41 protein-coding genes (1 of these 41 cut by a window edge) are annotated in these 42,171 nt (G+C 39.1%); 22 read left to right on the top strand and 19 right to left on the bottom strand.

The genetic code is table 11. The features are described 5' to 3' along the window. The first annotated feature begins 154 nt into the window (after positions 1 to 154). On the top strand, positions 155 to 325 hold the full coding sequence (locus tag EDC41_RS02880; protein ID WP_006252325.1) for a hypothetical protein: 171 nt from the start codon (positions 155 to 157) through the stop codon (positions 323 to 325). 72 nt (positions 326 to 397) lie between these two features. Here EDC41_RS02880 and EDC41_RS02875 read toward each other — a convergent pair whose 3' ends face one another. Further along, a complete protein-coding gene (locus EDC41_RS02875; RefSeq protein ID WP_006252326.1) occupies positions 398 to 1,678 on the bottom strand; it encodes a citrate synthase in 1,281 nt (426 codons plus the stop codon). Between the two features lie 233 nt (positions 1,679 to 1,911). Here EDC41_RS02875 and icd point away from each other — a divergent pair, with 233 nt between their 5' ends. From icd to EDC41_RS02825, 10 genes are all read left to right on the top strand, one after another. Continuing rightward, complete coding sequence (gene icd, locus EDC41_RS02870) at positions 1,912 to 3,159, top strand: NADP-dependent isocitrate dehydrogenase (protein ID WP_006253433.1); 1,248 nt, start codon at positions 1,912 to 1,914, stop codon at positions 3,157 to 3,159. A gap of 19 nt (positions 3,160 to 3,178) precedes the next feature. Then, entirely contained in the window at positions 3,179 to 5,785 is a 2,607-nt protein-coding gene (acnB, locus tag EDC41_RS02865; protein ID WP_020824073.1) for a bifunctional aconitate hydratase 2/2-methylisocitrate dehydratase, read from the top strand. A 135-nt stretch (positions 5,786 to 5,920) separates the two neighbouring features. Further along, positions 5,921 to 8,278 (top strand): molybdopterin guanine dinucleotide-containing S/N-oxide reductase, encoded by a 2,358-nt coding sequence (locus tag EDC41_RS02860; RefSeq protein WP_006252329.1) that lies wholly within the window; start codon positions 5,921 to 5,923, stop codon positions 8,276 to 8,278. 154 nt (positions 8,279 to 8,432) lie between these two features. Next, positions 8,433 to 9,944 (top strand): SulP family inorganic anion transporter, encoded by a 1,512-nt coding sequence (locus tag EDC41_RS02855; RefSeq protein ID WP_006252330.1) that lies wholly within the window; start codon positions 8,433 to 8,435, stop codon positions 9,942 to 9,944. A gap of 106 nt (positions 9,945 to 10,050) precedes the next feature. Next, complete coding sequence (locus EDC41_RS02850; RefSeq protein WP_006250147.1) at positions 10,051 to 10,443, top strand: DUF423 domain-containing protein; 393 nt, start codon at positions 10,051 to 10,053, stop codon at positions 10,441 to 10,443. Next, positions 10,443 to 11,531 (top strand): 23S rRNA (cytidine(2498)-2'-O)-methyltransferase RlmM, encoded by a 1,089-nt coding sequence (rlmM, locus tag EDC41_RS02845; RefSeq protein ID WP_006250148.1) that lies wholly within the window; start codon positions 10,443 to 10,445, stop codon positions 11,529 to 11,531. Before EDC41_RS02850 ends, rlmM begins: the two co-directional genes overlap by 1 nt. Before the next feature lie 70 nt (positions 11,532 to 11,601). After that, on the top strand, positions 11,602 to 12,072 hold the full coding sequence (locus tag EDC41_RS02840; protein ID WP_006250149.1) for a hypothetical protein: 471 nt from the start codon (positions 11,602 to 11,604) through the stop codon (positions 12,070 to 12,072). Beyond that, positions 12,062 to 12,439, top strand: a complete 378-nt coding sequence (locus EDC41_RS02835; protein WP_006250150.1) for a hypothetical protein — start codon at positions 12,062 to 12,064, stop codon at positions 12,437 to 12,439. Before EDC41_RS02840 ends, EDC41_RS02835 begins: the two co-directional genes overlap by 11 nt. Before the next feature lie 50 nt (positions 12,440 to 12,489). Beyond that, positions 12,490 to 13,302: a 4-hydroxy-tetrahydrodipicolinate reductase gene (gene dapB, locus EDC41_RS02830; RefSeq protein WP_006252332.1), complete on the top strand. Its 813-nt coding sequence runs from the start codon at positions 12,490 to 12,492 to the stop codon at positions 13,300 to 13,302. Positions 13,303 to 13,318: 16 nt separating this feature from the next. Beyond that, positions 13,319 to 14,452 carry a methionine biosynthesis PLP-dependent protein gene (locus EDC41_RS02825; protein WP_006252333.1) on the top strand — a complete coding sequence of 378 codons (1,134 nt, stop codon included), beginning with the start codon at positions 13,319 to 13,321 and terminating at the stop codon, positions 14,450 to 14,452. A 189-nt stretch (positions 14,453 to 14,641) separates the two neighbouring features. Here the strand turns inward: EDC41_RS02825 and EDC41_RS02820 are convergent, their stop codons facing one another. Both EDC41_RS02820 and EDC41_RS02815 read right to left on the bottom strand, forming a co-directional pair. Continuing rightward, a complete protein-coding gene (locus tag EDC41_RS02820) occupies positions 14,642 to 14,977 on the bottom strand; it encodes a DNA-binding protein (RefSeq protein WP_020824066.1) in 336 nt (111 codons plus the stop codon). Between the two features lie 26 nt (positions 14,978 to 15,003). Continuing rightward, positions 15,004 to 16,155: a phage/plasmid replication domain-containing protein gene (locus EDC41_RS02815; protein WP_020824065.1), complete on the bottom strand. Its 1,152-nt coding sequence runs from the start codon at positions 16,153 to 16,155 to the stop codon at positions 15,004 to 15,006. 142 nt (positions 16,156 to 16,297) lie between these two features. On the opposite strand from EDC41_RS02815, the gene EDC41_RS02810 reads away from it, so the two are divergent. Beyond that, entirely contained in the window at positions 16,298 to 16,477 is a 180-nt protein-coding gene (locus EDC41_RS02810; protein WP_020824064.1) for a hypothetical protein, read from the top strand. A gap of 118 nt (positions 16,478 to 16,595) precedes the next feature. Here the strand turns inward: EDC41_RS02810 and EDC41_RS02805 are convergent, their stop codons facing one another. From EDC41_RS02805 to EDC41_RS02765, 9 genes are all read right to left on the bottom strand, one after another. Then, the gene (locus tag EDC41_RS02805; RefSeq protein ID WP_305954857.1) at positions 16,596 to 16,898 is read right to left on the bottom strand and encodes a hypothetical protein; all 303 of its coding nucleotides are present in this window, start codon (positions 16,896 to 16,898) and stop codon (positions 16,596 to 16,598) included. A gap of 202 nt (positions 16,899 to 17,100) precedes the next feature. Further along, on the bottom strand, positions 17,101 to 18,351 hold the full coding sequence (locus EDC41_RS02800; protein ID WP_020824072.1) for a type II secretion system protein GspD: 1,251 nt from the start codon (positions 18,349 to 18,351) through the stop codon (positions 17,101 to 17,103). Further along, positions 18,345 to 19,472, bottom strand: a complete 1,128-nt coding sequence (locus EDC41_RS02795) for a zonular occludens toxin domain-containing protein (protein ID WP_020824071.1) — start codon at positions 19,470 to 19,472, stop codon at positions 18,345 to 18,347. The genes EDC41_RS02800 and EDC41_RS02795 overlap by 7 nt, the downstream gene beginning before the upstream one ends. 12 nt (positions 19,473 to 19,484) lie before the next feature. Beyond that, positions 19,485 to 19,769, bottom strand: coding sequence for a DUF2523 family protein (locus EDC41_RS02790; RefSeq protein ID WP_020824070.1), 285 nt, complete (start codon positions 19,767 to 19,769; stop codon positions 19,485 to 19,487). A 10-nt stretch (positions 19,770 to 19,779) separates the two neighbouring features. Further along, positions 19,780 to 21,867, bottom strand: coding sequence for a hypothetical protein (locus EDC41_RS02785; RefSeq protein WP_020824069.1), 2,088 nt, complete (start codon positions 21,865 to 21,867; stop codon positions 19,780 to 19,782). A 239-nt stretch (positions 21,868 to 22,106) separates the two neighbouring features. Beyond that, positions 22,107 to 22,322: a hypothetical protein gene (locus EDC41_RS02780; protein ID WP_020824068.1), complete on the bottom strand. Its 216-nt coding sequence runs from the start codon at positions 22,320 to 22,322 to the stop codon at positions 22,107 to 22,109. A 25-nt stretch (positions 22,323 to 22,347) separates the two neighbouring features. Beyond that, positions 22,348 to 22,581: a hypothetical protein gene (locus tag EDC41_RS02775; protein ID WP_020824067.1), complete on the bottom strand. Its 234-nt coding sequence runs from the start codon at positions 22,579 to 22,581 to the stop codon at positions 22,348 to 22,350. Between the two features lie 105 nt (positions 22,582 to 22,686). Then, positions 22,687 to 23,022 carry a DNA-binding protein gene (locus tag EDC41_RS02770; protein ID WP_020824066.1) on the bottom strand — a complete coding sequence of 112 codons (336 nt, stop codon included), beginning with the start codon at positions 23,020 to 23,022 and terminating at the stop codon, positions 22,687 to 22,689. 26 nt (positions 23,023 to 23,048) lie between these two features. Further along, positions 23,049 to 24,200: a phage/plasmid replication domain-containing protein gene (locus EDC41_RS02765; RefSeq protein WP_020824065.1), complete on the bottom strand. Its 1,152-nt coding sequence runs from the start codon at positions 24,198 to 24,200 to the stop codon at positions 23,049 to 23,051. A 142-nt stretch (positions 24,201 to 24,342) separates the two neighbouring features. Between EDC41_RS02765 and EDC41_RS02760 the strand changes: the two genes are divergently transcribed. Further along, complete coding sequence (locus EDC41_RS02760) at positions 24,343 to 24,522, top strand: hypothetical protein (RefSeq protein ID WP_020824064.1); 180 nt, start codon at positions 24,343 to 24,345, stop codon at positions 24,520 to 24,522. A gap of 118 nt (positions 24,523 to 24,640) precedes the next feature. Here the strand turns inward: EDC41_RS02760 and EDC41_RS02755 are convergent, their stop codons facing one another. After that, positions 24,641 to 24,943, bottom strand: coding sequence for a hypothetical protein (locus EDC41_RS02755; RefSeq protein ID WP_305954857.1), 303 nt, complete (start codon positions 24,941 to 24,943; stop codon positions 24,641 to 24,643). Positions 24,944 to 25,224: 281 nt separating this feature from the next. Between EDC41_RS02755 and EDC41_RS02750 the strand changes: the two genes are divergently transcribed. Then, a complete protein-coding gene (locus tag EDC41_RS02750) occupies positions 25,225 to 26,703 on the top strand; it encodes a nicotinate phosphoribosyltransferase (RefSeq protein ID WP_006252334.1) in 1,479 nt (492 codons plus the stop codon). A 72-nt stretch (positions 26,704 to 26,775) separates the two neighbouring features. On the opposite strand, the gene cpdB is transcribed toward EDC41_RS02750, so the two are convergent. Then, positions 26,776 to 28,752, bottom strand: a complete 1,977-nt coding sequence (gene cpdB / locus EDC41_RS02745; protein ID WP_006250065.1) for a 2',3'-cyclic-nucleotide 2'-phosphodiesterase — start codon at positions 28,750 to 28,752, stop codon at positions 26,776 to 26,778. 240 nt (positions 28,753 to 28,992) lie between these two features. On the opposite strand from cpdB, the gene EDC41_RS02740 reads away from it, so the two are divergent. From EDC41_RS02740 to ilvN, 5 genes are all read left to right on the top strand, one after another. Then, entirely contained in the window at positions 28,993 to 30,201 is a 1,209-nt protein-coding gene (locus EDC41_RS02740) for an acetate kinase (RefSeq protein WP_006252336.1), read from the top strand. A gap of 52 nt (positions 30,202 to 30,253) precedes the next feature. Then, positions 30,254 to 32,389: a phosphate acetyltransferase gene (pta, locus tag EDC41_RS02735; RefSeq protein WP_006250067.1), complete on the top strand. Its 2,136-nt coding sequence runs from the start codon at positions 30,254 to 30,256 to the stop codon at positions 32,387 to 32,389. 113 nt (positions 32,390 to 32,502) lie between these two features. Further along, the gene (gene can, locus EDC41_RS02730; protein ID WP_006252337.1) at positions 32,503 to 33,183 is read left to right on the top strand and encodes a carbonate dehydratase; all 681 of its coding nucleotides are present in this window, start codon (positions 32,503 to 32,505) and stop codon (positions 33,181 to 33,183) included. Between the two features lie 322 nt (positions 33,184 to 33,505). Further along, entirely contained in the window at positions 33,506 to 35,227 is a 1,722-nt protein-coding gene (locus EDC41_RS02725; protein ID WP_006252338.1) for an acetolactate synthase 3 large subunit, read from the top strand. Continuing rightward, positions 35,220 to 35,711 (top strand): acetolactate synthase small subunit, encoded by a 492-nt coding sequence (gene ilvN, locus EDC41_RS02720; protein ID WP_006250071.1) that lies wholly within the window; start codon positions 35,220 to 35,222, stop codon positions 35,709 to 35,711. The genes EDC41_RS02725 and ilvN overlap by 8 nt, the downstream gene beginning before the upstream one ends. 79 nt (positions 35,712 to 35,790) lie before the next feature. On the opposite strand, the gene EDC41_RS02715 is transcribed toward ilvN, so the two are convergent. From EDC41_RS02715 to pepP, 4 genes are all read right to left on the bottom strand, one after another. Beyond that, positions 35,791 to 36,678 carry a DMT family transporter gene (locus tag EDC41_RS02715; protein WP_006252339.1) on the bottom strand — a complete coding sequence of 296 codons (888 nt, stop codon included), beginning with the start codon at positions 36,676 to 36,678 and terminating at the stop codon, positions 35,791 to 35,793. A gap of 53 nt (positions 36,679 to 36,731) precedes the next feature. After that, positions 36,732 to 38,048, bottom strand: coding sequence for an amino-acid N-acetyltransferase (gene argA / locus EDC41_RS02710; RefSeq protein WP_006252340.1), 1,317 nt, complete (start codon positions 38,046 to 38,048; stop codon positions 36,732 to 36,734). A 128-nt stretch (positions 38,049 to 38,176) separates the two neighbouring features. Continuing rightward, positions 38,177 to 38,362 (bottom strand): YegP family protein, encoded by a 186-nt coding sequence (locus EDC41_RS02705; RefSeq protein ID WP_006252341.1) that lies wholly within the window; start codon positions 38,360 to 38,362, stop codon positions 38,177 to 38,179. A gap of 204 nt (positions 38,363 to 38,566) precedes the next feature. Then, positions 38,567 to 39,889, bottom strand: a complete 1,323-nt coding sequence (pepP, locus tag EDC41_RS02700) for a Xaa-Pro aminopeptidase (RefSeq protein ID WP_006249010.1) — start codon at positions 39,887 to 39,889, stop codon at positions 38,567 to 38,569. 215 nt (positions 39,890 to 40,104) lie between these two features. On the opposite strand from pepP, the gene EDC41_RS02695 reads away from it, so the two are divergent. After that, positions 40,105 to 40,428 carry a hypothetical protein gene (locus EDC41_RS02695; protein WP_006249011.1) on the top strand — a complete coding sequence of 108 codons (324 nt, stop codon included), beginning with the start codon at positions 40,105 to 40,107 and terminating at the stop codon, positions 40,426 to 40,428. Positions 40,429 to 40,504: 76 nt separating this feature from the next. On the opposite strand, the gene glpX is transcribed toward EDC41_RS02695, so the two are convergent. Beyond that, positions 40,505 to 41,524, bottom strand: coding sequence for a class II fructose-bisphosphatase (gene glpX, locus EDC41_RS02690; RefSeq protein ID WP_006252342.1), 1,020 nt, complete (start codon positions 41,522 to 41,524; stop codon positions 40,505 to 40,507). Between the two features lie 196 nt (positions 41,525 to 41,720). Between glpX and zapB the strand changes: the two genes are divergently transcribed. Together zapB and EDC41_RS02680 are read left to right on the top strand one after the other, a co-directional pair. After that, positions 41,721 to 41,939, top strand: a complete 219-nt coding sequence (gene zapB / locus EDC41_RS02685) for a cell division protein ZapB (protein ID WP_006249013.1) — start codon at positions 41,721 to 41,723, stop codon at positions 41,937 to 41,939. 55 nt (positions 41,940 to 41,994) lie between these two features. Beyond that, positions 41,995 to 42,171, top strand: partial view of a thymidine kinase gene (locus EDC41_RS02680; protein WP_006249014.1) — the start only. The gene runs 405 nt beyond the window's last position; 177 of the gene's 582 nt are visible here — the first part of the coding sequence; the start codon lies at positions 41,995 to 41,997; its stop codon lies off the right edge, out of view.

The following is a 42,171-nucleotide window of genomic DNA, read 5'->3' as shown; positions in this document are numbered from 1 at the left end:
CCTTTTTGTTTAGATTGATTTTTGACACTCATATTCTAAACGGGAAACTCTCACTTTTTAGAGTGAATTGTCAGATCAAGTCTGATCTTCTACAGCTCATCAGAATTTTTACCCTGATTTTATTGTAGAGCTTATTGATGGTCGAATTTTAATTGTGGAATATAAAGGGGAACAATTAAAAAGTAATGAAGATTCTAAAGAAAAAGCCTTAATTGGCAATCTTTGGGAGAAATTAAGTCAAGGAAAAGGCTTATTTATTATGGCTGTAAAAAGCGATGAAAATGGTCAAGATGTTAGAACACAACTGCTAAATAAATTAGCCTGATTTGCAAATTTTATGAAAAATATAACCGCTTGTTTCCACAAGCGGTTAAAATTTTTCGATTTTTTGCTAATCTTATGATTTATCCATTGGCTCAAAATCACGTTTAGTATGTCCGGTGTAGATTTGACGTGGACGAACGATTTTGATATTGCCTTGGAGATACATCTCTTTCCAGTGAGCAATCCAGCCAACGGTTCTGGCTAGGGCAAACATTACGGTAAACATTGAGGTTGGAATACCGATGGCTTTTAGCACGATTCCGGAGTAGAAATCTACGTTTGGATAAAGTTTATGCTCAATGAAATAAGGGTCGCTTAACGCAATACGCTCTAATTCCAATGCCACTTCAAATAGTGGGTTATCAATGTTCAGTTCTTTTAACACTTCGTGGCAGGTTTCACGCATTACTTTCGCACGAGGGTCGTAGTTTTTATAGACACGATGCCCAAAGCCCATTAAGCGGAACGGGTCATTTTTATCTTTGGCTCGAGCAATAAATTCAGGAATACGATCCACAGTGCCGATTTCTTCCAACATATTGATACAGGCTTCATTTGCTCCTCCGTGTGCAGGTCCCCAGAGAGAGGCAATACCGGCAGCAATGCAAGCAAATGGGTTTGCACCTGATGAAGCGGCGGTTCGCACGGTTGAGGTCGAAGCGTTTTGTTCGTGGTCTGCATGTAAAATGAAAATTCGGTCTAACGCACGCTCTAACACAGGGTTCACTTCGTACGGTTCACAAGGAGTGGCAAACATCATATATAAGAAGTTTCCGGCGTAAGATAAGTGGTTTTGTGGGAACATAAACGGCTGACCGATAGAGTATTTATAACACATCGCCGCAAGGGTTGGGATTTTGGCTAACAAACGAATGGCGGTTAATTCACGGTGGGCTTGGTTGTTTACATCAATGGCGTCGTGGTAGAAGGCAGCCAAAGCTCCACTTACCCCACACATCACCGCCATTGGGTGCGAATCTCGGCGGAAACCGGAGAAGAATTTGGTTAGTTGTTCGTGTACAAGAGTGTGTTTTTTGATGAGTTGAACGAAGTCTTTGTATTCTTCTTTGGTAGGGCGTTCGCCGAATAACAGCATATAACCGACTTCTAAGTAATCAGAATGTTTGGCTAATTGGTCAATCGGGTAGCCTCGATAGAGTAAAACCCCTTCATCGCCATCAACATAAGTGATATTGGATTGGCATACAGCGGTCGAAACCAATCCGGGATCATAAGCAAATAACTTATGCTTTAAGAAAGGCTGAATATCAATCGTTTGATACCCTAAGGTTCCTTTTTGCATATTGAGTTCAAGTTTTTCACCTGTTTCGAGTGTTAATGTTGCTTTTGACATAGCTTACTCCTATTTATTTGAGATTTATAAGATAAACTAGATGATTTCCAAAAGAATCACAACGATTTTTTACATTTTATTTACATAAATGTGCGTTAGATCACAAATTCTCTCTCAGCCCATTTTGCTTTATTTACATTTAGAAATTTACTGTTTATAGTTAATCCATTGTTGGCTGATTGTCAACATTCATTTTTCGTCACTACTTTTTCGTCATTACGGGGGTAAAATCAATGCAAACACAAGTCCAAATTCCACAAGGCGAAACTATTCAACTGAACCAAGACGGTTCTTTACAAGTTCCGGATAATCCGATTATTCCATTTATTGAAGGTGACGGCATCGGTGTTGATGTTACTCCTGCAATGAAAGCAGTGCTAGATGCGGCGGTAGAAAAAGCCTATCAAGGCAAGCGAAAAATTGCTTGGATGGAAATTTACGCAGGCGAAAAGGCGAATAAATTATATGGCGAGAACACTTGGTTGCCGGATGAAACCTTAGAGCTTATCCGCCAATATCACGTGGCGATTAAAGGTCCTTTAATGACACCGGTGGGTGGCGGTATTCGTTCTTTAAATGTGGCGATGCGTCAAGGATTAGATTTATACAACTGCTTACGCCCAATTCGTTATTATGACGGTACGCCAAGCCCGGTTAAACACCCTGAGCTGGTGGATATGGTGATTTTCCGTGAAAACTCGGAAGATATTTATGCCGGTGTAGAATGGGTTGCCGGTTCGCCTGAAGCCAATAAAGTGATCGAATTTTTACAACAAGAGATGGGCGTGAAAAAAATCCGCTTTACCGAAGATTGCGGTATCGGAATTAAGCCGGTTTCTAAGCAAGGCACACAACGCTTGGTGCGTGCTGCATTGCAATATGTAATTGATAACAACCGTAAATCGCTCACGCTTGTGCATAAAGGTAACATTATGAAATTTACCGAAGGAGCATTTAAAGAGTGGGGCTACCAAGTTGCGGAAGAATTTGGGGCAAAATTAATTGATAAAGGCCCTTGGATGAGCTTGACTAATCCGAAAACCGGTGAGGAAATCATTATAAAAGACAGCATTGCCGATGCCTTTTTACAAGAAATCTTGTTACACCCAACCGAATATGATGTGATTGCTACACTGAACCTAAACGGCGACTATATTTCTGATGCTTTAGCCGCACAAGTAGGCGGAATCGGTATTTCACCGGGAGCGAATATTGGGTTTGAAGCGGCTATTTTTGAAGCCACACACGGCACAGCCCCTAAAATTGCAGGGCAAAATAAAGGCAATCCTGGGTCATTAATTTTAAGTGGGGAAATGATGTTACGCCATTTAGGTTGGGTTGAAGCGGCTGATTTAGTGGTAAAAGCGGTGTCTAAAACCATTGCCAATAAAACTGTCACCTTTGATTTTGCGGAAATGCTGGAGGGGGTAACTCTACGCTCAACCTCAGAATTTGCACAAGACATTATTGCCAATATGTAAAGTTGGAGAGGGAATGATGATGGAAAATTTTATAGAAAATTATCAACAACAGGTTGATGAACGTGCGGCACTGGGTGTTGTGCCTCAGCCACTTTCTGCGGAACAAACGGCTCAACTGGTTGAATTATTGAAAAACCCACCGGCTGAACAAGCGGTCTTTTTATTGGATCTTTTTACCAATCGTATTCCGGCAGGTGTTGATGAAGCCGCTTATGTTAAAGCCGCCTTTTTAGCCGATATTACCAAAGGGGTTGCCACATCGCCGCTCATTTCGCCTGCTCACGCAGTGAAATTACTCGGCACAATGCAAGGTGGTTATAACATTGAAACCTTATTGTCTGCGTTGGATAACCCTGAGCTTGCACCGATTGCGGTAGAAGCCTTATCTAAAACATTATTGATGTTTGATAATTTCCACGATGTAAAAGAACGGGCAGAGCAGGGTAATCCGTTTGCACAACAAGTATTGGAATCTTGGGCGAATGCCGATTGGTTTACCTCTCGCCCGAAACTTGCCGAAAAATTAACGGTAACGGTATTTAAAGTCACAGGCGAAACCAATACCGATGATCTTTCCCCGGCTCAAGACGCTTGGTCTCGCCCTGATATTCCACTTCACGCATTAGCAATGCTGAAAAATGAACGTGACGGTATTTTCCCCGATGAAAACGGTCATACCGGCCCGATTAAGCAACTGGAAGCATTAAAAGAAAAAGGTTTCCCGTTAGCCTATGTCGGTGATGTAGTCGGCACCGGCTCTTCTCGTAAATCCGCAACCAACTCCGTGCTTTGGTTTATGGGGGAAGATATTCCTTACATTCCAAACAAACGTGCCGGTGGGGTGGTGTTAGGCGGTAAAATTGCCCCGATTTTCTTTAACACATTAGAAGATGCCGGTTCTTTACCGATCGAAGTGGATGTAACCAACCTGAATATGGGCGATGTAATCGACATTTACCCTTATGCAAGCAAAATTTGCAAACACAACTCCGATGAAGTCTTAGCCGAATTTGAGCTAAAAACCGAAGTATTGCTTGATGAAGTGCGTGCAGGCGGGCGAATTCCTCTGATTATCGGACGTGGTTTGACCCATAAAGCCAGAGTAGCACTTGGCTTGCCTGAAAGTGATGTATTTATTAAACCGCAGTCGGTTTCAGAGAGTAACAAAGGCTACACCCTTGCTCAAAAAATGGTAGGGCGAGCTTGTGGCGTAGAAGGCGTTCGACCGGGGCAATATTGCGAGCCTCGAATGACGTCTGTCGGTTCACAAGATACCACAGGACCAATGACAAGAGATGAGCTGAAAGATTTAGCCTGTTTAGGCTTCTCGGCAGATCTTGTGATGCAATCGTTCTGCCATACTGCCGCTTACCCGAAACCGGTGGACGTAATTACCCACCACACTTTGCCTGATTTTATTATGAACCGTGGCGGTGTGTCACTTCGCCCGGGTGATGGCGTGATTCACTCTTGGCTAAACCGTATGTTATTGCCGGATACTGTCGGTACAGGCGGCGATTCCCACACCCGTTTCCCAATCGGGATTTCATTCCCTGCCGGTTCGGGCTTAGTTGCCTTTGCTGCGGCAACAGGGGTGATGCCGTTAGATATGCCGGAATCGGTCTTGGTGCGTTTTTCCGGCACAATGCAACCGGGCATTACCTTACGGGATCTGGTTCACGCTATTCCGTATTATGCCATTCAGCAAGACTTGCTGACGGTGGAGAAAAAAGGTAAGAAAAATATTTTCTCCGGTCGAATTTTAGAAATTGAAGGGTTGGAAGATCTGAAAATCGAACAAGCCTTCGAGCTTTCTGATGCTTCTGCTGAACGCTCTGCTGCAGCCTGTACCATCAAGCTCAACAAAGAGCCGATTATCGAGTATCTGAATTCTAATATTACGCTTTTAAAATGGATGATTGCGGAAGGCTATGACGATAAACGCACGCTAGAACGCCGTATCGCCAATATGCAAGCGTGGTTGGATAATCCGGAGCTTTTAGAGGCAGACGAAAATGCGGAGTATGCCGCAGTGATTGAGATCAACTTAGATGAAATCAAAGAGCCGATTGTGTGCGTACCGAATGACCCTGACGATGCTCGCCTGCTTTCTCAAGTACAGGGCGATAAAATTGATGAAGTCTTTATTGGTTCTTGTATGACTAATATCGGGCATTTCCGTGCGGCAGGTAAACTGTTAAGCCAAGCACAGGGCGAATTGCCGACTAAATTATGGATTGCTCCGCCGACTAAAATGGACGCAGGCTTGCTGACCGAAGAGGGCTATTACAGCATTTACGGCAAAAGCGGAGCAAGGGTAGAGATGCCGGGCTGTTCTCTCTGTATGGGTAACCAAGCCCGAGTGGCAAATAATGCTAATGTGGTTTCTACCTCTACCCGAAACTTCCCGAACCGTTTAGGGCAAGGGGCAAATGTGTATTTAGCCTCAGCAGAATTAGCCGCAGTTTCTGCGTTATTGGGTAAATTGCCGACACCGCAAGAGTACCTAGACTATATGAATAACTTGCAGAAAGATAAGGACGATATTTACCGCTATATGAACTTTGACCAAATCAATAGTTATGTGAAAAAAGCGGACAATGTAATCGTTCAAGTTGCCGTTTAACTTCCTTGAAGCCCACCTTTTTAGGTGGGTTTTGTTTTGCAAATTTTTGGCTAAAAACAACCGCTTGTGGTTGCAACTTTTGGCTTAATCCAGTAAATTCCTCTCAATTTTATAACAGAAAAGGCATTAATTTAAATGAACACAGCATTAGAAAAAGGCAAGTTTGTCTTTTTGGATAAACCGAAAAATACCATTACCACCGCCGCCCACTGGGGTGCATTAAATGTAACGGTGGAAAACGGAAAAGTGGTGAAATCAGAGGGCAGTTTAGCGAAAAATCACCAAAACGAATTGCAAGATGTGGTGGCGGATCAGCTCTATAGCCCGGTTCGGGTGAAATATCCGATGGTGCGGAAAGGCTACTTGGAAGGGAATAAAGACACCACTTTGCGAGGGCGAGATAAGTGGGTGAGAATCTCTTGGGACAAAGCCTTTGAGCTGGTTTCCGGCGAAATCCAACGGGTAAGAGAGCAATATGGCAGCGAATCCATTTTCGGCGGCTCTTACGGCTGGTATAGCTGTGGTTCACTGCACGCATCTCGAACGCTTTTGCAACGTTATTTAAACGTCACAGGCGGCTTTACCAATACTAAAGGCGATTATTCCACCGGTGCGGTGCAAGTGATTATGCCTTATGTATTAGGCAATATTGAGGTGTATGCTCAACAAACCAGTTGGCACACGATTGTAGAAAGCACAGAATTATTGGTAATTTGGTCGTCTAATCCACTGAATACACTTCGCATTGCGTGGACCTCTGCCGAACCGGAGGGGATTGATTATCTCGCCAAATTAAAAGCAAGCGGTAAACGGATTATTTGTATCGACCCGGTGAAAAGCGAGACCTGTCAGTTTTTAGAGGCAGAGTGGTTGCCTATTAATACCGGCACGGATGTTGCACTGATTTTAGGGATCGCCCACACCCTTATTACTGAAAACAAGCACGATCACGACTTCTTAACTAAATATACTGTTGGTTTCGAGCAACTTGCTGATTATGTGTTAGGAAAAGCAGATAATTTACCTAAAACAGCAGAGTGGGCGAGCCAAATTTGTGGCATTCCGGAGGAGGTGATTAAAACCTTAGCAAATGATTTTGTTACTCACCGCACAATGTTGATGTCCGGCTGGGGCTTGCAACGCCTGCAACACGGGGAGCAAAGCCACTGGGCGTTAGTGACTCTTGCCGCTATGCTCGGGCAAATTGGCTTGCCGGGCGGCGGTTTCGGCTTAAATTATCGTTATTCTACCAATGGGCTAAATGTTAATTCCGGTGTTCGTTTAGGGGCAATCAATGCAGGTAAACCTAACCCCGATATGCCGTTTTTCCCGGTGTCTCGAATTGCCGATGCGTTGCTCAAACCGAATCAGCCTTATGATTACAACGGGCAAACATTACATTACCCGAACATCAAATTAGTCTATTGGGCGGGGGGTAATCCGTTTGCTCACCACCCGGATACCAACTATTTAGTGAAAGCGTGGCAACAGCCGGAAACGGTGATCGTCAATGAATGTTACTGGACACCGACCGCTCGAATGGCAGATATTGTATTGCCCGCAACCACCAGCTACGAGCGAAACGATCTCACCGTTGCCGGTGATTATGTAGCAAAACATATTATCCCGATGAAACAGGTGGTTGAACCGCAATTTGAGGCGAAGAATGATTACGATATTTTTGCCGAATTAGCGAAACGAGCCGGTAAAGAACAAGCATTTACCGAAGGCAAAAGCGAAATGGAATGGCTTAAGGAATTTTACCAAGTTGCCTTTGAGGCGGGGGAAAAAGCTAATACGCCATTGCTGGATTTCGAGGCATTTTGGGCGGAAAATAAAGTGTTGAGCTTTGAGGCAGAACATCAAAATAATACTTTCGTTCGCTATCAAGATTATCGTACTGATCCGATTAAACACAAATTGGCAACGCCATCAGGCAAAATTGAGATTTTCTCCGAAACCATTGCCAAGATGAATTATGAAGATTGTAAAGGACACCCGACTTGGTTTGAACATCACGAATATTCAAGCAAAACCAACGAAGCCGAGCCGTTGGCATTAGTTACACCGCATATTAAATACCGTTTACACAGCCAGCTTGCTTACTCCTCATTACGTCAATATTACGAGGTAAACGGCAGAGAACCAATGCTAATTCACACAAAAGATGCCGCTGACAGAGGCATTACAAGCGGTGATATTGTGCGAATTTTTAACAAGCGAGGGCAGGTGTTGGCAGGAGCAGTGGTGACTGATGGCATCATTCAAGGCACAGTAGCGTTATACGAAGGTGGTTGGTATGACCCGCAAGATTTAGGCAAAACAGATACTCCACTATGCAAAAACGGCAACCCGAATGTGCTAACCCGTAATGAGGGTTCATCAAAACTCGGGCAGGGCAATGCACCGAACACTACCACGGTTCAAGTGGAAAAATATGTGGGAGATGCACCTGAAGTGACGGTGTTTAAAGCCCCTTTTTTTAGTGAATAGCAATTAATCCAAGCGGTCATTTTTCTACTATTTTTTGCAAAAAAAGAGCGAAAGAAGACCGCTTGTTTATTTGACGACTTTTCACTAATTTGCTACTCTCTCGCCTCATTTTTAGCCGACTTTGCTCGGCTTTTCTTTTTATTTAAGGGTAATAATGACAACTTTATTTCAGCAATTTTCGCCTACGGTAATTAAACAACAATGGTTTTCAAATGTACGAGGTGATGTTCTCTCTGGTTTAGTGGTGGCTTTGGCGTTAATTCCAGAAGCCATAGCATTTTCAATTATTGCAGGGGTTGATCCACAAATTGGTTTATATGCCTCATTTTGTATTGCAGTAATTATCAGTTTTGTGGGCGGCAGACCGGCGATGATTTCTGCAGCAACCGGTGCAATGGCTCTGGTATTAGCAGGCTTAGTGAGGGATCACGGTTTACAATATATGCTAGCGGCCACCTTATTAACAGGCGTGTTGCAAATTATTGCCGGTTGGTTAAAACTCGGCTCGCTTATGCGGTTTGTGGCACGAGACGTAGTGATTGGGTTTGTTAATGCACTTGCCATTTTAATTTTTATGGCACAACTACCTGAGTTACAAAATACAACTTGGCATACTTATGCACTGGTGGTAGCAGGGCTTGCTATCATTTATCTTTTTCCTTATGTACCGGTGATTGGAAAAATCATTCCCTCACCATTAGTGACCATTATTGCTTTAACACTTTTCACATTATGGCAAGGCATTGATGTTCGTACCGTTGGGGATATGGGGCAATTACCCGATACCTTACCGGTGTTTTTATTACCCGATATTCCGCTTAATTTAGACACCTTATGGATTATTTTGCCTTATTCTTTCAGCTTGGCCGCAGTAGGGTTATTGGAATCTTTAATGACGGCAACGATTGTTGATGAAATGACAGAGACAGACAGCGATAAAAACCGTGAATGTAAAGGGCAGGGCATTGCCAATATTATTAGTGGCTTATTTGGTGGTATGGCAGGTTGTGCGATGATTGGGCAGTCGGTCATTAATGTTAAATCCGGTGGACGTACAAGACTATCTACCTTTCTCGCCGGTTTTTTGTTACTGATTTTTGTGGTATTTTTGAGCGATATTCTGAAAGTGATTCCGATGGCTGCATTAGTTGCGGTGATGATTATGGTCTCTATCGGCACCTTTAATTGGCAATCCTTAGAAGAGCTAAAAACGCACCCAATCGGCTTTAATGTAGTGATGTTAGTCACCGTTGCGATTGTGGTTTATACACATAACTTAGCCCTTGGCGTATTTTCCGGCGTATTACTCTCGGCATTATTCTTTGCGAATAAAATTGGACGTTATATGGCGGTTAAAACAAGTGCTATAGAGAAAGAGGAATTGCGTTATGATGTTATCGGGCAAGTATTTTTTGCCTCATCTGATGATTTTATCGCACAATTTGATTTTACCCGTTCAGAACTGAAAAAAGTCCACATTGATTTAACCCACGCTCACTTTTGGGACGTAACGGCAGTTTCAGCGTTAGATAAAGTTGTGTTGAAATATCGAAAAAGTGATGTTGAGGTAGAAATTATCGGATTAAATGAGGCCAGCAAAACCTTAGTAGATAGATTTGGGGTTCACGATAAATCGGAAGATGTGGATATTATCTTGAACCATTAAGCATACAAGCGGTGATTTTTTGTAATTTTTTTGCAAAATTTCACCGCTTGTTGGTTTCGATAATATGATATAGTAAGCCATCTAACATCATACCTATCTTCAACTTATGAAAAACAAATTTGTAGCAATTGCCGCATTCAGCGGCTTATTTACTGTGGCATTTGGGGCGATAGCCAGCCACGCATTATCGGCTCAATTATCGCCTAAAGCCTTAGGCTGGATTGAGACGGGGATTAAATATCAAATGTTTCACACCCTTGCCATTTTAGCTTTAGGTTTATTCCAAATTGCAAATTTTGGGCAAAATCCACCCGTTTGTAGAGCCAAAGCCTTTAACATCATCGGAAGCAATTGGGCGTTAGGCATTCTGCTTTTTAGTGGCAACCTGTACTTACTGGCGTTAAATGTGCCGACTATTCATTGGCTTACGCCTATTGGTGGTCTCTGCTTTATGCTTGGTTGGATTGCGTTAATTTATATCAGTGTGAGAAAAGCCTAATGTTCAATAAATTAGCCTTATATTGCCGAGCAGGGTTTGAAAAAGAGGTAGCAGGCGAAATCACGGATAAAGCTGCACAACAGGGCATTTTTGGCTTTGCCAACCTTAAAGAAAATAGTGGCTATGTGATTTTTGAGTGCTATCAAGCAGGGGAAGCAGATCGATTAGCCCAAGCGTTAAAGTTTGAACAGCTTATTTTTGTTCGCCAAATGTTGGTTGTTGGGGATTTGTTGCAAAATCTGTCTGAAAATGATCGAATTTCGCCGATTTTAGCCCAATATGCCGAACTTAATCCTCGCCAAAGTTCTGATGTATTTGTCGAAACACCGGATACCAACGAAGCGAAAGAATTATTAACTTTCTGTCGTAAATTTACTGTGCCATTACGGTCGGCATTGAAAAAACAAGGTTGGTTGGGGAAATCGGAAAATATGCAGGGTAGTGTGAGCTTGCATATTTTATTTACTCGTCCGGGAGCTTGCTATGTGGGCTATGCGTACAACCATAATAAATCGCCGTTTTTTATGGGGATTCCCCGTTTAAAATTCCCGGCTGAGGCACCTAGTCGCTCAACGCTTAAATTAGAAGAGGCGATTTTAACTTTTATTCCGCAAGCAGAGGAGAAAAAACGCTTTAATGATACGATGGTAGGGGTCGATCTTGGGGCTTGTCCGGGTGGTTGGACTTATCAATTAGTCAAACGTGGTGTTTTTGTCTATGCAGTCGATCACGGCAAAATGGCAGCAAGTTTACACGAAACCGGAAGAATTGAGCATTGCCCTGAAGATGGGTTTAAATTCCAACCGCCTAAGCGTAAACAAATCGATTGGCTGGTTTGTGATATGGTAGAGCAGCCGATTCGTATCTCGAAACTCATTGCAAAATGGCTGACTAACGGTTGGTGTCGAGAAACGATTTTCAACCTAAAACTGCCGATGAAAAAACGTTATCAAGAAGTGCAACTATGCCTCAATTTCTTGGAAGAAGAGCTGACGAAACACGGGTTTTGGTTCAAAATGCAAGCTAAACACCTCTACCACGACCGTGAGGAAATTACGGTACATATTGCGGTGATGGGGCAAAAATAGCATAAAATGAATAAGTTGTTTTTCTAAGTAATCCAGTAGATAATGACAACTTATTCCGTAAGGAGAGATGATGAAAAATTTACCCTTATCTATGGCTGACACGCTTGCAGTGATTTATCCGGCATTTGATTTCGCAGCTGATGATAAACCTGCAACAGAGCAGCAAATCTCATTGTTAAATTTTCGTATTACAATGGCAAATCAATTATTAATTGCCTGTATTGAAACTATCGAAAAAAATCCAAACTTTTGGGCTGAAATTGATTTAAACGATTTCAAAAAATACCTAAATCAAAATAAGGTGGTGATTTTCGATACCCAACAGTATTTTACTGATGGCTCAAGGACAATGGCTATATTGGATAATATGAAGTCCAATATTCGCAAAATTGAACAGCAACTCTCTCAAGCAACCGCATTTAATTTTGACTTAGAGCGAATGAAAGAGCGGTTAAATGATACTTTTCACGAAGTGCCTAAAGATATAACGAATGTTAATGAATTTAGAAACTGGTTGAAAGGTGTTGCAAATGGGCATTAAAGTTTTATTTGGTACAAAAATTTCAGCCGAATTGCAATATTTGCCTGAAAAAGATCTAGTCAAAATCCTGCAGTTTAAACAACACGTTGAAATTTATGGATTGGAAAATCTAGCTGGTCGAAATAAAAGTTCTGATGATGTGCCAACGAATGATCCTTATTGGGCAGAGAAGGTGGCTAAAGCACAAAAATATTCTTTATGGCATTATCATATCGGCATTCCAGAATATGATACCAGTCAAGGATTTGGTAATTATACTTCTGAGTATATTTTACATTATGTGAAAGGTGAAAACTTTATTCAAATTGTTGATTTTACTTCTCACCCACCTTTTAAATTGCCATCAGAAAGCTATTTGCAAAATTAATTAAAAATGTAACCGCTTGTAAAAAACAAATATAAAAAGGAAGAACAAATATGACATTAAAAATTGGAATCGTCGGTGCCGGTGGGCGAATGGGGCGTCAATTAATTCAAGCCGTCCATAATGCACAAGGCGTAGAATTAGGGTCTGCTTTTGAGCGTAAAGGTTCATCATTAGTAGGTAGTGATACTGGTGAAGTAGCCGGGGTTGGTACATTAGGTGTGGTGATTTCTGATGATGTCGCCCAAAATGTAGCAGGTTTTGATTTACTAATTGATTTTACTCGCCCTGAAGGCACGCTAGAACATTTGGATATTTGTGTGGCTCATCATAAACAAATGGTGATTGGCACAACCGGTTTTGATGATGCAGGTAAAGCTGCAATCAAAGCAGCGAGTGAAAAAATCGGTATCGTTTTTGCCTCAAACTACAGCGTTGGGGTGAATCTGGTGTTTAAACTGCTCGAAAAAGCAGCAAAAGTAATGGGCGATTATTGTGATATTGAAGTGATTGAGGCACACCATCGCCATAAAGTTGATGCACCATCAGGTACGGCTTTATCAATGGGAGAACATATTGCCAAAACTCTTGGGCGTGACTTGAAAACTCATGGCGTATTTGAACGTAACGGTATTACAGGCGAACGCAAACATGATGAAATCGGCTTTGCTACTATTCGTGCCGGTGATGTTGTAGGGGAGCATAGTGTATGGTTCGCTGATGAAGGCGAACGTGTCGAAATCGCACATAAAGCCTCTAGCCGAATGACGTTTGCCAATGGCGCAGTGCGTGCTGCAAAATGGTTAAATGGCAAACAAAATGGCTTGTTTGATATGACAGACGTATTGGATCTAAATAATCTGTAATTGAAGGATAATAACAATGACAAAATTCAATAATATTGAAACCACATTAGTGCAAATCGGTAACAGAACTGATCCTCGTACAGGGGCGGTGGCAATGCCGATTATCTTATCAACTGCTTACGGGCGTGATGGCTTAGGCGAATCTACCGGCTGGGATTACACCCGTACCAAAAACCCAACTCGAGCTGTATTAGAGCAGGGGATTGCGGATTTAGAAGGCGGTGATGCCGGTTTTGCGATGGCATCTGGAATGGCAGCGATTCAGCTAGTAATGTCATTATTTAAAGCACCTGATGAATGGATTATTTCCAGCGATGTTTATGGTGGTTCTTACCGCTTGTTTGATTTTAGCCACAAAAATCACGGCACATTAAAGCCAGTTTATGTTAATACAGCGGATTTAGCAGCGATTGAAGCAGCTATTACACCGAATACTAAGGCGATTTTCGTGGAAACGCCGTCAAATCCATTGATGGAGGAGTGCGACGTTGCTGTCATTGCTAAAATTGCGAAAAAACACAATTTAATGCTGATCGTTGATAATACGTTCTTAACCCCAGCGTTATTCCGTCCGATTGAGCACGGAGCTGATATTGTGATTCACAGTGCGACCAAGTATCTTTCGGGGCATAATGATGTGTTAGCCGGCTTAATTGTTGCGAAAGATTCTGATGCTACCAAAGTAAACGGGCAGAATTTGACCGAGCGTTTATTCTATTTCCAAAACTGTGCCGGTGCAGTGCTGTCGCCATTTGATTCTTACCTTGCCGTGCGTGGTATGAAAACCTTGGCATTACGAATGGAACGCCATCAGTCTAATGCCACCGAACTGGCTAAATTCTTAGCAGAGCAACCTGAAATTGACAGCGTGTTATATTCAGGCAAAAGTGGTATGTTATCTTTCCGTTTACAAAAAGAAGAGTGGGTAGCGAAATTTCTCAAGGCAATTAAATTGATTACCTTTGCGGAAAGTTTAGGTGGTGCAGAAAGTTTTATTACTTATCCTGCAACACAAACCCATATGGATATTCCGGAAGCAGAACGTATTACACGAGGCATTACGAATAATTTACTGCGTTTTTCCGTTGGTTTAGAACACGTTGAAGATATTAAAGCTGATTTACTGCAAGCCTTTAAACAGTTGAAGTAATTTTTTTGTATTCACAAGCGGTCATATTAGGTATAGATTTTACCAATCTGACCGTTTTCTTTTTTAATAAAGGAGGAGAGAAACACGAAAAGATTTAATTAAATGTGTTATTTTAACCACCTATTTAACATAATAATAATTATGCGAAAATTAATGATGTAAGTTATTGATTTATAAGGATTTATTTATTTATTTATTTTCATCAATTGGCTGTATCATTGAATTTTCATCAAAGTTATATGTAATACCTTTACGTCCGCCGTCCATTGCCCATTCACGTGGGTAAACTAAGATCATTACCAGCTTGTCTTTGTGTTGTTGAATGGTTCTTTTAAATCCTTCGTTAATGCAACGTTCATCAACCTTGATTTCCTGTGTTGTGGTGTTGTAACCGCCGTAACCGTCAGGGTCTTGAAGTTGAATGCCGATATTGTGCTTATCTTTAACTTCGCCGGTATCTCGATTAGTGAATGTGCTGGCTTTGTAGCCTTTAAGTACACCAACAATGTAAAAGCCTGTACGCATAGTAATTTCCTCTTGTTAGTTGATGATTAAGCAACCAAACGCAGAATAGGCGTGTTGCTCGGGTATTGATAAAAATCAGGTGCTTTAAACGGTCGAACAAAGATTTGTTCGCAGGATATAACTTGAACAGCTTGGAATTTTTCCACATCACAAGGGTTAGCAATGTCTATGCCGATTTTTCTTAATAATGAACGATGCCGTTTAAATGTTCTTTCAGGTAATAAATTCATATCTTCGCCGCTTGCCCATTTCATTGCGTAAAATGCAGTAGTATTCGCTTTACGAAGTGTGTCAACTACCCCTTTATTTACAAGCTGTTCTGCTATCGTTTGTAGCTCTATTTTGCTAACGCCTAAGTTTTTGTGCATATTGATGAACTCCTCTTGTAACTGCTCTAATTTAGAAAAATCGCTAAGCCCCCAATAGCAAAGATTTTCTCTTTTTAAGTAGCGTGATTTTAGTTTTTGCTCAAAACGAACTACCCCATTTTGCTCGCAGTAATCGTACACTTTTTTGTAATACTGAAATTCTGATGAATGTTCGCCAAATTTATTTTTGATTTTGTCGTAAGAGTGGATTCGTAATTCTTCGTGTTTGATGTAGCAAGAGGGATAAATAAGATTTGCGTTACCTTTTGCACTCAACCAATCAGCTGTGCAGCCATTAGTGTGTAAACGTCCGATAGAATTGCGATACCGCATTTGTGATAATGCTTTGATAAAGGTTCTTTCGTTACCCTTACCAACAGATTTATTAGTGGTAATGTCCAATCTTTTAATGATTGCACCGTTTGAAAAGGTATGTACTTTTTCTCCGTCTTTACCCTGCCCGTGAAAAATCTCTGTACAGCGAGTAAAAAGCGGTAGTTTAAGTTTAGCAAGAATGTTATTAAAACAATGTACGCAAGCATCTATAGATGTAAAGCCGAGTAAATTTTCAGTTTTACCCCAACGGCTTGGGTTACCTTCCATTTTTATAGTTGAGCCGGATACCTGAATGGATACCTCATCACAGTAACTGCCTTTGTGACGATACTTGCCTGTTCTAATGCCCTGTTGAATTTCCCCGGTATCAAGATGAATGCCAATCACACCGAAATCGAAAAGCGAAGCAATCACGGATTCCGGAATTTCAAAGCCGTGATCTTGCTCAATACTTAACCAATCGAAGTGATACATAAAATTAAACTCATTTTCTAAGAAATTAGAAGTTAATAAATTCTAATATTCTTATAAATGAAATGTCAAATAAATTAGTTATGTGTTTCTAAGATTTGCGATACACTTCACAAAATTTTTTTCAAAAACGGAGGCTATAAAAATGCCATCAAAGCACATTGATGAACTAACTTGGAAAAAAATTCAGGATGAACACGTTAAAGCGGTTGTTTTGACTAAGAAAAGTTTTAAAGATACAGAAATACTCAAAATTTTAATTAAAAAAGGTCTTGAAACGATAGATGATGAAGACTATCTGAAGTATGCTCTCAATAAACAATAATGCTGTATATAAAACCACGCAATACAGCTTCCGAATTTTAAAAAAGTGCCAAAGTTGGCACCAAAGTTCGGGTGTTACAGAACTCCCGAACTTTTTTGAGCAAAAAACACACACCACCTCAACGGCGAAAAAATCGACTTTTAGGCGATTTACGATAAGTCCTAATAAACTCATCAAGCTCAATAGGAATATCTGAATTAACCAACTCTTGCAGAAAATACATAAAATGCTCCAGTTGCTCAAAACGTTTATCACTCACTTCTCTACTCTCACTTAAATCATATTGAAAGCGGACTTCCAGCGTATTAACTGATAAATAGATGCGGTGGTTATTTGTTTTTAAGAGCTTAACAGTTTCAAAGAAGTGTTTAGGGGTGATATGAGAAAGGGTAATATTTGCCATAATGACCTCGAGAGTCATTATTTCGCATAACAGCAGATTATGTGTAAATTCTCGTGCAGTGGGGCAAGCCTATTATACTGCACTCGAATTGTAACATAATCTGTAAGTCATTATGCGAAATAACGAACGTATAAAAAAACATCAATCAAATTTTGTTTACCAGTACAGCTTCAATTTTGCCGTACTCGCAAGCTCCGTGCGGCAAAACTGAAGCTGTACATCAAAACACATTCCCAACATTGATAGAATTAGATGATTCTAACTTTTTAAAAGATTTATCTAAATCTATTGAATTGAAATTATCATTGACTGTTCGAACGTGCAATAACAACAAAATATCTGATTTCTCAAATTTCTTCGACTTCCCAAAGATCCAAGAAGGTAAATTAAAGATAGAATCTTCGATTTGAGTATTTTTCTCCTCTGACAATCCACCTAGTACGATTAAATCGCCATCATTCATATAGACTGTAGAATCTACAAGGCGTTTTAAGAGCGTTGGAGTTTCATCTACACCTGTTTCTGTTTTTGTAAAATCAGATAGTTCAGACTTGATTTTTAACTTAATCCCTTGTGCCGTAATGATTGGCTTAATATCAAAAATGACCCCCGATGACCGGTAGTTAATTTCTCTTGTTCTTGAACCGTCCCGCTCTATTGTTTCTCCTCCGAGTGTTGGAACATCTGAACCGACAGTAAAATTACCGGCTTCAGAGTCCATTACACGCAATATTGGAGATGAAATAATGTTAAATCGAGACTCTGTATCAAAAATAGTAAATAGTGCATTCACATTGCTTGTTTTAAGCGAAACAACACTATTGGATATAGTGCCTATATTCAAATTAAGCTGTAATTTTTCTTTGAGGATATTCGCTAATAATCGAATGCCGGATTCTGAATTTTCTGATTTTTTAACTTCCAGTATTCGAGCAGTTACAATAACTTGCTGTGGTTTTGTGTCTAACTGCGGCAATACGTTTTTTACTTTTGCGATAGTATCTTTATCAGCGTGAATCAGCAACATATCCCCTTTTGAATTAATTGAAGCTTTAAATGCCTCTTTATCAATAGATGCAGATGAATCAAGAAAACTGGTTAGATTTTCGGACAAATATTCTACCCCACGATATTTAGGTTTATAGACATAAGAATAGCCTTTCACTTTTGGAATAACTTTTACCGGCTCAACATATTTTAAGTAATCAACGCCTTTTTTGCTAAATACTTTGATATTCATATTTTCAAAATATCGTTTGAAGAATTCTTCCTTATCTACACTATCATTAAAATAAAAAGATACATTTTCTTTTCTTTCTAATATGTTTGGATCAACCATATAAGGACGGTTCAACACTTCTTCATAAATAATACCAATCGCTTTATTTAAAGGAGTATGTTCCAATTTGAATGTATCAGCCATAACAAGGCTAGATAAACAACTTAATAAAAGTAGTGTTTTTCTTACCATTTTTTAGCCTCTTTATCTTTTTCTGTTTTTGGTGTTTGACCTGAATAAAAAGTTACTCTGTAGCCGTCTATATGCCCGGATAATAAATTTCCATCATTACTAAAACTGCTCAAATATTCATAGCGAATATATTTATCATCAGTAAGTATCGCAAGGTTTTTATTATCCTTTTTTATATACCCTATGATTCGCCACTTGCTAGATAATCCTTTATCTTTTTCAATAGAGTTAGATATTTCCTCTTCTTCATTCTTAATAAACCTATCATTACTAATTATTGGGTTTGTGTATTTTTGCTTTTCCTGTTGCTTATTGAGACTTGGTTTTTCTTCTTCAATGGGTAATGTTGTTTGCTTATTATAAGTGTTATACAGATAAATAGAGCCACCAATAATAAACAATACAGAAAACAACATTTTCAGAATGAACCAAGTACTTTTAAAAATATTATTCCTGCTGTCTATGCTTTGCTCTTTTGCATTATCGCTGTCATAACTTTTATATAGTTTGAAAATTTGAGGATTGTATTTTGCTTGTATGGATTGAATTAAATTAGTTTTATATAGCCTTGAGCCAGAATATACATCTACTCTATATCTATTCCTCATTCCAATAGCTAATAACTTAGTCATTTTATAAGTGTTCTCTATTCTATCTTTAATGAATTTAGGTACGTTAGAAATAGATTGATTGATAACGACCAAATCAGATGTATTGCCTTTTTCATTTACAAAATGGCGATGTTCGGCAATAAAGCTTTTATGCTCCTCAAGAATCTTTTTACTATCATCAAAAATACGCCAAATTTCATCTAGGCAAATAAGATCGCCATTTTTTGCAATAGTCTCATTCAAACTTGCTTTATATGGGAAAAAATTAGGTTTTAAAACATCTTCATCATTGACTTTTATGATTGTCCCTAAAGAGGAATAATCTATGCGATTTCTCTCTTTTTTAGATTTATTTTGCTCATCTATATAATCTAAAAAATTATCTTGAGATATGCCCTCAATATTAGTAATAATACGGCGACCATTAAGAAAAGCAGGTAAAATGACCGAAGATACTACCTCATATGTTTTTCCGCTTCCGGGAACGCCTACATAAGCATTAATAGCCATCTACCCTACCCCCTATCCCATTAACGGAATTCTTCTAATGATAAAACGTGTGATATAAGCAGATATAACTAGCTCTAACCCCCTGTCAATGCGAAAAGGAATGAGAAAATATGCAATATCAGAAGGCAATGATGCAAAAGATGACGATAAATTAGCAACTAAATCACGACCGCCGACTATTTCTACTAAAATCGGAGTAAATTCAGCAACAAGAAAAAATAAGGCAAAAAATAGAAAGAATTTTGGTACAGTTTTTTTAAATATAAAGCCTAGAATAGCAGATAATAATTTCCCCATAATCTCCCCCTTATGCAGACATTACAATTCTAAAAGCCAAGAAATACCAAAACATCATTGAAATAGCTGATAATGCACCGGCTATTTTTTCAAAAATGGTACAATGGCTTTCCATTTCAATCGTAGCATCAAATATGCTGATGGTATAAGTTGGGCAAGAACCCCCAATAGACGGCGAAACAATGCTAGACAGTAACTCATTTCGCCAATCTAAGAGAGGCTTCAATATATCTTTTGCTTCAGGGATTGCCGGTAAATCAGGTTTATCTAACTCTTCATCTTCCGCTTTTTCCCCTGTTGTGCCTGTAGCTGTACTTCCGGTTTGGGTAGTCACTTTTGAACCTGTTGCACTACCCGCTGTTGAACCTGCATTTGCTGAAGAACCGGCACCGGCATTAGTATCTGTTCCGGCACCACTAGGATTTGTTACACCACTATGCCCTGCTCCCGAATGAGTACCTACGGAGCCATTACCGGGTAATGGTAAACGATCATCATTTTTTGATGGGGTATCTATTGCCGTTGAGCCGCTTCCGGCATTAGTGTCTGAACCTGTATTTGTACTTATTTCTCCAACATTATTATCTTTGCCTATTAAGCGATATGAGCGTTTAGATGATGAACTAGAAGCCCAAAAACTATCACGTAGAGCTACTTTAGGTTCGGACACACTACTAACGGATACAGAACCACTTACACTTCTTGGAATGTCTCTATTAGATAGGCTAAAGTTACTTCCCAATGCGTTTTTAGCTTTTGGTGATAAGTCAAATTCGACAGGGGCTAAACCTAGGCTAGATGTAACAGACTCGCTATAATCAGCTCCTAAACCATATTTTTGAATACCACCTCTTAATAACCACATTCTTGTTATGCCCTCATATAATTCCGAGAGTGTGTCATCTGTTAGCTTATAGTTTTCAGCTCGTAATTCTGAAGATGTACCAAATATCTTATCCATATTTTCATAAATCATTACATCTTCTTCTGGTTCATCTTTACCTGCTTCCGTTTCTTCTACCGTTTCTAAATCGTGACGGTCTTTAACAAGTAATAAAGACCCTTTACCCTCTTCAATAAATTCATAAGAACCACTATTGCCTAATAGTCCTTGATAAATGCAATTAGCATCCGAATTACACCCACCATCTACACTAAAATGTAATTTGTCATCTTCGAAATCTGTATAATCTCTGATATGACGTTCATATAAATAATTTAGCGTGTATCTATTATCGTAGGAATGAATTAATTCTAATCCTGCGTCTTGTTCATTAGAATATATATCAGCCTCATCTCTATAAATATCAAAATTGATTTCTTTACCTTGCTCATCAGTACCTAATTTAACTGTTACATATTCATTGTCTTTTGCAAATGGTATTCTTCCTTGACCTAAACCATACATATAGATATTAAATAAATCATTAGAGTAGAAATAAAGCTTCTCGCCCTTTCTAGTTTTTACCGGTATTTCGGTTCGATATAAATATACGCCTGTTGTTCCATACCATTCAGGAGCTACAGCAAATAAAGAACTAGGATCTACACTAACATTGCTATCTTTGGCAAACTCATCTTGTCCATATTGCAATAAATCTCCATAAGGCATAGTAGAGCGAAACACAATATCAAATCCGGTATTGCCTTTAAACATTTTGCGTAAATTCTCACGATCTAAATAATTTCCTTTATCCATTACGTGGAATATAAGCCCTTCATAGCCTTTTTTATATTTTACTTTCATTGAGCTTATTACTTCTCTATCAAAAATAGCATTAGCAATAGAAAGATTGTCATCGACATTTTGAAATAAAGTATTATCAGCAGGAGGGGGAGTAGTTGAGGAAGAAGAATTGTTTTTCAATGACTCTTTATATTGTTCAAAATGCGGCCCGTAACGGCTAGAGCCAAATACACTTGATGTGATTTTAGACGCATCTTCGGAAGCAATACTAGGAGCAACACCGGAATTAATCAAATAAGATTCCATTGTTGCTTGATACCCTAAAACTAAAGGATTAGCGGACACCAATCCGGCATACAATAGAGATGATGAAATTAATGTTTTAGTCCAGTTACCGTAGCCCAACCACATAATAGCCCCCAAATAAATATTAAAATTAGATCCATTTTTCTGCCCTTACATCATTGAGAAAATTAATATCCGTTGCTAACGCCCTCGCTTCGCTTCGGTTGTTCAACCTGCTAAGACCTTGTAAAAACCTACCAATTGAGGAGCTTTTACAAATGTTTTGCAATATCGTTTTTACAAAGTCTTAGCAGGTTCAAAAAGGGGAATCCCTCACGAAATTCCCCCCTAAATAAATGAATGGATTAAGCACCACGAATCATACGAAGTACAGCACGTACACCAGCAATCGCAACGCTCATTCCAGCAGCTGCAACACCTACGGCAATAATTGCAGTAGAAGCAGTACTAAAATCAACACCTGTTGTCATCGCTGAAAAGTCCGGACCGGCCGCATAAGCAACAGAAGAGGAAGCAACAACCACCGCACCCGTAACGGCTAATTTTTTCAAATTAAACATAAGATAAACCTCATATAGATTTAATTTAATGCTGTAGGCTATCAATAAATTTTAATACTTTGCCGACACCTAAACTAACGCAGTAAAAAAATACTACTGACCCAAAACCTACACTCCAATATTGAAATAGAAGGTCATTAGGATAATTTCCAAAGAGATTGAAATTCTCCGAAATCTCAACTTCTATTTCTTTGCAAGAAAATTCCTTTTCAGATGTATTAGGAATTTTTTCGCAAACCTTTGCAGAAAAATACGCCATATATTTACCGTCTTTCTACATAAAATAAGTGATTTTTATTTAACAGAACATTACATTATGCGAAAATTAATGATGTAAGTTATTGATTTATAAGGATTTATTTATTTATTTATTTTCATCAATTGGCTGTATCATTGAATTTTCATCAAAGTTATATGTAATACCTTTACGTCCGCCGTCCATTGCCCATTCACGTGGGTAAACTAAGATCATTACCAGCTTGTCTTTGTGTTGTTGAATGGTTCTTTTAAATCCTTCGTTAATGCAACGTTCATCAACCTTGATTTCCTGTGTTGTGGTGTTGTAACCGCCGTAACCGTCAGGGTCTTGAAGTTGAATGCCGATATTGTGCTTATCTTTAACTTCGCCGGTATCTCGATTAGTGAATGTGCTGGCTTTGTAGCCTTTAAGTACACCAACAATGTAAAAGCCTGTACGCATAGTAATTTCCTCTTGTTAGTTGATGATTAAGCAACCAAACGCAGAATAGGCGTGTTGCTCGGGTATTGATAAAAATCAGGTGCTTTAAACGGTCGAACAAAGATTTGTTCGCAGGATATAACTTGAACAGCTTGGAATTTTTCCACATCACAAGGGTTAGCAATGTCTATGCCGATTTTTCTTAATAATGAACGATGCCGTTTAAATGTTCTTTCAGGTAATAAATTCATATCTTCGCCGCTTGCCCATTTCATTGCGTAAAATGCAGTAGTATTCGCTTTACGAAGTGTGTCAACTACCCCTTTATTTACAAGCTGTTCTGCTATCGTTTGTAGCTCTATTTTGCTAACGCCTAAGTTTTTGTGCATATTGATGAACTCCTCTTGTAACTGCTCTAATTTAGAAAAATCGCTAAGCCCCCAATAGCAAAGATTTTCTCTTTTTAAGTAGCGTGATTTTAGTTTTTGCTCAAAACGAACTACCCCATTTTGCTCGCAGTAATCGTACACTTTTTTGTAATACTGAAATTCTGATGAATGTTCGCCAAATTTATTTTTGATTTTGTCGTAAGAGTGGATTCGTAATTCTTCGTGTTTGATGTAGCAAGAGGGATAAATAAGATTTGCGTTACCTTTTGCACTCAACCAATCAGCTGTGCAGCCATTAGTGTGTAAACGTCCGATAGAATTGCGATACCGCATTTGTGATAATGCTTTGATAAAGGTTCTTTCGTTACCCTTACCAACAGATTTATTAGTGGTAATGTCCAATCTTTTAATGATTGCACCGTTTGAAAAGGTATGTACTTTTTCTCCGTCTTTACCCTGCCCGTGAAAAATCTCTGTACAGCGAGTAAAAAGCGGTAGTTTAAGTTTAGCAAGAATGTTATTAAAACAATGTACGCAAGCATCTATAGATGTAAAGCCGAGTAAATTTTCAGTTTTACCCCAACGGCTTGGGTTACCTTCCATTTTTATAGTTGAGCCGGATACCTGAATGGATACCTCATCACAGTAACTGCCTTTGTGACGATACTTGCCTGTTCTAATGCCCTGTTGAATTTCCCCGGTATCAAGATGAATGCCAATCACACCGAAATCGAAAAGCGAAGCAATCACGGATTCCGGAATTTCAAAGCCGTGATCTTGCTCAATACTTAACCAATCGAAGTGATACATAAAATTAAACTCATTTTCTAAGAAATTAGAAGTTAATAAATTCTAATATTCTTATAAATGAAATGTCAAATAAATTAGTTATGTGTTTCTAAGATTTGCGATACACTTCACAAAATTTTTTTCAAAAACGGAGGCTATAAAAATGCCATCAAAGCACATTGATGAACTAACTTGGAAAAAAATTCAGGATGAACACGTTAAAGCGGTTGTTTTGACTAAGAAAAGTTTTAAAGATACAGAAATACTCAAAATTTTAATTAAAAAAGGTCTTGAAACGATAGATGATGAAGACTATCTGAAGTATGCTCTCAATAAACAATAATGCTGTATATAAAACCACGCAATACAGCTTCCGAATGTTAAAAAAGTGCCAAAGTTGGCACCAAAGTTCGGGTGTTACAGAACTCCCGAACTTTTTTGAGCAAAAAACACACACCACCTCAACGGCGAAAAAATCGACTTTTAGGCGATTTACGATAAGTCCTAATAAACTCATCAAGCTCAATAGGAATATCTGAATTAACCAACTCTTGCAGAAAATACATAAAATGCTCCAGTTGCTCAAAACGTTTATCACTCACTTCTCTACTCTCACTTAAATCATATTGAAAGCGGACTTCCAGCGTATTAACTGATAAATAGATGCGGTGGTTATTTGTTTTTAAGAGCTTAACAGTTTCAAAGAAGTGTTTAGGGGTGATATGAGAAAGGGTAATATTTGCCATAATGACCTCGAGAGTCATTATTTCGCATAACAGCAGATTATGTGTAAATTCTCGTGCAGTGGGGCAAGCCTATTATACTGCACTCGAATTGTAACATAATCTGTAAGTCATTATGCGAAAATTAATAATATAAGTTTTTCATCAATCGGCGGTATTATTGAATACGCCATCACATCTATGTAACAGCATTAATCTATAAGTTATTATGTAAATACACTCATTTTGTAACAAATACTTTTCATTTTATGGTAAGTTATGATAACCTCTAGCCTTAAAAGTTAAATAAGGACTTTAAGAAAATGGATAGTATTTTGGGTAAAAAAATTAATTCAACTGCAATACCATCACTATTATGTGATTTTTATAAAACTTCACATCGAATTCAATATCCTGAAGGTTCTCAGTTTTTATATAGTACATTCACACCTCGTAGTAATATTTATGCTCCATTTGTTACACGTGTTGTATCATTTGGCTTTCAGGCATTTATTTTAAAATACTTGATTCATTATTTTAACGATAATTTTTTTTCTCGCTCACAACATGACGTTGTTTCTGAATATACTCAATTTATTTCTGACACATTGAATATTGAGGACTCTGGCGAACATATTGCACAATTGCATCAGCTCGGTTACTTACCTATCAGAATTAAAGCTATTCCAGAAGGAAAATCTGTTGCAGTGAAAGTTCCTTTAATGACAATTGAAAACACTCACTCAAGCTTTTTTTGGCTGACTAATTATTTGGAAACCCTGATTAATGTGTCATTATGGCAGCCTATTACATCAGCTTCCATTGCATTTGCTTATCGTAAGGCTCTAGCCGAATTTTCAGAGCAAACCTGTGATGATAATAGCCATCTACCCTTCCAGGCACACGATTTCTCTATGCGTGGAATGAGTTCCTTAGAATCAGCAGAAAGCTCCGGTGCCGGGCATCTAACCTCATTTTTAGGCACAGATACCATTCCTGCAATTTCATTCGTGACAGCCTATTATGGTTCTCAACATTTAATCGGTACATCTATTCCGGCATCAGAACATTCGGTGATGAGTTCACACGGTGTTGATGAGCTGCCGACTTTCCGTTATTTAATGGCAAAATATCCAAATAATATGCTATCTATTGTGGCAGATACAACCGATTTCTGGCATAACATCACCGTTAATTTGCCATTATTAAAACAAGAAATTTTAGCTCGACCGGAATCAGCAAAATTGGTTATCCGCCCTGATAGCGGTGATTTTTTTACAATTATTTGCGGTAACAGTTCCTCCCCTGTTGAACACGAACGCAAAGGTCTGATTGAGTGTTTGTGGGATATTTTTGGTGGTAGTATTAACCAAAAAGGTTATAAAGTGCTTAATCCGCATATTGGGGCAATTTATGGTGACGGCGTCACTTATGATAAAATGATACGGATTTTAGAGGGCTTAACGGCAAAAGGTTTTGCTTCCAGCAATATTGTGTTTGGCGTTGGGGCTCAAACTTATCAACGCAATACTCGTGATACGCTGGGTTTTGCAATCAAAGCGACTTCAATTACAATTAACGGTGTCGAAAAGGCAATTTTCAAAGCTCCTAAAACCGATAACGGCTTAAAAAAATCGCAAAAAGGGCGAGTAAAAGTAATCTCTTATGATCATTATGTTGACGAGCTAACCGCACTGGATGATTTTTCAGATGATCTTTTAGAGGTGGTTTTTGAAAATGGTAAGTTGGTCAAATCGACCAATTTTGATGAAATTCGGCAAAATATAGCACAACAATTTTAGAAAAATGGAATGAAACAAGCGGTCAAATTTGTTAATTTTTTTGCAAATTAGACCGCTTGTATTTAGCTCTGATTATTTGGTTAAATCAATACGGTAAACTGCGAAGCCGGTTTCATCGTTTTCGATATACTCCATCGGATATTGTGCATTTTCCTTAATGAAAGCTTTAGCTTTATCTGTTGGAGAGGTTTCAAAACGAATATCCAGTTTTGCATTTGAGCTAATTGGTGCAATACGCCAGTTGTTATCCGCTTTCGGACTTACCTGCCCGTGAGCTTTACTTTCGGTGGTAATATAATTCGCTAACACTTGGCGGTTTTCGTCCGGTGCGGCGAACACAATATGTTTATCGCCTGTTCCCGGGAATTTTGCTCCATAAGCACGGTAATTGTTGGTGGCAATTAAGAATTCTTGTTTAGGATCAACCGGTTTGCCGTCAAAGGTTAAGTTCACCACACGGTGCGAATTAGGGTTGATCAATTTGCACTCGCCGTCATAACGAGCCGGTTGGGTTATATCAAATTGATAGCTGACACCGTCAATTACATCGTAGTTATAGGTGCGGAAACCTGTCCAATCCAGTAAATATTGCGGTTTATCCGAAGCGACATCAATTTGTTTGAACATTCCTGCACTGCACTCTAACCACTCTTTTAATTCTGCTCCTGTTGCTTTAACCACCACTAAGGTATTTGGGTAAAGGTATAAGTCTGCCGCATTGCGGAAAGTTAATTCGCCTTTATCGACTTCGGTATAGCCTGTCGGGTCATTTTTACGTCCACCGGCTTTAAACGGTGCTCCGGCACTTAGAATTGGTAATCCTGCAAGCTCCGGCAAGCCTTTTACCACATTTTCTACATACGCTTTTTGAGCTTGGTTCACAATTTGAATGGTAGGGTCATCTTGAACTAACGCAAGGTAACTATACATATTATCAGTTGCTTTACCGATAGGTTGAGACACAAATTGACGGGTTGCTTCATGGGTTTCTTTTAATAATGCAACGATTTCAGGGTGGTTCTCAACGGTTGCTTTTTTCTCTTCCGTATTATAAATTGGACGCAACTCTGCTCTACCGTCCACAACGCCCCATTTACCATCGTTTTCGGCCAAGCTTAAATCAATCACACTGATGTTATTTCCCCAGTAGCCAGCCATACTTTCCGGTACGCCTTTCATTGTTCCTTTTGCAATATCGGCATTTGGTGAATTTGCAAATTCTTTATTTGGGAACAGGCGATGTGAATGCCCGAAAATAACTGCATCAATACCTTTTACATCAGCTAGATAAAACGCACAGTTCTCAGCGCCTTCTTTATAGGGTTCGTCTGAAGGGCCGGTATGTGCCAATGCAACGACAATATCTGCCCCTTCTTTTTTTACTATAGGCACATATTTTTGTGCGGTCTTCACAATATCTCGAGCTTCAACTTTTCCTTCAAGATTAGCTTTATCCCAAATCATCACTTGTGGTGGTACAAAACCGATATAACCAATCTTAATGGTATGCTTATTCCCTTTTTCATCTACAATTTCTTTTTGTTGAATAACATAAGGTGTAAAGAATGGTTCATCTGTCCCCGGCTTCACAATGTTTGCATTGACAATAGGGAATTTTGCTTGCTTAATAGCATTATCTAAATAGCTTAAACCGTAGTTAAATTCATGATTTCCCAGCGTTCCGACTTCATATTGCATCGCATTTAATGCCATAATCGAAGGTTCAGGTTTGCCCTCTTTTGCACCTTTGGTTGACTGGTAGTCAGAAATAGGATTACCTTGAATTAAGTCACCATTATCGACTAACACACTGTTTTTAACTTCTGCTCTAGCTTGTTTAATTAGGCTTGCCGTACGGGTAAAACCAAACTTTTCTGTTGGAGCATCTTTGTAATAATCAAAATCAGTTAAGAAACCGTGAATATCCGTAGTGGCGATGACACGCAAGCCAGCTTTATTTTTGGCTGTTTGTGCAAATGCAGACGGTTGTGTCCCCAATACAAGCATTGCAGTTGCACCAAGCTGGATAAATTTTCTTCTATTTAACATAAAATATCTCCTTAATGAAATGAAAGGGTAAATTGTAAAATATTTTAGAAAAATAACCGCTTGTTCGCCATATTTTTTCACATTTATAGCTTGTTATATCAAATTTTAAACACATTTTTATCTTTCTTTGAGTTCAAGCATTTATTTTAAGAGCTGAAAGGTGTATCCTTTACACCTTAAATACACCAATAAAAATAGTATTTTCTTCAAACTCATTTCATAAAATAAGGTAATTTGACCATGTCTAAAAACTTAATCTTAATCCTTAACTGCGGTAGTTCATCTCTTAAATTTGCTATTTTAGATCCTAAAACAGGTGATGAAAAATTATCTGGACTTGCTGAAGCTTTTCATTTAGAAGATGCACGTATCAAGTGGAAGTTAAACGGGGAGAAAGGTAATGCTGATTTAGGTGCAGGTGCCACACATAGTGAAGCACTTACCTTTATTGCTGAAAAATTGTTATCTGACGAATTAAAAGCAGGTATCGGCGCGATTGGTCATCGTATTGTTCATGGCGGTGAAAAATTCACCTCATCAGTTGTAATTACCGATGAAGTGATTAAAGGTATTGAAGATGCAACGCAATTTGCACCATTACACAACCCTGCGCATTTAATTGGTATTAAAGAAGCATTCCGCATTTTCCCTGAATTAAAAGACAAAAACGTAGCTGTATTTGACACTGCATTCCATCAGACAATGCCGGAACACGCATTCTTATATGCACTTCCATATACATTCTATAAAGAAAATGGTATTCGTCGCTACGGTTTCCATGGCACAAGCCACTTCTATATCACCTCACAAGTTGCAGAATTAGCAGGTAAGTCTGTTGAGCAAACCAATGCCATTATTTGCCACTTAGGTAACGGTGGTTCTGTTTCTGTTGTACGCAATGGTAAATGTATTGATACCTCAATGGGTTTAACTCCATTAGAAGGTTTAGTAATGGGTACTCGCTCTGGTGACTTAGACCCTGCGATTATCTCTTTCTTATACAATAACTTAGGTATGTCAATGGACGAAATTGATACTACTCTAGTAAAAAAATCTGGTCTTTTAGGTTTAACTGGCGTAACTAGTGACTGTCGTTATGCGGAAGATAATTACAATGACGTATCAAAACCGGAAGCAAAACGTGCTTTAGATGTATATAGCTATCGTTTAGCTAAATATATTGGTTCATATATGGCAATTTTAGGCGATGACCACTTAGATGCTATCGCATTTACAGGTGGTATCGGTGAAAATTCAGGCTTAGTACGTGAATTAACCTTAAATCACTTAAAATTATTTGGCATTAAGTTAGATCAAGAGCGTAACCTTGCTGCCCGTTTTGGTAAAGATGGAGTCATTACAGCGGACGAGTCAACATTTAAAGCTGTTGTTATCCCAACTAATGAAGAACTCGTGATTGCACAAGATACCGCTAAATTAGCATTATAATCATAGGGGGCAGATATTCTGCCCTTTCACTTTCTTTTAATTTGGAAATATTATGTCTAGAACGATCATTCTTATCCCTATTTCAACTGGTGTTGGTTTAACCAGTGTTAGCTTAGGTTTAGTACATGCTTTGGAGCAAAAAGGTTCTAAAGTAGGATTTTTAAAACCGATTTCTCAACCTATCAGCGGTGAAGATACGTTAGACCGCTCAACAACGATTATCAGAGCAGAACAAACAACAGAGGTTGGTGAGCCGTTTATGTTAAGCGAAGCTGAAACATTAATCGGTCAAAACCAAACGGATGTATTGTTAGAAAAAGTGGTGGAACGCCACCAAAAATTATCAAAAAATAATGAAATTGTCATTGTTGAAGGTTTAATTCCAACGCGTAAAAACTCATACGCTAACAGCATTAACTATGAAATGGCTCAAGCCCTTGATGCTGAAATTGTATTAGTTGCAGCACCGGCCTCAGATACACCAGCTCAATTAAAAGAGCGAGTTGAAGCTGCCGCTTCACAATTTGGTGGACGTAACAACCCAAATTTACTGGGCGTTATTATCAATAAATTCAATGCACCAGTAGATGATTCAGGTAGAACCCGTCCAGATTTGACTGAAATTTTTGATTCATTTCAGCACTCAAATAATAATGTTTCAGAAGTCGAGCATCTTTTTGCTAAAAGTCCAATTAAGCTGTTAGGCTGTATTAGCTGGAAAGCAGAACTTATTGCTACACGAGCAATTGATGTTGCAAAACATTTAGGCGCTTCAATTATTAATGAAGGCGAAATAAAGGCTCGTCGGATTCGCGGTGTGACATTCTGTGCACGTAACTTACCAAATATGGTCGATCATTTTAAAGCCGGTAGTTTATTAGTTACCTCTGCGGATCGTCCTGAAGTGTTAGTTGCTGCATCGTTGGCGGTAATGAATGGCATCGAAATTGGTGCTATTTTACTAACCGGTGGTTATAAAATTGATAGCTCAATTGCAAAACTTTGCCAACAAGCATTTGAAACCGGTGTGCCTGTATTCCGTATTGAAGGTAACACTTGGCAAACCGCATTAAGCCTACAAAGCTTCAGCTTAGAAGTGCCTGTAGATGATAAAGAGCGTATTGCTGCAATTAAAGAATATATGGCAAGCAAATTTAATGTAGGTTTCATTGATGAGGTTTCTAAAGCCGCTACTCGTGCAAGACGTTTATCACCTGCAGCATTCCGTTACCAATTAACCGAATATGCCCGTCAAGCGAAAAAACGCATTGTTTTACCTGAAGGAGATGAGCCTCGTACTGTGAAAGCGGCTGCATTATGTGCTGAGCGTGGCATTGCAGAATGTGTGTTATTAGCTAACCCAACAGACGTACAACGTGTTGCTGAAGCACAAGGCGTGGTATTAGGTAAGGGCGTAACGATTATTGACCCTGCGAGCATTCGTGAAAATTATGTTGATCGCTTAGTTGAATTGCGTAAAGCAAAAGGAATGACTGAAGTTGTTGCTCGTGAGCAACTTTTAGATACAGTTGTATTGGGTACAATGATGCTTGAAGCTAATGAAGTGGACGGTTTAGTCTCAGGCGCAGTTCACACAACCGCTAACACTATTCGCCCACCCATGCAGATCATTAAAACTGCACCGGGAAGCTCTATTGTATCTTCTATCTTCTTTATGCTACTACCTGATCAAGTATTGGTATATGGTGACTGTGCGGTAAACCCTGACCCAACTGCAGAACAGCTAGCGGAAATTGCGATTCAATCAGCAGAATCTGCCAAAGCCTTTGGTATTGACCCTCGTGTTGCAATGATCTCCTACTCTACCGGTACATCAGGTTCAGGTGCGGATGTAGAAAAAGTGAAAGAAGCAACTCGTATTGCCCAAGAAAAACGTCCAGATTTAATCATTGATGGCCCATTACAATATGATGCGGCGATTATGGAAGATGTTGCCCGCTCAAAAGCACCAAATTCACCTGTAGCAGGTAAAGCAACTGTATTTGTCTTCCCGGATTTAAATACTGGTAATACCACCTATAAAGCGGTACAACGTTCGGCAGATTTAGTCTCTATCGGCCCAATGTTACAAGGTATGCGTAAACCTGTAAATGACTTGTCCCGTGGGGCTTTAGTTGACGACATCGTTTATACTATTGCGTTAACTGCGATTCAAGCAACGCAATAATTCCCTCCCAAATGAAACCAAATGCCCTTAAAACTAAGGGCATTTTTATTTTTTACCTACCCGACTTTTCAATTTAATCATATAATCAAGATTAGTGTTAAAAAGGAGAATTTATGGAAAAAATTGAACGCTTATTTGCCAATAACCACGCCTGGGCAACTAAGATGAAAGATGAACAATCGGATTATTTTAAAGAATTAGCGGAACATCAAAAGCCAACCTATTTATGGATTGGCTGTTCCGATAGTCGTGTGCCTGCTGAAAAACTCACAGGGTTAGGCCCCGGAGAATTATTTGTTCATCGAAATGTAGCAAATATGGTGATTCACACTGATCTTAATTGTCTGTCGGTTGTTCAATATGCGGTAGATGTATTAGAAATTGAGCATATTATTATCTGTGGTCACACTAATTGTGGTGGTATCAATGCGGCAATTGCACAAAAAGAACTTGGTTTAATTAATAACTGGTTGTTACATATTCGTGATATCTGGTTTAAACACAGCCATTTACTAGGCAAACTTCCCTATGAAGATCGATCAAATGTCTTGACCCGATTAAATGTTGCAGAACAAGTTTATAATTTAGGTCAGTCCTCTATTATTAAAACCGCTTGGGAACAGGGTAAATCCCTCTCGCTACACGGTTGGGTATACGATGTTACAGATGGTTTCTTGATTGACCAAGGTGTTATGGCTACTAGCCGAGAAACATTAGAAATTACCTATCGTAATGCAATAGCTAAAATAACAACCGAAGCAAACGAAAAAATAGTTTTAAACGATGAAAATTAGCCATTGTAAGCGGTTAAATTTATCGATTTTTTTACAATCTTTTTATAAAAAACCATTGTTTGATGGTTTTTTATTTTCCTGATTCCTGTTATCGTCAAAAAAGTTTTAAATTTCAGCAAAAGTGTAAAATATAGATTTAAAAATCAAAAACATACAAATATATAGATTTATTTTTATAAAATCCCAACTTTTTAAGATAAAAAAGAATATAAATCTAGCAAATCTAGCATTTGATCCCATAATAAGAACTAGACATCAATAAAATTTTACTGCAAAATCCAACCATCTTAGAGAAGAAAATGCTATTTTGTTGGAGGATTCAATGAAAAAACTTTCTGGTGCAGAAATGATTGTACAGTCCTTAAAGGATGAAGGCGTAGAATACGTTTTCGGCTATCCGGGTGGCTCTGTACTCGATATTTATGATGCAATTCATACACTTGGATTGAATCACGTTTTAGTTCGACACGAGCAAGGTGCTGTACATATGGCTGATGGCTATGCCCGTTCAACAGGTAAAGTCGGCTGTGTGCTAGTGACTTCAGGTCCGGGAGCAACGAATACAATTACTGGTATTTTAACTGCTTATACCGACTCTGTTCCGTTAGTAATACTGTCGGGTCAAGTTCCATCAAGTTTAATTGGGACAGATGCATTCCAAGAAAGTGATATGATCGGCATTTCTCGTCCGGTTGTAAAACACAGTTTCTTAGTAAAAAATACAGAAGAAATTCCTGAAATTATCAAAAAAGCCTTTTATATTGCATCAACCGGTCGACCAGGCCCGGTAGTTATTGATATTCCTAAAGATGTAGTCAATCCATTAAATAAATATCCCTATGAATATCCGCAAGAAGTATCAATGCGTTCTTATAACCCAACAGTTCAAGGGCATAAAGGGCAAATTAAAAAAGCATTAAAAGCACTATTAGTAGCAAAACGTCCAGTGCTTTATGTAGGCGGTGGTGTAATTAGTGCAGAGTGTTCGCCAGAAATTACAGAGTTTGCACAAAAGCTAAATCTACCTGTAACCTGTTCATTAATGGGATTAGGTGCTTATCCTGCCTCTGATAAGCAATATTTAGGTATGTTAGGCATGCACGGCACTTTTGAGGCAAATAATGCAATGCACGAAAGTGATTTGATTTTAGGTATTGGGGTACGTTTTGATGATCGTACAACAAATAACTTAGCAAAATATTGCCCGAATGCAAAAGTGATCCACGTGGATATTGATCCAGCCTCAATTTCCAAAACAGTACAAGCTTATATTCCAATTGTAGGCAGTGCTAAGAATGTAATGGAAGAATTTTTATCTTTATTAGGTGAGGAAAATCTTGCAAAAAATCAGGTAGATTTAACCGCTTGGTGGCAACAAATTGATGCTTGGAAAGCTCGTAATTGCTTAGCCTTTGAAGAAAACAGTGATGTGATTAAGCCACAACAAGTGATTAGAATGATCCACAAGTTGACCAATGGGGAGGCTTATGTTGCCTCAGATGTTGGACAACATCAAATGTTTGCTGCATTGCATTATGGGTTCGATAAACCACGTCGTTGGATTAATTCAGGCGGTGCAGGCACAATGGGCTTTGGCTTACCTGCTGCGATGGGGGTAAAATTTGCCCACCCTGATGCCACTGTTGTTTGTGTAACCGGTGATGGTAGTATCCAAATGAATATCCAGGAACTTTCCACCGCAAAGCAATACGACACACCGATTGTGATTGTCAGCTTAAATAACCGTTTCTTAGGTATGGTGAAACAGTGGCAAGATATTATTTACTCTGGCCGCCATTCACAGGTGTATATGAATTCTCTACCTAACTTTGCTAAATTAGCAGAGGCTTATGGCCACGTTGGGATTCAAATCGACCACCCTTCTGAATTGGAGGCAAAATTAACTGAGGCATTCTCAATTAAAGATAAGCTTGTATTTGTTGATGTATTGGTCGATGAAACGGAACATGTTTACCCAATGCAAGTGCGTGGAGGAGCAATGAATGAAATGATGTTAAGTAAAACGGAGAGAACAGATGCGTAGAACATTAGCCGTATTATTAGAAAATGAATCAGGTGCATTATCTCGTGTAGTTGCCCTTTTCTCGCAGCGTGGTTTTAACATTGAAAGCTTGACCGTTGCCCCTACTGATGATCCAAGCCTTTCCCGTATGACAATTGTCGCGCAAGGCGAAGAACAGGTGTTAGAACAAATCGAAAAGCAACTACACAAACTCATTGATGTGTTTAAAGTGAGTAACTTAAGTGCTTATGAACACGTTGAGCGTGAAGTGTTATTGGTAAAAGTGCGAGCTACAGGTTCATCTCGTGATGAACTGAAACGTATGGTAGATATTTACCGTGGGCAAATCGTAGATTTAACACCGAAACTTTACACCATTCAATTATCCGGTTCTACCGAGAAGCTCAATGCATTTATTGAGGCAGTTAAAGAAGAAACAACGATTGTAGAGATTGTTCGCTCCGGCGTGATTAGCCTATCTCGTGGTGATAAGAACGCTCTGTAAGCGGTCAATTTTAGCTTAAAATTTGCAAATCCCTTTATCTTAAAGATAAAGGGATTTTTTATGTAACGTGAATTTGTTGCTAATTACTCTGTTTAGTTTCAGCGTGAGTAATATAAATGGTCGCAGCGATAATAATCGCTGCCCCTAGCCATAATTTACCCGGTGGCACCCAGTTAAATACAAGCCAACCGGCTAATACATTCAGCGGCAATTTAATAAAATCAAACGGCTGAATGTAGGAAGCATCTGCTACACTGTAGGCTTTGGCTACCGCCAGTTGTGCTAACGCCGTAAAGAAACCGAGTAAGATTAAAAAGCCGAAATCGCTCCAAGAAGGCAGACTAAACCCACTAGGGCTAAGGTTCGTGAGTGCAATCAACAAATTAAAAGGCGTAATTAGAATAAACAGATAAGCGACCATCGTAGTTGGGCTATCGTAGCGAGAGAGTTTTTTCACCATTAGCGAATAACCTGCCCAGAAAAAAGCAGCAGCAATCGGCAACAGTGCAATCATTTCAAAATAATCGCTCCAAGGCTCTAGAATAATCATTGCCCCAACAAACCCCATTGCAGTTGCAATCCAACGCTTTTTATCCACTTTCTCTTTTAAAAACAGACCGGAGCCGATGGTCACAAACAATGGCGAAGTCATCAATAACGCTATGCCCTGCCAAATAGGTAATTGGTTAGCGAGTGCCATTGTCCAACATTGAATACCAATCGCAGATAGAAAAATCCGAAAACAGTGTTGCCCAAAATGCTCGGTTTTTAATGAAGAGAAGAAACCGATATTATTCATACTGGGTACGAGGAAAATAAAGGCGACTAAATATTGCACCAGTGCAATCACACTCGAATCAATTGGTGAAATGGACGTTAATTTGGGAATTAAGGTATTGATACAGGCAAATAATACACCTGCGGTAATAATTGCCATAGCCCCTTTGATGGGTTGATGTTTTTTCATAGCTCTCCTTTTATAGTTCTCTTGGTAACAAGCGGTCAAAAACATTGAATATTTTACCAAAGTGGTAAAATTAATACTTTAGAACGACGTTGATAATTGTAATTTTCCCGTTTATAGCGAGGTAAATCTTGGGCATCTGCCAGCCTAAATCCTCGCTCTTGGAACCATTGTGTGGTTCTTGTAGTCAGCACAAAGAGTTTCTCCATTCCCAGTTGCACTGCCCGTTTTTGAATATTTTCCAGTAGAATATCCCCTCTTGAGGAATCACGATAATCAGGGTGAACCGCCACACACGCCATTTCCGCCATTTTTTCTTCCGGATACGGGTTAAGTGCCGCACAAGCAATCACCACACCATCACGCTCAATAATGGTGTAGTTTGTGATTTCCATTTCTAATTGTTCTCGAGAGCGTTTGACTAAAATGCCCTGCTGTTCAAGTGGGCGGATTAAATCCAATAATCCCGGAATATCACTGGAATTAGCAATACGTACCTGTTCCGAGCTTTCCATTGAGAACTGTGTGCCAATACCATCACGAGAGAATAACTCTTGAAGCAATGAACCATCTTCTTTATAGCTTAATAAATGCGAGCGTTTCACTCCCTCTCGGCATACCGTGATCGCCGCCTGCAAAAACCGAGCTTTCGGGGTGTGATATTCGCCACGCTCGATTAACTGCTGTAACAAGGTTTCGCCATCTTGCGGAAGATAATCTGGAATTGGCTTGCCGTTTTCATCTAAAATCCCCTGCTCTTCACAAAAACCGATTAATTTATCGGCACGAAGTTTAATTGCAACCTGTGTGGCAATATCTTCAAACGGCAGATTAAACATTTCACCGGTAACAGACGGGGCAATCGGACCAAGTAATACAATCGAATTTTGTGCCAGTTGCTGCTTAATGCTCTCAATATTAATACGACGGATTTTACCGCTTAGTGCATAATCTACCCCATCCACCACGCCAATCGGCTGAGCTAAAATCATATTACCACTGACTACATTAATCACTTCAGAATGGGGTAAACGCAAAGAAAGGCGGGCAAAGAAATCATAATGAACTTTCCCTACCGCTTGTTTCACATATTCTAGCGATTGTGGATTAGTCACACGGATATTGTGGTAATACTCCGGCTCAATATGATTTTGTTTTAACAATTGGTTAATTTGCGGTCTTGCCCCAAATACAATCACTAATTTGATATTCAGGCTGTGCAGGAGACTGATTTCATTGATAATATTGACAAAATTCGGGCTTTCGATAACATCGCCATCAAGCATAATCACAAAGGTTTTGCCTCTGTGCATATTAACATAAGGTGTAGATTGCCTAAACCATTGAGCTAATGCGAGTTCTGTGTTTTGCATATATTTCCTCTTTATAATATAAACGCATATTATCTTTTTTAGAAAAATCCGCAAGCCTTAAATTGAATAATTAAGCATTATATTTGCATAAATAACAAAGCCCTGAAATAATATCAGGGCTTTATAGATTATGCTTCAGCTTTGGTTAAATCTTTTACTTCTGTTTCAGGTGTAACTTTTTTAACTGCTTCAATGCCTTTTTGACAACCTTGCTTAGTCGTATAGGCTTGGCTGGTTGCAATAACTTCGTGGTTACCCGCTTTTAAACGCCAACGAAATTCTTCTTTTGCATCTTTGTAAATTTCAAAATACATATAAACACTCCTTCGTGTTGTGATTGCCCAAACACTGTGTTTGTGTCGGGTTAGCTTAAGCTAAATTCCCCAAAATATCAAAGCAAGCGGTCATTTTTTTACAAAAATTTGCGAATTAATTTAACGATTGCATCAACTGCTCAACATCCGCAATTTCTTTAGGATATCAAAGCAAGCGGTCATTTTTTTACAAAAATTTGCGAATTAATTTAACGATTGCATCAACTGCTCAACATCCGCAATTTCTTTAGGGCAACCGCTGCTTAAGTTTTTGTTGCCGTATTCGGTAATCAGCAAATTATCTTCAATCCGAATCCCAATACCTTTATATTGCTCCGGTACATCCGCATCTTTAGGAATATAGATACCGGGTTCAACAGTTAACACCATACCAATCTGCAAAGGACGATCCCGCTCCGTGCCGTAATCCCCCACATCGTGAACATCTAGCCCTAGCCAATGCCCTAATCCGTGCATATAAAATTGGCGATAGGCTTTTTGCTCAATCAGGCTTTCCACATCACCGTTTAAAATTCCTAAGCGAACCAAGCCCTGCGTGAGAATCTGTACAGCCTTATCGTTTGCCGCTTTAATCGAGCTGTTTGGCACAAGAAGATTAATCGCCTCTTTTTGCATAGTTAAGGTTAATTCGTACAGCTCTTTTTGCGGTTCGGAGAATTTCCCATTAATAGGGAAGGTTCGGGTAATATCGCCGGCGTAATACGCAAATTCCGCCCCTGCATCAATCAGTAATAAATCGCCGCCTTTAAGCACCTGATCATTTTCATTGTAGTGAAGAATACAGGCATTCTCACCGCCGGCAACGATTGAATTATATGCCGGAAACCTTGCTCCAAAACGGCTAAATTCGTGTTGAATTTCCCCCTCAATTTCCCACTCATAACGATTCGGGCGAGCTTGTTTCATCGCTCGAATATGTGCCATTGAAGAAATATGACACGCCTGCTGAATTAAGGCAATTTCAAATTCTGATTTAATCAACCGCATTTCCGATAACATTGGCTGCCAATCAATCAAGGTTGTCGGCACTTTTTGCCGATTGACTTTCATTTTTTCAAATGTTGCAAACAAAATATTATCGCCCCACTCTTGTATCCCTAACGCACAATAACAAGCGGTCAGATTTTCTAATTTTTTTGCAAGAACGGTTTCAATGTCATCAATATCAAAAGCTGCGTTAAGCTGTAACGTTTTTGGAGCTTCCTCAATCCCTAAACGTCTGCCATTCCAGGTTTCCATTAAAGGGTCTTTTTTACGCACAAAAATAATACTTTCCGTTTTACCTTCGCTTTTTACCAGCAATACGGCTGATTTAGGTTCTGCCAAACCGGTTAAATACCAAAAGTAACTATCAGGTCTAAACAAGTATTCAGAGTCACTATTACGGCGTTTTTCCGATTCGGTAAAAACCAATAACGCAGAATTATCCTGCATTTGCTCAAGCACACGCTCACGGCGTGCGGTAAATTCTTCTTGTGGCATTTTAGCCAAATAAGCGAGATCCATTATTTCTCCTTTTTATTATATCTATATCGAAACCTGCCTTATTTTAGCACAAACGCAGCATAAATTCAGCCTAACCAAAACAGATGAAAGATTATATTTGAGATCTTGATTGCAAAAACAAAACAGATTAAGATTAAATATAACCTTTACATATCTAAACAGGTTATATTTAACCTATAAATACATAAATAATCTACTTTTAGCTCAAAAATAAAATGAAACTATCAAGCGAACTACAAAATCAGATAAACCAACTAAATCAGTTACGAAAACAGGCACTCAAACAAGAGCAAGACGAGCAGAAATTGTTTGAAAAAAATAAAATTGAAGATTTGCCACATTTTGGCACGCAGCTTAATGCTCAGAGGAAACTATTAGGCATAGAATTAACCACCCTTGAAATGCAAACCGGCATTTCAAGCTCTACCCTAAAACGCTTATTTAAAGACCCAAGCCAAGTGAAATTTCAGACAATTTGTATTGTGGCAGAAACACTCGGCTTTAATTTATGTGCAATTAATACTCACAAACAAGAGTAAGCGTGACAATGTAGTGATTTTGATTACTTTGGGAAGACAAAAAATCGGGCTAAAAGCCCGATTTATCAGAGAAAAGCTATAAATCCAATAAAGAAAGGAGTTCGTTATCTTTACGATCGACATAATGGTCGGATTGAATTTTACGAATGGTTCTAGATTTGCCACGAATAAGTAAGGTTTCAGTGCTGGCAATATTGCCTCTACGTTTAATCCCTTTTAACAATTCACCTGAAGTAATGCCGGTTGCAACAAAGACGATATTGTCGTCACGCACCAAATCTTCTAATTTCAACACCGTATTCACCGGCACATTCATTTCATTACAGCGTGAAAGCTCTTTTTCGGTAGCAGTTAAATTTTCCGGGCTATTCCCCTTCACTTGGTTGCGAGGAATTAAACGTGCTTGCATATCGCCACCCAATGCACGAACCGCAGCCCCCGCCACTACCCCTTCAGGTGCTCCGCCGATACCATAAAGCAGATCCAATTCGCTCTCTGGCAAACAGCATTGCACCGCAGTCGCAACATCGCCATCAGGAATCGCAATCACTCTTACCCCTAATTTTTGCACATCGGCAATTATTTTTTCGTGGCGAGGCTTAGCAAGAATAGCAATGGTTAATTGGGAAAGTAATTTGCCCTTTTTCGAGGCGACACGGCGAAGATTTTGTTCAAGCGGAAGATTTAAATCAATCATTCCTTTGCATTCCTGCCCCACCACTAATTTTTCCATATACATATCAGGGGCTTTTAAAAAGGTTTCTTTGCCGCCTGCTGCTAATACCGACAACGCATTTGCCTGCCCCATTGCAGTCATACGAGTACCGTCAATCGGGTCAACCGCAATACTGATTTCCTCATCTTCTAGGCGGGATAGACCGATTTTCTCGCCAATATAAAGCATCGGTGCTTCGTCAATTTCGCCCTCACCAATTACCACTTCGCCACGGATTTCCATTTGGTTCAGCATAAACCGCATTGCTTTCACCGCAGCTTCATCAGCGGCATTTTTATCCCCACGGCCTAGCCAAGAGTAAGCTGCTAGAGCCGCTGCTTCCGTAACACGAGAAAATTCAAAAGAAAGAGTTCGTTTCATTTTTGTTCCTTAGTTTCTTGAAAGAAAAACTTTAAAAGAAGAGAGATTATATTTTATCAGTAACCTGCAAGCTACGTTACTAAAAAATCAGCGTTTGAATAAAAATTCACAAATAGCCAAACTTTTTTATAAAAATAAAGTCAGATTTAGAGTATAATCTTTACAAGTTTTTATATTATTTTAGAGGGAATTTACTATGTCATTATCGGTTTTAGACCAATTAGAAGAAAAAATTAAACAAGCTGTTGAAACTATTCAATTACTTCAATTAGAAGTTGAAGAATTAAAAGGTAAAAACGATGCAGCGAAACAAGAAAACGACACCTTGCGCAGCGAATATGAACAATTAAAAGTGGAACAACAAAACTTCCAAGATCGTTTACGTTCACTTTTAGGTCAAATCGACAACGTTTAATTCTATTTTCAGCACAAACGGCTAAATTTTTAGCCGTTTTTTATTTGTTACAGCTATGGCAAAACTCTATTTTTACTACTCCTCAATGAATGCAGGCAAATCTACTACTCTGCTTCAATCTTCTTATAATTACCAAGAACGTGGAATGAACACTTTAGTTTATACCGCCGCTATTGATGACCGTTTCGGTGTGGGGAAAGTCAACTCTCGTATCGGTATTTCACAAGAAGCC

This window comes from Mannheimia haemolytica, assembly GCF_004342115.1.
Taxonomy (GTDB): domain Bacteria; phylum Pseudomonadota; class Gammaproteobacteria; order Enterobacterales; family Pasteurellaceae; genus Mannheimia; species Mannheimia haemolytica.
The sequence above is the reverse complement of the archived record's forward strand: the minus strand, read 5'-3'. Positions and strand labels throughout refer to the sequence as shown.

What these genes read in the sequence shown, in the direction of transcription:
- EDC41_RS02875 (WP_006252326.1), bottom strand. Translation starts at nt 1,678, where the DNA reads ATGTCAAAAGCAACATTAACACTCGAAACAGGTGAAAAACTTGAACTC.
- icd (WP_006253433.1), top strand. Translation starts at nt 1,912, where the DNA reads ATGCAAACACAAGTCCAAATTCCACAAGGCGAAACTATTCAACTGAAC.
- acnB (WP_020824073.1), top strand. Translation starts at nt 3,179, where the DNA reads ATGGAAAATTTTATAGAAAATTATCAACAACAGGTTGATGAACGTGCG.
- EDC41_RS02860 (WP_006252329.1), top strand. Translation starts at nt 5,921, where the DNA reads ATGAACACAGCATTAGAAAAAGGCAAGTTTGTCTTTTTGGATAAACCG.
- EDC41_RS02855 (WP_006252330.1), top strand. Translation starts at nt 8,433, where the DNA reads ATGACAACTTTATTTCAGCAATTTTCGCCTACGGTAATTAAACAACAA.
- EDC41_RS02850 (WP_006250147.1), top strand. Translation starts at nt 10,051, where the DNA reads ATGAAAAACAAATTTGTAGCAATTGCCGCATTCAGCGGCTTATTTACT.
- rlmM (WP_006250148.1), top strand. Translation starts at nt 10,443, where the DNA reads ATGTTCAATAAATTAGCCTTATATTGCCGAGCAGGGTTTGAAAAAGAG.
- EDC41_RS02840 (WP_006250149.1), top strand. Translation starts at nt 11,602, where the DNA reads ATGAAAAATTTACCCTTATCTATGGCTGACACGCTTGCAGTGATTTAT.
- EDC41_RS02835 (WP_006250150.1), top strand. Translation starts at nt 12,062, where the DNA reads ATGGGCATTAAAGTTTTATTTGGTACAAAAATTTCAGCCGAATTGCAA.
- dapB (WP_006252332.1), top strand. Translation starts at nt 12,490, where the DNA reads ATGACATTAAAAATTGGAATCGTCGGTGCCGGTGGGCGAATGGGGCGT.
- EDC41_RS02825 (WP_006252333.1), top strand. Translation starts at nt 13,319, where the DNA reads ATGACAAAATTCAATAATATTGAAACCACATTAGTGCAAATCGGTAAC.
- EDC41_RS02820 (WP_020824066.1), bottom strand. Translation starts at nt 14,977, where the DNA reads ATGCGTACAGGCTTTTACATTGTTGGTGTACTTAAAGGCTACAAAGCC.
- EDC41_RS02815 (WP_020824065.1), bottom strand. Translation starts at nt 16,155, where the DNA reads ATGTATCACTTCGATTGGTTAAGTATTGAGCAAGATCACGGCTTTGAA.
- EDC41_RS02810 (WP_020824064.1), top strand. Translation starts at nt 16,298, where the DNA reads ATGCCATCAAAGCACATTGATGAACTAACTTGGAAAAAAATTCAGGAT.
- EDC41_RS02805 (WP_305954857.1), bottom strand. Translation starts at nt 16,898, where the DNA reads ATGACTCTCGAGGTCATTATGGCAAATATTACCCTTTCTCATATCACC.
- EDC41_RS02800 (WP_020824072.1), bottom strand. Translation starts at nt 18,351, where the DNA reads ATGGTAAGAAAAACACTACTTTTATTAAGTTGTTTATCTAGCCTTGTT.
- EDC41_RS02795 (WP_020824071.1), bottom strand. Translation starts at nt 19,472, where the DNA reads ATGGCTATTAATGCTTATGTAGGCGTTCCCGGAAGCGGAAAAACATAT.
- EDC41_RS02790 (WP_020824070.1), bottom strand. Translation starts at nt 19,769, where the DNA reads ATGGGGAAATTATTATCTGCTATTCTAGGCTTTATATTTAAAAAAACT.
- EDC41_RS02785 (WP_020824069.1), bottom strand. Translation starts at nt 21,867, where the DNA reads ATGTGGTTGGGCTACGGTAACTGGACTAAAACATTAATTTCATCATCT.
- EDC41_RS02780 (WP_020824068.1), bottom strand. Translation starts at nt 22,322, where the DNA reads ATGTTTAATTTGAAAAAATTAGCCGTTACGGGTGCGGTGGTTGTTGCT.
- EDC41_RS02775 (WP_020824067.1), bottom strand. Translation starts at nt 22,581, where the DNA reads ATGGCGTATTTTTCTGCAAAGGTTTGCGAAAAAATTCCTAATACATCT.
- EDC41_RS02770 (WP_020824066.1), bottom strand. Translation starts at nt 23,022, where the DNA reads ATGCGTACAGGCTTTTACATTGTTGGTGTACTTAAAGGCTACAAAGCC.
- EDC41_RS02765 (WP_020824065.1), bottom strand. Translation starts at nt 24,200, where the DNA reads ATGTATCACTTCGATTGGTTAAGTATTGAGCAAGATCACGGCTTTGAA.
- EDC41_RS02760 (WP_020824064.1), top strand. Translation starts at nt 24,343, where the DNA reads ATGCCATCAAAGCACATTGATGAACTAACTTGGAAAAAAATTCAGGAT.
- EDC41_RS02755 (WP_305954857.1), bottom strand. Translation starts at nt 24,943, where the DNA reads ATGACTCTCGAGGTCATTATGGCAAATATTACCCTTTCTCATATCACC.
- EDC41_RS02750 (WP_006252334.1), top strand. Translation starts at nt 25,225, where the DNA reads ATGGATAGTATTTTGGGTAAAAAAATTAATTCAACTGCAATACCATCA.
- cpdB (WP_006250065.1), bottom strand. Translation starts at nt 28,752, where the DNA reads ATGTTAAATAGAAGAAAATTTATCCAGCTTGGTGCAACTGCAATGCTT.
- EDC41_RS02740 (WP_006252336.1), top strand. Translation starts at nt 28,993, where the DNA reads ATGTCTAAAAACTTAATCTTAATCCTTAACTGCGGTAGTTCATCTCTT.
- pta (WP_006250067.1), top strand. Translation starts at nt 30,254, where the DNA reads ATGTCTAGAACGATCATTCTTATCCCTATTTCAACTGGTGTTGGTTTA.
- can (WP_006252337.1), top strand. Translation starts at nt 32,503, where the DNA reads ATGGAAAAAATTGAACGCTTATTTGCCAATAACCACGCCTGGGCAACT.
- EDC41_RS02725 (WP_006252338.1), top strand. Translation starts at nt 33,506, where the DNA reads ATGAAAAAACTTTCTGGTGCAGAAATGATTGTACAGTCCTTAAAGGAT.
- ilvN (WP_006250071.1), top strand. Translation starts at nt 35,220, where the DNA reads ATGCGTAGAACATTAGCCGTATTATTAGAAAATGAATCAGGTGCATTA.
- EDC41_RS02715 (WP_006252339.1), bottom strand. Translation starts at nt 36,678, where the DNA reads ATGAAAAAACATCAACCCATCAAAGGGGCTATGGCAATTATTACCGCA.
- argA (WP_006252340.1), bottom strand. Translation starts at nt 38,048, where the DNA reads ATGCAAAACACAGAACTCGCATTAGCTCAATGGTTTAGGCAATCTACA.
- EDC41_RS02705 (WP_006252341.1), bottom strand. Translation starts at nt 38,362, where the DNA reads ATGTATTTTGAAATTTACAAAGATGCAAAAGAAGAATTTCGTTGGCGT.
- pepP (WP_006249010.1), bottom strand. Translation starts at nt 39,889, where the DNA reads ATGGATCTCGCTTATTTGGCTAAAATGCCACAAGAAGAATTTACCGCA.
- EDC41_RS02695 (WP_006249011.1), top strand. Translation starts at nt 40,105, where the DNA reads ATGAAACTATCAAGCGAACTACAAAATCAGATAAACCAACTAAATCAG.
- glpX (WP_006252342.1), bottom strand. Translation starts at nt 41,524, where the DNA reads ATGAAACGAACTCTTTCTTTTGAATTTTCTCGTGTTACGGAAGCAGCG.
- zapB (WP_006249013.1), top strand. Translation starts at nt 41,721, where the DNA reads ATGTCATTATCGGTTTTAGACCAATTAGAAGAAAAAATTAAACAAGCT.